Annotated in this window: 49 protein-coding genes and 1 pseudogene; 37 read left to right on the top strand and 13 right to left on the bottom strand. The window is 71.8% G+C overall.

The window, feature by feature from the left end; translation table 11 throughout:
• Positions 1–336 precede the first annotated feature (336 nt).
• The 9 genes from IE212_RS30945 to IE212_RS30905 all read left to right on the top strand — a co-directional run bounded on the left by IE212_RS30945 (position 337) and on the right by IE212_RS30905 (position 10,314).
• On the top strand, positions 337–1,125 hold the full coding sequence (locus IE212_RS30945) for an enhanced serine sensitivity protein SseB (RefSeq protein WP_190201282.1): 789 nt from the start codon (positions 337–339) through the stop codon (positions 1,123–1,125).
• Positions 1,126–1,449: 324 nt separating this feature from the next.
• Positions 1,450–2,250 (top strand): enhanced serine sensitivity protein SseB C-terminal domain-containing protein, encoded by an 801-nt coding sequence (locus IE212_RS30940; protein WP_190201281.1) that lies wholly within the window; start codon positions 1,450–1,452, stop codon positions 2,248–2,250.
• A 329-nt stretch (positions 2,251–2,579) separates the two neighbouring features.
• Entirely contained in the window at positions 2,580–3,578 is a 999-nt protein-coding gene (locus IE212_RS30935) for an ABC transporter permease (protein ID WP_190201280.1), read from the top strand.
• A gap of 8 nt (positions 3,579–3,586) precedes the next feature.
• Positions 3,587–5,353, top strand: a complete 1,767-nt coding sequence (locus IE212_RS30930) for an ABC transporter substrate-binding protein (RefSeq protein ID WP_190201279.1) — start codon at positions 3,587–3,589, stop codon at positions 5,351–5,353.
• An 89-nt stretch (positions 5,354–5,442) separates the two neighbouring features.
• Entirely contained in the window at positions 5,443–6,453 is a 1,011-nt protein-coding gene (locus IE212_RS30925; protein ID WP_190201278.1) for an ABC transporter permease, read from the top strand.
• Positions 6,450–7,532, top strand: coding sequence for an ABC transporter ATP-binding protein (locus IE212_RS30920; protein ID WP_190201277.1), 1,083 nt, complete (start codon positions 6,450–6,452; stop codon positions 7,530–7,532). Before IE212_RS30925 ends, IE212_RS30920 begins: the two co-directional genes overlap by 4 nt.
• Positions 7,529–8,668 carry an ABC transporter ATP-binding protein gene (locus IE212_RS30915; protein WP_190201276.1) on the top strand — a complete coding sequence of 380 codons (1,140 nt, stop codon included), beginning with the start codon at positions 7,529–7,531 and terminating at the stop codon, positions 8,666–8,668. Before IE212_RS30920 ends, IE212_RS30915 begins: the two co-directional genes overlap by 4 nt.
• A 64-nt stretch (positions 8,669–8,732) precedes the next feature.
• A complete protein-coding gene (locus tag IE212_RS30910; protein WP_190201275.1) occupies positions 8,733–9,407 on the top strand; it encodes a trimeric intracellular cation channel family protein in 675 nt (224 codons plus the stop codon).
• Between the two features lie 46 nt (positions 9,408–9,453).
• Positions 9,454–10,314, top strand: a complete 861-nt coding sequence (locus tag IE212_RS30905; protein ID WP_190201274.1) for a thioesterase family protein — start codon at positions 9,454–9,456, stop codon at positions 10,312–10,314.
• Positions 10,315–10,396: 82 nt separating this feature from the next.
• Here IE212_RS30905 and IE212_RS30900 read toward each other — a convergent pair whose 3' ends face one another.
• Positions 10,397–11,035, bottom strand: a complete 639-nt coding sequence (locus IE212_RS30900; protein WP_190201273.1) for a TetR family transcriptional regulator — start codon at positions 11,033–11,035, stop codon at positions 10,397–10,399.
• A 116-nt stretch (positions 11,036–11,151) separates the two neighbouring features.
• Between IE212_RS30900 and IE212_RS30895 the strand changes: the two genes are divergently transcribed.
• From IE212_RS30895 to IE212_RS30885, 3 genes are all read left to right on the top strand, one after another.
• Positions 11,152–11,319 carry a hypothetical protein gene (locus IE212_RS30895; RefSeq protein WP_190201272.1) on the top strand — a complete coding sequence of 56 codons (168 nt, stop codon included), beginning with the start codon at positions 11,152–11,154 and terminating at the stop codon, positions 11,317–11,319.
• Between the two features lie 38 nt (positions 11,320–11,357).
• Positions 11,358–11,624, top strand: coding sequence for a DUF4190 domain-containing protein (locus IE212_RS30890; protein ID WP_190201271.1), 267 nt, complete (start codon positions 11,358–11,360; stop codon positions 11,622–11,624).
• A 149-nt stretch (positions 11,625–11,773) separates the two neighbouring features.
• A complete protein-coding gene (locus tag IE212_RS30885) occupies positions 11,774–12,943 on the top strand; it encodes a cysteine desulfurase family protein (RefSeq protein ID WP_190201270.1) in 1,170 nt (389 codons plus the stop codon).
• 27 nt (positions 12,944–12,970) lie between these two features.
• Here IE212_RS30885 and IE212_RS30880 read toward each other — a convergent pair whose 3' ends face one another.
• Positions 12,971–13,636, bottom strand: coding sequence for an N-acetylmuramoyl-L-alanine amidase (locus tag IE212_RS30880; RefSeq protein ID WP_190201269.1), 666 nt, complete (start codon positions 13,634–13,636; stop codon positions 12,971–12,973).
• A gap of 59 nt (positions 13,637–13,695) precedes the next feature.
• Between IE212_RS30880 and mnmA the strand changes: the two genes are divergently transcribed.
• Positions 13,696–14,826: a tRNA 2-thiouridine(34) synthase MnmA gene (mnmA, locus tag IE212_RS30875; protein WP_190201268.1), complete on the top strand. Its 1,131-nt coding sequence runs from the start codon at positions 13,696–13,698 to the stop codon at positions 14,824–14,826.
• Positions 14,827–15,504: 678 nt separating this feature from the next.
• Here mnmA and IE212_RS30870 read toward each other — a convergent pair.
• Complete coding sequence (locus IE212_RS30870) at positions 15,505–16,287, bottom strand: alpha/beta fold hydrolase (protein WP_190201267.1); 783 nt, start codon at positions 16,285–16,287, stop codon at positions 15,505–15,507.
• Between the two features lie 61 nt (positions 16,288–16,348).
• Positions 16,349–16,672: a DUF427 domain-containing protein gene (locus tag IE212_RS30865; RefSeq protein ID WP_190201266.1), complete on the bottom strand. Its 324-nt coding sequence runs from the start codon at positions 16,670–16,672 to the stop codon at positions 16,349–16,351.
• A gap of 80 nt (positions 16,673–16,752) precedes the next feature.
• On the opposite strand from IE212_RS30865, the gene IE212_RS30860 reads away from it, so the two are divergent.
• The 10 genes and pseudogenes from IE212_RS30860 to gatB all read left to right on the top strand — a co-directional run bounded on the left by IE212_RS30860 (position 16,753) and on the right by gatB (position 28,283).
• The gene (locus tag IE212_RS30860; RefSeq protein ID WP_190201265.1) at positions 16,753–17,556 is read left to right on the top strand and encodes a class I SAM-dependent methyltransferase; all 804 of its coding nucleotides are present in this window, start codon (positions 16,753–16,755) and stop codon (positions 17,554–17,556) included.
• Positions 17,553–18,090 (top strand): annotated as a pseudogene (locus IE212_RS30855) (LOG family protein). The gene IE212_RS30860 and the pseudogene IE212_RS30855 overlap by 4 nt, the downstream one beginning before the upstream one ends.
• An 18-nt stretch (positions 18,091–18,108) precedes the next feature.
• Positions 18,109–18,807, top strand: a complete 699-nt coding sequence (locus IE212_RS30850; protein WP_190201264.1) for an SDR family oxidoreductase — start codon at positions 18,109–18,111, stop codon at positions 18,805–18,807.
• Positions 18,808–18,839: 32 nt separating this feature from the next.
• Positions 18,840–19,847: a methionine synthase gene (locus IE212_RS30845; protein WP_190201263.1), complete on the top strand. Its 1,008-nt coding sequence runs from the start codon at positions 18,840–18,842 to the stop codon at positions 19,845–19,847.
• Positions 19,848–19,862: 15 nt separating this feature from the next.
• On the top strand, positions 19,863–22,058 hold the full coding sequence (gene ligA, locus IE212_RS30840) for an NAD-dependent DNA ligase LigA (protein WP_190201262.1): 2,196 nt from the start codon (positions 19,863–19,865) through the stop codon (positions 22,056–22,058).
• Between the two features lie 259 nt (positions 22,059–22,317).
• Complete coding sequence (locus tag IE212_RS30835) at positions 22,318–24,621, top strand: putative bifunctional diguanylate cyclase/phosphodiesterase (protein WP_190201261.1); 2,304 nt, start codon at positions 22,318–22,320, stop codon at positions 24,619–24,621.
• 101 nt (positions 24,622–24,722) lie between these two features.
• Positions 24,723–25,019, top strand: coding sequence for an Asp-tRNA(Asn)/Glu-tRNA(Gln) amidotransferase subunit GatC (gene gatC / locus IE212_RS30830; RefSeq protein WP_030231941.1), 297 nt, complete (start codon positions 24,723–24,725; stop codon positions 25,017–25,019).
• A gap of 4 nt (positions 25,020–25,023) precedes the next feature.
• Positions 25,024–26,517, top strand: coding sequence for an Asp-tRNA(Asn)/Glu-tRNA(Gln) amidotransferase subunit GatA (gene gatA, locus IE212_RS30825; protein WP_190201260.1), 1,494 nt, complete (start codon positions 25,024–25,026; stop codon positions 26,515–26,517).
• Entirely contained in the window at positions 26,514–26,753 is a 240-nt protein-coding gene (locus IE212_RS30820; protein ID WP_031117539.1) for a hypothetical protein, read from the top strand. Before gatA ends, IE212_RS30820 begins: the two co-directional genes overlap by 4 nt.
• A gap of 15 nt (positions 26,754–26,768) precedes the next feature.
• Positions 26,769–28,283 carry an Asp-tRNA(Asn)/Glu-tRNA(Gln) amidotransferase subunit GatB gene (gene gatB, locus IE212_RS30815; RefSeq protein ID WP_190201259.1) on the top strand — a complete coding sequence of 505 codons (1,515 nt, stop codon included), beginning with the start codon at positions 26,769–26,771 and terminating at the stop codon, positions 28,281–28,283.
• A gap of 59 nt (positions 28,284–28,342) precedes the next feature.
• Here the strand turns inward: gatB and IE212_RS30810 are convergent, their stop codons facing one another.
• A complete protein-coding gene (locus tag IE212_RS30810) occupies positions 28,343–29,146 on the bottom strand; it encodes an SAM-dependent methyltransferase (protein WP_190201258.1) in 804 nt (267 codons plus the stop codon).
• A gap of 376 nt (positions 29,147–29,522) precedes the next feature.
• On the opposite strand from IE212_RS30810, the gene IE212_RS30805 reads away from it, so the two are divergent.
• The 7 genes from IE212_RS30805 (at position 29,523) to IE212_RS30775 (ending at position 37,259) form a co-directional block, all read left to right on the top strand.
• Positions 29,523–29,816 (top strand): hypothetical protein, encoded by a 294-nt coding sequence (locus IE212_RS30805; RefSeq protein ID WP_229864656.1) that lies wholly within the window; start codon positions 29,523–29,525, stop codon positions 29,814–29,816.
• Positions 29,817–29,936: 120 nt separating this feature from the next.
• Positions 29,937–32,183, top strand: a complete 2,247-nt coding sequence (locus IE212_RS30800; RefSeq protein ID WP_190201257.1) for an MMPL family transporter — start codon at positions 29,937–29,939, stop codon at positions 32,181–32,183.
• Complete coding sequence (locus tag IE212_RS30795; protein ID WP_190201256.1) at positions 32,161–32,733, top strand: GNAT family N-acetyltransferase; 573 nt, start codon at positions 32,161–32,163, stop codon at positions 32,731–32,733. The genes IE212_RS30800 and IE212_RS30795 overlap by 23 nt, the downstream gene beginning before the upstream one ends.
• Positions 32,734–32,768: 35 nt before the next feature.
• Positions 32,769–33,305: a hypothetical protein gene (locus tag IE212_RS30790; RefSeq protein WP_190201255.1), complete on the top strand. Its 537-nt coding sequence runs from the start codon at positions 32,769–32,771 to the stop codon at positions 33,303–33,305.
• Positions 33,306–33,502: 197 nt separating this feature from the next.
• Positions 33,503–33,673, top strand: a complete 171-nt coding sequence (locus IE212_RS30785; protein WP_190201254.1) for a hypothetical protein — start codon at positions 33,503–33,505, stop codon at positions 33,671–33,673.
• Between the two features lie 296 nt (positions 33,674–33,969).
• The gene (locus tag IE212_RS30780) at positions 33,970–37,020 is read left to right on the top strand and encodes a helix-turn-helix transcriptional regulator (RefSeq protein ID WP_190201306.1); all 3,051 of its coding nucleotides are present in this window, start codon (positions 33,970–33,972) and stop codon (positions 37,018–37,020) included.
• A gap of 50 nt (positions 37,021–37,070) precedes the next feature.
• Entirely contained in the window at positions 37,071–37,259 is a 189-nt protein-coding gene (locus tag IE212_RS30775) for a DUF6191 domain-containing protein (RefSeq protein ID WP_190201253.1), read from the top strand.
• Between the two features lie 36 nt (positions 37,260–37,295).
• Here the strand turns inward: IE212_RS30775 and IE212_RS30770 are convergent, their stop codons facing one another.
• Both IE212_RS30770 and IE212_RS30765 read right to left on the bottom strand, forming a co-directional pair.
• The gene (locus IE212_RS30770; protein ID WP_229864655.1) at positions 37,296–38,462 is read right to left on the bottom strand and encodes a PQQ-dependent sugar dehydrogenase; all 1,167 of its coding nucleotides are present in this window, start codon (positions 38,460–38,462) and stop codon (positions 37,296–37,298) included.
• A 301-nt stretch (positions 38,463–38,763) separates the two neighbouring features.
• On the bottom strand, positions 38,764–39,762 hold the full coding sequence (locus IE212_RS30765) for an aldo/keto reductase (protein WP_190201252.1): 999 nt from the start codon (positions 39,760–39,762) through the stop codon (positions 38,764–38,766).
• Between the two features lie 77 nt (positions 39,763–39,839).
• On the opposite strand from IE212_RS30765, the gene IE212_RS30760 reads away from it, so the two are divergent.
• From IE212_RS30760 to serA, 6 genes are all read left to right on the top strand, one after another.
• Positions 39,840–40,790, top strand: coding sequence for a 2-hydroxyacid dehydrogenase (locus tag IE212_RS30760; protein WP_190201251.1), 951 nt, complete (start codon positions 39,840–39,842; stop codon positions 40,788–40,790).
• A 374-nt stretch (positions 40,791–41,164) separates the two neighbouring features.
• The gene (locus tag IE212_RS30755) at positions 41,165–44,221 is read left to right on the top strand and encodes a putative bifunctional diguanylate cyclase/phosphodiesterase (protein WP_190201250.1); all 3,057 of its coding nucleotides are present in this window, start codon (positions 41,165–41,167) and stop codon (positions 44,219–44,221) included.
• A gap of 230 nt (positions 44,222–44,451) precedes the next feature.
• Entirely contained in the window at positions 44,452–46,296 is a 1,845-nt protein-coding gene (locus tag IE212_RS30750; protein WP_190201249.1) for an acetolactate synthase large subunit, read from the top strand.
• Between the two features lie 36 nt (positions 46,297–46,332).
• Positions 46,333–46,857 (top strand): acetolactate synthase small subunit, encoded by a 525-nt coding sequence (ilvN, locus tag IE212_RS30745; RefSeq protein WP_114255472.1) that lies wholly within the window; start codon positions 46,333–46,335, stop codon positions 46,855–46,857.
• A 121-nt stretch (positions 46,858–46,978) separates the two neighbouring features.
• Positions 46,979–47,977 (top strand): ketol-acid reductoisomerase, encoded by a 999-nt coding sequence (gene ilvC / locus IE212_RS30740; RefSeq protein WP_190201248.1) that lies wholly within the window; start codon positions 46,979–46,981, stop codon positions 47,975–47,977.
• 300 nt (positions 47,978–48,277) lie between these two features.
• Positions 48,278–49,867, top strand: a complete 1,590-nt coding sequence (serA, locus tag IE212_RS30735) for a phosphoglycerate dehydrogenase (RefSeq protein ID WP_190201247.1) — start codon at positions 48,278–48,280, stop codon at positions 49,865–49,867.
• A gap of 56 nt (positions 49,868–49,923) precedes the next feature.
• On the opposite strand, the gene IE212_RS30730 is transcribed toward serA, so the two are convergent.
• Positions 49,924–51,462 carry an MFS transporter gene (locus tag IE212_RS30730; RefSeq protein ID WP_190201246.1) on the bottom strand — a complete coding sequence of 513 codons (1,539 nt, stop codon included), beginning with the start codon at positions 51,460–51,462 and terminating at the stop codon, positions 49,924–49,926.
• An 86-nt stretch (positions 51,463–51,548) separates the two neighbouring features.
• Between IE212_RS30730 and IE212_RS30725 the strand changes: the two genes are divergently transcribed.
• Complete coding sequence (locus IE212_RS30725; protein WP_190201245.1) at positions 51,549–52,133, top strand: TetR/AcrR family transcriptional regulator; 585 nt, start codon at positions 51,549–51,551, stop codon at positions 52,131–52,133.
• On the opposite strand, the gene IE212_RS30720 is transcribed toward IE212_RS30725, so the two are convergent.
• From IE212_RS30720 to IE212_RS30700, 5 genes are all read right to left on the bottom strand, one after another.
• Positions 52,120–52,800 (bottom strand): ATP-binding cassette domain-containing protein, encoded by a 681-nt coding sequence (locus IE212_RS30720; RefSeq protein WP_190201244.1) that lies wholly within the window; start codon positions 52,798–52,800, stop codon positions 52,120–52,122. The genes IE212_RS30725 and IE212_RS30720 overlap by 14 nt on opposite strands.
• Positions 52,797–53,765 carry an ABC transporter ATP-binding protein gene (locus tag IE212_RS30715; protein ID WP_190201243.1) on the bottom strand — a complete coding sequence of 323 codons (969 nt, stop codon included), beginning with the start codon at positions 53,763–53,765 and terminating at the stop codon, positions 52,797–52,799. The genes IE212_RS30720 and IE212_RS30715 overlap by 4 nt, the downstream gene beginning before the upstream one ends.
• Positions 53,755–55,509 (bottom strand): ABC transporter permease subunit, encoded by a 1,755-nt coding sequence (locus IE212_RS30710; RefSeq protein ID WP_229864654.1) that lies wholly within the window; start codon positions 55,507–55,509, stop codon positions 53,755–53,757. The genes IE212_RS30715 and IE212_RS30710 overlap by 11 nt, the downstream gene beginning before the upstream one ends.
• A complete protein-coding gene (locus tag IE212_RS30705; RefSeq protein ID WP_190201242.1) occupies positions 55,506–57,002 on the bottom strand; it encodes an ABC transporter substrate-binding protein in 1,497 nt (498 codons plus the stop codon). Before IE212_RS30705 ends, IE212_RS30710 begins: the two co-directional genes overlap by 4 nt.
• Before the next feature lie 123 nt (positions 57,003–57,125).
• Positions 57,126–57,671, bottom strand: a 546-nt coding sequence (locus IE212_RS30700; protein WP_190201241.1) for a PucR family transcriptional regulator, incomplete at its 5' end; no start/stop codon positions are given.

Raw genomic sequence — 57,671 nt, 5'->3', positions numbered from 1 at the left:
GAAGGCGGCAGCCCGCTCGCCGGGTTGCGCCCCCCGGCGCCAGCACCAACGCCGGTACGCAAGGGCAATCGCCCCACACGCCGGACGGCCGGCACTCAGCCGTCACCCCTGAGCCTCGACCGCACGGTCGTCCCGGCCCTGGCTCGGCGGCGACACTGGGCGCTGACGTTCAGGGACGGGCGCCGGTCGGCCGAGCGCCGGGGGACGTGGTCCAAGGGAGGACCGGCGGGTATGCGGGACGTGCCGTCACCGCGCTCGCGCACGCGTGGACCGATCGGCGCCTGTGAGCCGTTAGCCTCTTAGCCACAGCAGTGGTTCCAGGCAGGCGGTAGGCAGATGGACTTCCCGGCGGACTTCTCCGCGGACTTCCCGGCGCAGACGCAGACCCACCCGCACGGCGGTTGGCCCGGCAACGAGCTGGAGGAGGTGCTCTCGGCATCCCTCGGCGCCGGGCCGTCGGCCGGCGGGCGGATCGTCGAGGTGCTCGGCCGGAGCTTCGTGTGGATCCCGCTCCCCAACGGCGGCGGCCCGCAGAGCGGCCCCCTCGACCTGCCCGCCATCGAGATCGACGGCCAGGCGTTCGTGCCGGTGTTCAGCTCCGAGGAGCAGTTCCGCCAGGTCGTCGGCTCCCACATGTCGTACACCATCGCCCCGGCCGTGGAGTTCGCCCGCGGCCTGCCCCCGCACGCGGGGATGGCCGTCAACCCGGGCGGTGTGGTCGGCATCCCGCTCCCGCCCCCCGCCGTGGCCGAGCTCTGCCGGGCCGGCCGCACCCCGCTGGACGGCCCCGCGAGCGGCGGCCGGGTCCGCCTCTTCGAGCCCGACTGGCAGGACGACCCGGTGGACTTCCTCAGCACCGCCTCCGCCGAGTTCGAGGCGACCGGCGTCGTCCTCACCGCCCGCCGCTGCCTCGCCGCCATCGAGACCGCCGACCCGGTGATGTTCGTGGGCGTCGAACTCTCCCAGTGGGAAGGCGACCTGCGCGCACTTCCCCTGGAGGCCCTCTCCCGGGCCGTGACCAAGTCCCCGGCCCCCTGGCCCGTGAACCTGGTGCTGCTGGACGTGACGGAGGACCCGGTGGGCGCCTGGATGCGGGAGCGGGTCCGGCCCTTTTTCCAGCGGTAGGCCGGTACCCCAGGAGCGCGGGGCGGTGGCATCGTGCGGCTCCGCCGCGGGGCGCGAGAACCACCCACGACCCGCGGCCGCGATACGACACCGGCTCCGACCTCTCGCGCGGGCTTAAGCTAGTGCCGCGGCAGGCAACGTTCGCCCCGTCGCGACGCCCGGCACGCACTCTCGCCGCACCGGCCGAAAGCCCAGGTACATCCAGTACGAGGACTTCCGGCCGGCGCGCCGAGAGCACGCGCCGGACGCCGCTCCTTGACGGGCGAAGGTTGCCTGCCCCGGCACTAGGTCACCGTCGAGGTGTTGTACGAAGGGGCGGTAAGGGTGAGCGCGAGCGGCACGGCCGCGGCCGGACAGGTCGAGCACATGCTGCGCCAGGTCACGCCCGGGCGCTACGACGCCTACGAGGCACTCCTGCGCGCACTCGCGACCCCGCACACCGGCCAGATCTGGATGCTCCTCTGGCACGGCCAGGCCGGCTCCCCCGACGCCCAGTACGGGAACATGGAGGTCGACGGGCACGGCTACGCGCCCTGTGTGACCTCCGCCCAGGAGCTCTCCGCCAGCGGCTGGAACCGCTCGTACGAGGTGGTCGACGGAGTCGACGTGGCCCGCGCCCTCTACCCCGACCACTACGGCCTCTGGCTCAACCCGCACGCCCCCGGCGGCGGCGTCGGCATCCCCTGGCTCGACCTGCGACGGATCGCCACCGGCCTGGACCGCCAGCCGGCCGGCCCCCTGCGGCTGTCCGAACCGGCCATCGAGGCCCCGCAGTTCTACGCCCTGCTCACACAGAACGCCCACCGCACCGCGGCCGTCCGCTCGCTGCGCCGCGCCTGGGTGCAGCCCGCGCTCGGGGCGCCGTACCTCGCCATCGGACTGGATGTGTACGACACCTCGCCGTCGGCCGTGGATTCCGTGCGCGCGATGATGCAGCAGTCCCTCGGCGCCGTACCGGACGGACTGCCCGTCTCGACCGTCGTGATGTCCGACGAGCACGACCCGGTCGCCATGTGGCTGCGCGCCGGCGCCCGTCCCTTCTACGACCGCGAGGCCCATGCCACCGCCCCGGTCCAGGCCCCGGCGTCGGGCTATGGCTACCCGCCGGTGCAAGGCCGGTACTGACCCTCCCCGAAACCCCCTTCGGTCCTCCTCGAACATGACGGCCGGCCAGCTCTCCGCGCGTAGATGAGGGAGAAAGTCGCCGGTATGTCCTAATATCCACCTGACTCGGCGTGTCCGACCCCCGCTACCCACTGTCCGGATAACGGAACTCCCCAGACAGCATCACGTTTACGCATCCTTTCACCGCCAACTCTGGCAACTGATCGCCAAAGCGTTGAAGACTCCCCGCAAGACACGGGCCGAATCGGTCTCGTGTACGAGACGACAACACCGCCACAGCGGCAGCCAGGGGCTCGGCGATCGCCGGCCCGAGAGGGGTCAATCGCACCGTGACCGCACCGATCGAGACCACGGGGGCGGAAGCCGGGGCACAGCCCGAGGCCGTGCTCTCCGGGGTCAAGAAGAGCCAGATCGAAGGGCGCTCGCTCACCCAGATCGCCTGGATGCGCTTCAAGCGGGACAAGGTGGCGATGGCGGGTGGCGTCGTCGTCGTCCTGCTCGTACTGATGGCGGTGTTCTCCAAGCCGATCCAGTGGATCTTCGGCCTCGATCCCAACAAGTTCAACCAGGACCTCATCGACCCCGCGCTGCTCGCCCCCAAGGGCGGCTGGGGCGGCATGAGCTGGGACCACCCGCTCGGTGTCGACCCGCAGTACGGCCGGGACATGCTCGCCCGCATCATCGACGGCTCCTGGGTCTCCCTGCTGGTGGCGGGCGGCGCCACGCTGCTGTCCGTGTGCATCGGCACCGTGCTCGGCGTCGTCGCCGGCTACTACGGCGGCTGGATCGACAGTGTCATCAGCAGGCTGATGGACACCTTCCTCGCCTTCCCCCTGCTGCTGTTCGCCATCTCCATCTCGGCCTCGGTGCAGGACGGGTTCTTCGGACTCGACGGCCTGCCCCTGCGCATCTGCGTGCTGATCTTCGTGATCGGCTTCTTCAGCTGGCCGTACATCGGCCGCATCGTGCGCGCCCAGACGATGACCCTGCGCAAGCGGGAGTTCATCGAGGCCGCCACGAGCCTCGGGGCACGTGGCCCGTACGTCCTGTTCCGGGAACTGCTCCCGAACCTCGTCGCGCCGATCCTCGTCTACTCGACGCTGATCATCCCGACGAACATCCTTTTCGAGGCCGCGCTGAGCTTCCTCGGTGTCGGTATCGCTCCGCCGCAGGCCTCCTGGGGCGGCATGCTCAGCAACGCTGTGGATCTCTACACGGCTGATCCGCAGTACATGTTCGTGCCCGGACTGGCGATCTTCATCACCGTCCTGGCCTTCAACCTGCTGGGTGACGGGCTGCGTGACGCCCTCGACCCTCGCAGCAAGTGATCCATCGAATGAGGGGGCTACCTCAGGTGAAGACGAGAAGGGTGACCGCCGGCGTTGCGTCGGTCCTGGCACTGTCGCTGGGAGCTGCCGCGTGCGGCGGCGGTGGTGACGACAACGACGGGGGAGGCAACGGCAAGAAGGACGCCGCGCTGAACTCGATCGTCAACGCGTCCAGCAAGAAGGGCGGGACGGTCTCGTACGAGCACTCGGACGTGCCGGACTCCCTCGACCCGGGCAACACGTACTACGGCTGGGTGCAGAACTTCTCCCGCCTCTACGGCCGGACGCTCACCTCGTTCAAGCCGGCGGCGGGCAAGGAAGGCCTGGAGGTCGTGCCGGACCTCGCCGAGGGGCTCGGCAAGTCCAGCCCGGACGCCAAGACCTGGACGTACAAGCTGCGCGCCGGTGTGAAGTTCCAGGACGGCACCCCGGTGACGTCCAAGGACGTGAAGTACGCCATCGAGCGCTCCAACTTCGCGCCCGAGGCCCTGTCCAACGGCCCGACGTACTTCAAGTCGTACCTGGAAGGCGGCGACAAGTACAAGGGTCCCTACAAGGACAAGTCCGCCGAGGGCCTGAAGTCCATCGAGACGCCGGACGACCGGACCATCGTCTTCAAGCTGAAGCAGCCGTTCGCCGACTTCGACTACCTGGCGACGTTCTCGCAGACGGCCCCCGTGCCGCAGGCGAAGGACACCGGCGCGAAGTACGTGCAGGCCATCCAGTCCACCGGCCCGTACCAGTTCCAGTCCTACGAGGAGGGCCGCGGCGCCACCCTCGTGCGCAACAAGCAGTGGGACCCGAAGACGGACCCGATCCGCAAGGCCCTGCCGGACAAGGTCACGATCAAGTTCAAGGTCAACCCGGTCACGGTCGACAACAACCTGCTCTCCGACAAGACCACGGCTGACGCGGGCGGCACCGGTGTGCAGCCGCAGACCCAGCCGAAGGTGCTGCGCGGCAAGTACGCCAACCAGACGGACAGCTCGTACGCGGGTGCGACGCAGTACATCGCGCTGAACCTGAAGGTGGCACCGTTCGACAACATCCACTGCCGCAAGGCCGTGCAGTGGGGCCTCGACAAGCAGTCGGTGCTCGACGCCATGGGCGGCTCCCCGAAGGGTGACGTGGCGACCACGCTGCTGCCGCCGTCGGTCAACGGCTACACCAAGTTCGACACCTACGCGACCGAGGGTCACAAGGGTGACGTGGCCAAGGCCAAGGCGGAGCTGAAGGAGTGCGGCAAGCCGAACGGCTTCAGCACGATAATGACCGCCCGCTCCGACCGCCCCGCCGAGGTGGCGCAGGCGACGGCCGTCCAGGCGTCGCTGAAGAAGATCGGCATCAACATCGAGATCAAGCAGTTCCCGGCGGGCAAGTACTTCTCCAACTTCGCCGGTGTCCCGAGCTACGTGCACAAGAACAAGCTCGGCATGCTCTCGATGGCGTGGGGCGCCGACTGGCCGACCGGCTACGGCTTCCTCGACCAGATCGTCAACGGCGCGGCCATCAAGCCCTCGGGCGGCAACAACCTGATGGAGCTGGACGACCCGAAGATCAACAAGGCCCTGACGGACGCGATCGGCAACACCGACGCCGCCGCCCGTACCAAGGCCTGGGGCGAGATCGACAAGATGGTCCTCGACAACGCCTCGGTCGTCCCGGTCATCTACCGCAAGAACCTGCTGCTCCGGCCCACGTCCGCGACGAACGTCACGGTCACGCAGGCCTACCTCGGTATGTACGACTACCTGCTGATGGGCTCTTCGAAGTAACCAGCAGGCCGGAACCTCTGAAAGGCAGGTGAAGGCACCGGGTGGCCGCGGCGGACGATCCCGCCGCGGCCACCCGGGGCCGGACAGCTGTGGCTGCGTACATCCTCCGACGCGTCATGGGCGCGGTGCTGTTGCTGCTGGTGGTCAGCGCAGTCACTTTCGCCATCTTCTTCCTGGTGCCCCGGCTCGGGGGCCAGACGGCCGACCAGTTGGCCACCCAGTACGTCGGCAAGGACGCGAACCCCGAGTCCGTCGCCGCGATCAAGAAGAACCTGGGACTGGATCAGCCCGTCTACGAGCAGTACTGGAACTTCTTGAAGGGCCTCGTGGTGGGCGCCGACTACACGTTCGGTCCCGACGCGACGCACTGCGGCGCACCCTGCTTCGGGTACTCCTTCAAGAGCCACATCGAGGTGTGGCCGCAGCTGGAGCAGCGGATCCCGGTCTCCTTCTCCCTGGCTGTGGGTGCGGCGGTGATCTGGCTGGTCACCGGAGTGACGACCGGTGTGATCTCGGCTCTGCGCAAGGGCAGGCCGATCGACCGCGTCTCCATGTTCATCGCGCTCGCCGGCGTGTCGCTCCCGATCTTCTTCACCGGCCAGATCCTCCTCGCGCTCTTCGTCTACGAGATCCCGGTCTGGGACAGCATCGACTACGTCCCGTTCACCGAGAACCCCGCCGAATGGGCCTGGCATCTGATGCTGCCCTGGGTCAGCCTCGCCTTCCTCTTCTCCGCTCTCTACGCCCGGCTCACCCGCGCGGGCATGCTGGAGACGATGAGCGAGGACTACATCAGAACGGCCAGGGCCAAGGGCCTGACGGAGACCACGGTCGTCGCCAAGCACGGCCTGCGCTCCGCGCTCACCCCGATCGTCACCATCTTCGGCATGGACTTCGGCACCCTGGTCGGCACCGCGGTGCTCACCGAGACCGTGTTCTCCCTCCAGGGCATCGGCGCATACTCGGTCCAGGCCATCAAGGACAACGACCTCCCCATCGTGATGGGCGTGACCCTGGTAGCCGCGTTCTTCATCGTCTTGTGCAATCTGATCGTCGACCTGGTGTACGCCGCCATCGACCCCCGGGTGAGGTACTCGTGAGCAAGCTCGACAAAGCCGCGCTCGGCGAACCGGACACCACCGCCCCGTCCGCCCCGGACGACGCGTTCCTGTCCGTCCGCGACCTGCGCATCCACTTCGACACCGACGACGGCCTGGTCAAGTCGGTGGACGGGGTCAGCTTCGACGTGCGCAAGGGCAAGACCCTGGGCATCGTGGGCGAGTCGGGCTCCGGAAAGTCCGTCACCTCGCTCGGCGTGATGGGACTGCACCGCTCGGCCCGGGCCAAGGTCACCGGCGAGGTCTGGCTCGACGGCCAGGAGCTGATCGCGGCCGACCCCGACGAGGTACGGCGGCTGCGTGGCCGGAAGATGGCCATGATCTTCCAGGACCCGCTGTCGGCCATGCACCCCTACTACACGGTCGGGCAGCAGATCGTGGAGGCGTACCGCGTCCACCACGACGTCAGCAAGAAGGCCGCCCGGCAGCGGGCGGTCGAGATGCTGGACCGGGTCGGCATCCCCGAGCCGGCCAAGCGCGTGGACGGCTACCCGCACGAGTTCTCCGGCGGTATGCGCCAGCGCGCCATGATCGCCATGGCGCTGGTCAACAACCCCGAGCTGCTCATCGCGGACGAGCCGACCACCGCCCTGGACGTCACCGTCCAGGCGCAGATCCTCGACCTGATCCGGGACCTGCAGAAGGAGTTCGGCTCCGCCGTCATCATGATCACCCACGACCTGGGTGTGGTCGCCGAGATGGCCGACGACCTGCTGGTCATGTACGGCGGCCGGTGCGTCGAGCGCGGCCCCGCCGAGGACGTGTTCTCCGAGCCCCGGCACCCCTACACCTGGGGACTGCTCGGTTCGATGCCGCGGCTGGACCGCGAGGAGACCGACCGGCTCATCCCGATCAAGGGCGCGCCGCCCTCCCTCATCAACCTCCCGTCCGGCTGCGCCTTCAACCCGCGCTGCCCGTACGCGGACATCCCGAAGGACAACGTCACCCGCACGGTCCGCCCCGAGCTGACCGAGGTCGGCGGCTCGCACTGGGCCGCCTGCCACATGACGCAGGAGCAGCGGGAGCGTATCTGGACCGAAGAGATTGCGCCGAAGCTGTGAGCGACGACAAGACGGTGAGCGAACCGGACACGAGTGGGAGCACTCTCACCAAGGACACCACCGCCGACGGCGACGTCCTGCTGAAGGTGACCGGCCTGCAGAAGCACTTCCCGATCCGCAAGGGCCTGCTCCAGCGGCAGACCGGCGCGGTGCGTGCCGTCGACGGCATCGACTTCGAGGTCCGCAAGGGCGAGACGCTCGGCGTGGTCGGCGAGTCGGGCTGCGGCAAGTCCACCATGGGCCGGCTGATCACCCGGCTGCTCGAACCGACCGGCGGCACGGTCGAGTTCGAGGGCAAGGACATCACGCACCTCGGCACGAGCGACCTGCGCCCGATGCGCCGCGACGTGCAGATGATCTTCCAGGACCCGTACTCCTCGCTGAACCCCAGGCACACGATCGGCACCATCGTGAGCGCCCCCTTCCGGCTCCAGGGCGTTCAGCCCGAGGGCGGGGTGAAGAAGGAGGTGCAGCGGCTGCTGTCGGTGGTCGGCCTCAACCCCGAGCACTACAACCGCTATCCGCACGAGTTCTCCGGCGGCCAGCGCCAGCGCATCGGCATCGCCCGCGCGCTCGCGCTCAACCCCAAGCTGGTCGTGGCGGACGAGCCGGTCTCCGCGCTGGACGTGTCGATCCAGGCCCAGGTGGTGAACCTGCTGGACGACCTCCAGGACGAGCTGGGCCTCACGTACGTGATCATCGCGCACGACCTGTCGGTCGTCCGGCACGTCTCGGACCGGATCGCGGTGATGTACCTCGGCAAGATCGTCGAGCTGGCCGATCGCGACAAGCTGTACAAGTCGCCGATGCACCCGTATTCCAAGGCCCTGCTGTCGGCCGTGCCGATACCGGACCCGAAGCGCCGGGGCGTCAAGAGCGAGCGCATCCTGCTCAAGGGCGACGTGCCCTCGCCGATCGCCCCGCCGAGCGGCTGCCGCTTCCACACCCGGTGCTGGAAGGCGACGGAGATCTGCAAGACGACCGAGCCGCCGCTGGTGGAACTGCGGGCCGGGCAGCGCGTCGCCTGCCACCACCCGGAGAACTTCGAGGACCAGCAGCCGCAGGACACCACGTTGCTGTCCTCGGCCAAGGAGGTCGCCGCGGACAACGGCGCCGCCGCCCCCGTGGAGAAGTGACCCTTCCCGAGCCCCCGCCCTCGCACATCAGGGCGGGGGCTCACCCGTGGGGGAAGATGTCCGGGTGCTCCAGCAACTCTTCAGTCCGTCCGTCCAGCACACGCTCGACCTGATCGGCATCTTCGTCTTCGCGATCTCCGGCGCCCTGCTGGCCGTGCGCAAGAACTTCGACGTGTTCGGCATGGCCGTGCTCGCCGAGGTCACGGCCCTGGGCGGGGGACTCTTCCGGGACCTGGTCATCGGGGCCGTACCGCCCGCCGCCTTCACGGACCTGGGCTACTTCCTCACTCCGCTGCTCGCCACGCTCCTCGTCTTCTTCCTGCACCCGCAGGTGGAACGCATCCAGGTCGCCGTCAACGTCTTCGACGCGGCCGGCCTCGGCCTGTTCTGCGTCGCGGGCACGATCAAGGCGTACGAGTACGGGCTCGGCCTGACCGCTTCGGCCGGCCTGGGGCTGACCACCGCCGTGGGCGGCGGCGTGCTGCGGGACGTCCTCGCCAACGAGGTTCCCTCGCTGCTGCGCTGGGACCGTGACCTGTACGCGGTCCCGGCGATCATCGGCTCCGCCATGGTCGCCCTGTGCATCCGCTACGACGCCCTGAACCCGTTCACCAGTGCCCTCGCGGTGATCACCGGCTTCGTGCTGCGCCTGCTGGCGATGCGCTACCACTGGCGGGCTCCGCGGGCGTGGCACCGGCGGTCCATGGTGAGCGAGGAGGAGCAGCCCTCGCTGCCCTGACGAGGAAAGCTACCGCTTAGTAATTAGTTCTTGTACTGTTCGGCCCATGTCAGAAGCAGCCACCGCCCCGGCCGTCCGGGCCACGATCGGCGACAGTGAGTTCGACCGCGACACCGCGGTCACCCGCCGCTCGCACGGCGTCTACGACATCGATCTCTCCGCGGGCTGGACGATCTTCAACGCCGTCAACGGCGGCTACCTGCTGGCCGTCCTGGGCCGCGCCCTGGCGGACGCCCTGCCGCATACCGACCCCTTCACGATCTCGGCGCACTACCTCACCGCGTCCCGGCCCGGCCCGGCCGTCGTCCGCACGGACGTCGTCCGCACCGGCCGGACCCTGTCGACCGGCCAGGCCTCCCTCTTCCAGTACGACGACGAGGGCCGCGAGGTCGAACGCATCCGAGTCCTCGCCTCCTACGGCGACCTGGACTCCCTGCCCGACGACGTCCGTACGACGGCCGAGCCGCCCGCCATCCCCCCGATGGAGCACTGCTTCGGCCCCGAGGACGGGCCCGCCCCCGTTCCCGGAAGCTCGGCCATCACCGACCGCCTGATGCTCAAGCTCGACCCGTCGACGCTGGGCTGGGCCCTCGGGCAGCCGTCCGGCAAGGGCGAGATGCGGGCCTGGTTCGGCCTCGCGGACGGCCGCGACCACGACCCGCTCTCCCTGCTGCTGGCCGTGGACGCCCTGCCGCCCACCGCGTTCGAACTCGGGCTGAAGGGCTGGGTGCCCACCGTCGAGCTCACCGTGCATGTGCGCTGCCGGCCGGCGCCGGGCCCGCTGCGTGTGTCGATCACCACCCGCAACCTCGCCGGCGGCTTCCTCGAGGAGGACGCCGAGGTCTGGGACAGCGCCGGCCGGCTGGTGGCCCAGTCCCGGCAGCTGGCGCGGGCCCGGCTCGGCTGAGCCCTGCCCGGCCGCTCGCGATGCCGGGGGCGGTGTGCTCGTCGAAACGGGCGCGCCGCCCCAGGCGATTTGCGGGGGCCGGTCAGTCCAGCCAGTGGTGGCGGCCCAGCCCGATCAGCCGCATCTGACGGGTCGCCACCCGCGCGACCTGCCGGGTCCGCTCCTCGCGCTCCTCCTCCGGCCCCTCCAGCGCCTCCAGGAAGAGCGACGCGGTGATCAGCATCTGGTCCACGTAGAGGTGCGCCAGCATCAGCAGGTCGTCCTCGGACCAGCCCTCCGACACCGGGTCCTCGGCCAGTTCCTCCTTGACCTCCTGGGCGAACCGGGCCAGCTGGCCGCGAATCGCCTCCCGTACCGGCTGAACTCCGCCATGTCGTTCACGGGCGATGAACCGGACATGGGCGGGGTACCCGTCGACGTGACGGGCGATCAGTTCGATGGTGCGCGTGATGCGTTCCTCGTGGTCACCCGTCGTGGACACCGTCGTCCGGATCATCGGGTGCAGGCTGCCCAGCGCCTCCTCGACCAGTGCCACGCCCAGATCCGCCGTGGAGCGGAAGTGGCGGTAGAAGGCGGTCGGGGCGACACCGACGGCGCGGGTGACCTCGCGCAGCCCGAGGCTGCTCAGGCTCTGCTCCTCCAGCAGCCCCAGGGCCGCGTCCAGGAGTGCCTGCCGGGTCTTCTGTTTCTGGGCCTGCCGGATGCCGAGGGTGTGACTCATACCATGCAGTTAACAACTGTTCTCTGGAATTGGAAAGTCATGGGAGGCGCTAGACTGGGAAGTCAGTGAACAAGTGTAACCACAACCGTTCACCGAATCCCTGGGGGTAGTTCACCATGCTGTTCATCGTCGCCGCGCTCCTCCTGCTGGGCGTGCTCCTGGGCACCGTCGCCCACGCGCCGCTCACCTTCTCCGTCGCCGCCGGTGCCGTCATCGCCGCCTGGCTCGGCATCTTCGCGCTCCGCGAGCGCCACAGCCGCCGACGCCACCCGCAGGCCCACTGACCACCGCACCGCCGACCCGACACCGGGAGCAGATCACCATGCAGCTCACCGCACCGGCCACGCGCCGTACCGGCATCCGTGACACCGACGGCATGGCCGTCGCGTCCTTCGTCCTGGGCCTGCTCGGCCTGCTCGTCCTCAACATCTTCCTCGGCCCGCTCGCCATCGTGCTGGCGAGCGTCGCCCTGTGGCGCGGCACCAAGCGCCGCGGCCGCGCCTACCTGGGTCTCGGCCTGGGCGTCGCCGACCTGGTGGTCCTGGTGGCCTTCATGCAGGCGGACAGCACGGTCTCCTGGAGCTTCTGAGCCGTCGTCGGACGACCGCCCGCCGACGAGCCGCGGCCGGCCCGTGGGCGACGGGTCACAGCCGCCCCGGCAAGCGGTTCACCTCCGTTCGGAATCGGCCGACCTGGACCTGAGGCCGCTCGCGAGGGGGCCGTAGAATCGGGCTCACCATGGCTTACCTCGACCACGCCGCGACCACCCCGATGCTCCCGGAGGCGGCAGAGGCGCTCACCGCCCACCTGGGTGCCACCGGCAACGCCTCCTCCCTCCACGCATCCGGCCGGCAGGCCCGCCGTACCGTCGAGGAGGCCCGCGAGACCCTCGCCGAAGCCCTCGGCGCACGCCCCAGCGAGGTCGTCTTCACCTCGGGCGGCACGGAGGCCGACAACCTCGCCGTCAAGGGCCTCTACTGGTCACGCCGCAGCGCCGACCCGGCCCGCGTCCGCGTCCTCGCCAGCCCCGTCGAGCACCACGCGGTCCTCGACGCCGTGCACTGGCTCGGCGAACACGAGGGCGCCAACGTCGAGTACCTGCCGGTCGACACCCACGGCCGCGTCCACCCCGAGACCCTGCGCGAGGCGATCGCCCGCAACCCCGGCGACGTGGCGTTCGCCACCGTCATGTGGGCCAACAACGAGATCGGGACGATCCTTCCGGTCCGTGAACTCGCCGACGTCGCAGCCGAATTCGGGGTCCCCCTGCACTCGGACGCCGTCCAGGCCTTCGGTCAGATCCCCGTGGACTTCGCCGCCTCCGGCCTCGCCGCGATGACGGTGACCGGCCACAAGATCGGCGGGCCGTACGGCATCGGCGCCCTGGTCCTCGGCCGTGAACACACCCCCGTGCCCGTCCTGCACGGCGGCGGTCAGGAGCGGCACGTGCGCTCCGGCACCCTCGACGTGCCCGCCATCGCCTCCTTCGCGGTCGCCGGGCGGCTGGCGGCCAGGCAGCGCGAGTGGTTCGCCCGCGAGATCGGCGCCCTGCGCGACGCGCTCGTCACCGCGGTCCGTACGGCCGTGCCGGACGCGATCCTCGGCGGCGACCCGTCGCCGGAGGGCCGCCTCCCCGCCAACGCGCACTTCACCTTCCCCGGCTGCGAGGGCGACTCCCTGCTGCTCCTGCTCGACGCCCAGGGCATCGAGTGCTCCACCGGCTCCGCCTGCACCGCCGGGGTCGCCCAGCCCAGCCATGTCCTCCTCGCCACCGGCACCGACCCGGACCTGGCCCGGGGCACCCTGCGCTTCTCCCTCGGCCACACCTCCACCGAGGCCGACGTCGAGGCCCTGGCGAAGGCCATCGGCCCGGCGGTGGAACGGGCCAGGGCGGCGGGGCTGACGTAACACGGCCCGGCCGGCCCGCCGACCCGATCAGGCCGGGACCGTACGCGCCTGACGCACCAGCCGCAGGTACCTGTCCCAGTCCCAGTGCGGCCCCGGGTCGGTGTGGTCCGTGCCCGGGACCTCCACGTGGCCGATGATGTGCTCGCGGTCGACGGGGATGCCGTACCGCGCGCAGATCAGGGCCGTGAGACGGGCGGAGGCCTCGTACATCTCGTCCGTGAGGTCCTGCGGGCGGTCCACGAAGCCCTCGTGCTCGATGCCGACACTGCGCTCGTTGTAGTCGCGGTTGCCCGCGTGGTACGCCACGTCCAGCTCGCGGATCATCTGCGCGACGTGCCCGTCCTGGCGGACGATGTAGTGCGCGGCCGCCTTGTGCCCCGGGTCCTGGAAGGCCTTCACCGCGCTGTCGAAGCTTCCCTGGGTGACATGGACGATCACCATGTCTATGCCGTAGTCGTCGGGCCGGTCCGCACGGCGCCAGTTCGCGTCCGACGCCGCCACCCAGCGCGCGCCCGCGTAGTCGACCTCGCCTTCCTTGCGCGGCTTCTCCACGCCGGGAACCCGCCACCACAGGCGCGCGAGCTCGTCCCGGGCCAGCACGGCCGTGCCCGCCGCTGCCGCCGCCCCGCCGATCAGCAACGCGCGTCGCCCGACCTTCCGGTCGCCGTCCCTCGGAGCCTTCCGCTGTCCCATGTGATCGTCAACGGATACCCGCGGGCCCCGGTTCCCGCGCCCCGTACCCTGGAGGGGCTATGACTGACACTCCGCAGCGCTCCCGCCCCCTCCGCGTCCTGGCCGCCATGTCCGGCGGAGTCGACTCCGCCGTCGCCGCCGCCCGCGCGGCCGAGGCGGGCCACGACGTGACCGGCGTCCACCTCGCGCTCTCCGCCAACCCCCAGTCCTTCCGCACGGGCGCCCGGGGCTGCTGCACCATCGAGGACTCGCGCGACGCCCGCCGCGCCGCCGACGTCATCGGCATCCCCTTCTACGTGTGGGACCTCGCCGACCGCTTCCGCGAGGACGTCGTCGAGGACTTCGTCGCCGAGTACGAGGCCGGGCGCACGCCCAACCCCTGCCTGCGCTGCAACGAGAAGATCAAGTTCGCCGCGCTGCTGGACAAGGCCCTCGCGTTGGGCTTCGACGCGGTCTGCACGGGCCACTACGCGAAGGTGATCGTGCGCGAGGACGGCACACGCGAGCTGCACCGCGCCTCGGACATGGCCAAGGACCAGTCGTACGTCCTCGGCGTGCTCGACGAGAAGCAGCTGGCGCACGCGCTCTTCCCGCTCGGCGACACGGTCACCACCAAGGACGAGATCCGGGCGGAGGCCGAGCGCCGGGGACTGGCGGTCGCCAGGAAGCCCGACTCGCACGACATCTGCTTCATCGCCGACGGCGACACCCAGGGCTTCCTGGCGGACCGGCTCGGCAAGGCGGAGGGCGACATCGTCGACGAGTCGGGAGCGAAGCTCGGCACGCACGAGGGCGCCTACGGCTTCACCATCGGCCAGCGCAAGGGCCTGCGCATCGGCACCCCGGCCCCCGACGGCAAGCCGCGCTACGTGCTCGACATCTCGCCGGTGGACAACACGGTGACCGTCGGCCCGGCCTCCGCCCTGGACGTCGGAGCCCTCACCGCGATCAAGCCCCGCTGGTGCGGCGCCGCCCCCACGGGCCCCGGCACCTACACCGCCCAGCTGCGCGCCCACGGCGGCGAGACCGAGGTCACCGCCGAACTCGTCGACGGCTCCCTGGAGGTCACCTTCACCGAGCCGGTCCGCGGCGTCGCCCCCGGCCAGGCCATCGTGCTGTACGACGGCACGCGGGTGGTGGGGTCGGCGACGATCGCGTCGACCAAGCGGGCCGTGGCAGGCGTGGCCTGACGCCCAGGGACACAGGGGCTGTCGTCGCGCGGAGCGTGCCAGACCTTGCCGGAGGCTGTGCTGCGCTCCGACGGGTCCAGCGGCTTCCCGTGTGAGGCTGGGCGTCGAGGTGGACGCGGCCCGGTGGCAGGCCGAGGCGGATCGGGGCTGACCGGTGGGCGTGTTTGCCCACGGGCACGGGGTTGAACTCGCGTGGAGCATGCCAGGCCCCGCCGGAGGCTGTGAGGCGCTCCGACGGGGGCCTGGCGCCTTCCCGCGTGAGGTGGACGCGGTCCGGTGGCAGGCCGAGGCGGACCGGGCCCGACCGGTGGGCGTGTTTGCCCACGGGCGCGGGGGTTGAACTCGCGTGGAGCATGCCAGGCCTTGCGGGGCTGTGCTGCGCTCCGACGGGTCCGGGGGCTTCTCGTGTGAGGCTGGGCGTCGAGGTGGACGCGGTCCGGTGGCAGGCCGAGGCGGATCGGGCCCGACCGGCGGACGCGCTCGCCCAGGCGATCCAGGGCTGTCGTCTCGCGGAGCCTGCACAAGATCACAGGGGGACGCGAGACGCTCCGACCGGTCCGGGCCGTCCCGCGCGAGGCGCACGAAGCCCACCCCGGGCCGCGGCGCCTGACCTCCGGCCCTCCCGGGGGGACCCAAGCACGCGTGGACCCTGGGCCCGGCGCCCGCCTCACGCCCCTCTCAGCCCCGGCTGAAGAACTCCGTCAGCACCGGTGCCAGCACGTTCGGCTCCACCATGTGCGTCTGCCCCTGGAGCGTGCGGTACGTGCCCTCGGGGACCGAGTCGGCGATCGCCCGGGCCGCCTCCCGGAGCCAGGACGGGCTGGCGTCGCCCGCGACCGCCAGGACGGGGACGCCGACCGAGGCGAGCCGGGCGCGGGGCACGCGGCCGTCGCCCATCACCGCGTCGTCGTAGGCGAGGCTCGGGGCCATCGCCTCCATGCTGGCCCACATCGGAGACTGGCGCGCCCCCTTGATGACGTCCTCGGCCAGGCCGGTCAGCCGCAGGAACAGCTCGACCGCGTCCCCGCGCCGCCCCTCGGCGAGGGCCTCCGTCAGACGCCCGGTGTACTCCGCGCGCTCCGCCGCTCCCTCCTCTGACATGGCGAACGGCGTCTCGTACACCGCGACGCGCCGCACCGGCAGACCGCTCGCCGCCGCCTCCAGGGCCAGCGCCCCGCCCGACGAGATGCCGTACAGGCACGCGTCGCCGCCCACCGCCTCGATCACCGCGGCCAGGTCCTCGACCTCGCGTTCCACGGCGTAGGGCGCCGTGTCCCCGCTGGCGCCGCGGCCCCGGCGGTCGTAGACGACGGCCTGGAAACGCTCCGACAGGGACACGGCCAGCGGCGCCAGGGTGCCGCCCGTCGACATCGCGCCGCTCACCAGGACGACCGCGGGGCCCCGGCCGGTGCTCTCGTAGGCGATACGGGTGCCGTCGCGTGAAAGGATCTTCTTGTCCATGTCAGAGCAGACTGCCGCACGGCGCGGTGTTCATCGGTGAGGCGGGCCGCGCGTCAGCCGATCACATCATTTGCACCTGGTAGAAGCACAGGTGGTCCTTGATCTCCGCGACGTCCGGTTTCGGGTCCGGATACGCCCAGACGAGGTCCGCCGCGTCCGGCAGCGACCAGTAGGACGCGGTGCCCTTGAACGGGCAGTACGTGCGTGTGCCCGAGGGCGTCAGCAGGTCGAGGCGTACGTCCTCGGGAGGGATGTAGTACCGCTCGGGGCAGCCCGTCTCACGCAGGACCAGCGGCCGGTCGCTCTCCGCCAGGACCTGCCCGCCGTGCACCACGCGCACGCGCCGGCCGCTCCGCTCGATGGTGATGCGATGCCCGTTCGTCACGATCGCCCTCCTTGGGTCGCCGACTCCCCCGATACAGCGCAGGCTGAAGCGGAGTTCTTCCCTCGCCGCTGGAGGCCCTCATGCGAGCCACGGAACCGGCAAGGAACCGCAGCACCCTGGCCCACCAGGTCCGGTACGCGCTGCGCCACCCGGAGCGCATACCCGCGCACGCCCGGCGCGCGGCGCGGGACGCCTGGCTGCGGCTGCGGTACCGGGACCACATCGCGTACTACCGCGCGGTGATGGCCTCCGACGCGGCGCGCAGCACGGAGGCGGCGGTGGGACACAACCCGTCGCGCGAGGCGTGGGCGCGGATCGGGCGCATGCAGTTCGACTACCTGGTGCGGCACGGTCTCCAGCCGCACCACCGCATGCTGGAGATCGGCTGCGGCAACCTGCGCGCCGGACGGCTGTTCATCGACTACCTCGACACCGGCCACTACTACGGAATCGACATCTCGCCGCACATCCTGCTCGCCGCCCAGGACACCCTCGCCGCCGGGAGACTGCAGCCCAAGCTGCCGTACCTGGTGCTCGCCGACGACCTCACCTTCGCCTTCCTGCCCGACGCGCACTTCGACGTCGTGCACGCGCACAGCGTCTTCTCCCACTCCCCGCCGCACGTCATCGAGGAGTGCTTCGCCCACGTCGGCAGGATCCTCGCGCCCGGCGGGTTCTTCGACTTCACCTTCGACCGCACCGAGGGCGCGGAGCACCAGGTGCTGCGCGAGGACTTCTACTACCGCACGGAGACGCTGACCGCACTCGCGGCCCGGCACGGCCTGGACGCACGGTTCATGGACGACTGGGAACGGCTCCCGCACGGGCAGTCCAAGATGCGCGTGACGGTGGCCGCCGACCGGGCCCGTACGGTGGGGCCATGAACATCTGTGTCTTCCTCTCCGCCGCCGACCTCGACGAGCGCTACACCCGTCCCGCGCGGGAGTTCGCCACGCTGCTGGGCAAGGGCGGCCACACGCTGGTGTGGGGCGGCTCGGACGTCGGCCTGATGAAGGTCGTCGCCGACGGGGTGCAGGAGGCGGGCGGCCGGCTCGCCGGCGTCTCCGTGCAGTTCCTCTCGGCGAAGGCCCGCCCGGGCGTCGACGAGATGGTCGTCGCGAAGGACCTGGCCGAGCGCAAGAGGCTCCTCCTGGAGAAGGCCGACGCCGTGGTGATCATGGTGGGCGGCACCGGCACGCGACGAGGCGACCGAGATCCTGGAGCTGAAGAAGCACGGTCACACGGACAAGCCGGTGGTGCTGCTCAACACCGCCGGGTTCTACGACGGCCTGAAGGAGCAGTTCCGCCGCATGGAGGACGAGGGGTTCCTGCCCCGCCCGCTCACCGACCTGGTGTTCTTCGCCGAGGAACCGGTGGGGGCGCTGGCTTACCTGGAGGAGAGCCGGGGCATCGAGTAACCCGGCTCTGATGCGAGCATGGCGGGCATGGCTACTCATGTGATCACCGGGGCCGGCTCCGGCATCGGCGCGGCCGTGGCCCGCCGTCTGCACGCGCGCGGGGACGACCTCGTGCTGCACGCGCGCGACGCGGGCCGCGCGAAGGAGCTGGCGGCCGCGTTCCCCGGGGCGAAGACGCTGGTCGGCGACCTGGCGGACCCCGACAAGCTCTCCTGGGCGTTCTCCCACCAGTCGCTGCCCGACCGCGTGGACTCGCTGCTGCACATCGCCGGGGTCGTCGACCTCGGCCCGGTCGGCGACCTCACCCCGAAGGCCTGGCGCCACCAGCTCAACGTCAACCTCGTCGCCCCCGCCGAGCTGACCCGCCACTTCCTGCCCCAGCTGCGCGCCGCCCGGGGCCATGTGCTCTTCGTCAACTCAGGCGCCGGCCTGAGCGCTCACGCCGGCTGGTCGGCGTACGCCGCCTCCAAGCACGGCCTGAAGGCCCTGGCCGACTCCCTGCGCCACGAGGAGCACGCGGGCGGTGTCCGGGTCACCTCGGTCTACCCCGGCCGCACGGCGAGCCCCATGCAGGTCAAGGTCCACCAGCAGGAGGGCAAGGAGTACGACGCCTCGAAGTGGATCGACCCGGAGTCCGTGGCCACGACGATCCTGATGGCCCTGGACCTGCCGAGGGACGCGGAGGTCAACGACCTGACGGTGCGACCGGGGAACTGACCTCGGCGCAGCCGCTGCGTAGGCTTCTCCGGGTGAGCGAAAACAGCCAGTTCAGGTTCGGCGCCGCCACCGGTGTGGGGTCCATGCCGGGCGGCGACGCCCGAGAAGCCGCCAAGACCGTCACCGGGACCTTCGAGGACTTCCCCTTCCTGCCCGAACTGCCCGCCCGGGGCCCCGGCGCGGACATGATCGGGCGGACCGCCGGCCTGCTCGTCGAGCTGTACGCGCGGGTGGAGCCCAGCGGCTGGCGGCTCGGCGACCGGCCGGGGCGGGACACCAGACGGGCCCGTTCCTGGCTCGGTGAGGACCTCGACGCGCTGGAGGAGTTCACGCAGGAGTACCAGGGGCCGCTGAAGGTGCAGGCGGTCGGGCCGTGGACGCTGGCCGCCGGCCTGGAGCTGAGGAACGGCGAGGCGGCCCTCTCCGACGCCGGCGCCTGCCGGGACCTGGCCGCCTCCCTCGCCGAAGGGCTGCGTCTGCATCTCGCCGAAGTGCGGCGGCGCGTCCCCGGCGCACAGCTCGTCCTCCAGCTCGACGAGCCGTCCCTCACCTCCGTCCTGCGCGGCCAGGTGAAGACCGCCAGCGGCTACCGCACCCACCGGGCCGTCGACCGGCAGATCGCCGAGGCCACGCTCCGCGACGTCGTCGCCGTGCACGGGGACGGCCCGGTCGTCGTCCACTCCTGCGCGCCGGACGTCCCCTTCGCCCTGCTGCGGCGGGCGGGGGCGGCGGCCGTCTCCTTCGACTTCTCGCTGCTCACCGAGCGTGACGACGAGGTGATCGGTGAGGCGGTGGAGGGCGGTACCCGGCTCTTCGCCGGTGTTGTCCCGGGCACGGAGGGCCCATTGTCAGACCCTGCCGGTAGCGTCATGGGTGTCAGGACGCTGTGGCGCAGGCTGGGGCTGTCACCGGGGCTTCTCGCGGAGGCGGTCACACTCACCCCGGCGTGCGGACTCGCGGGGGCCTCCCCGGGGTACGCGCGCACGGCGCTCGCCCACTGTGTCCGGGCGGCGAGATCTCTCGCGGACAACCCAGAGTAACGGGAGGACGACACGGTGGCCGGCGACAAGCAAGCGGAGACGACGACGGTGCCCGCCGAGGCACGGGAGAAGCACGCGCGCCTCGCGGAGCAGATCGAGGAACACCGCTTCCGTTACTACGTGAAGGACGCTCCCGTCGTCAGCGACGCGGAGTTCGACCAGCTGCTGCGTTCCCTGGAGGCGCTGGAGGAGGAGCACCCGGAGCTGCGCACCCCGGACTCGCCGACCCAGAAGGTCTCCGGGTCCTACGAGACGGAGTTCACGGCGGTCGAGCACCGCCAGCGCATGCTCTCCCTCGACAACACGTTCAACGACGAGGAGATGGCCGCCTGGACGGAGCGCATCGCCAGGGAACTGGGCGAGCAGGAGTACCACTTCCTGTGCGAGCTGAAGGTCGACGGCCTCGCCGTGAACCTCACCTACGAGCACGGCCGCCTCACCCGCGCCGCGACCCGGGGCGACGGCCGCACCGGCGAGGACATCACGCCGAACGTCCGCACGATCGCCGAGATCCCGGAGCGCCTGAAGGGCGACCGCGTCCCGGACCTGGTGGAGATCCGCGGCGAGGTCTACTTCCCGATGGAGAAGTTCCAGGAGCTCAACGCCCGGCTCGTCGAGGCCGGTGACAAGCCGTTCGCCAACCCGCGCAACGCGGCGGCCGGGTCACTGCGCCAGAAGGACCCGCGCGTCACCGCCACCCGCCCCCTGCACATGGTGGTGCACGGCATCGGCGCCCTGGAGGGCTACACCGGCCTGACCCGCCTCTCCCAGGCGTACGACCTGCTGAAGACCTGGGGCCTGCCCACCTCCCGGCACAACAGGGTGGTCGACGGCCTCGATGGCGTGCGGGAGTTCATCGCCCACTACGGCGAGAACCGCCACTCCGTGGAGCACGAGATCGACGGCGTGGTCGTCAAGCTCGACGAGATCCCGCTCCAGGGCCGCCTCGGTTCCACCTCGCGCGCCCCACGCTGGGCGATCGCGTACAAGTACGCGCCCGAGGAGGTCAACACCAAGCTCGTCAACATCCGCGTGGGCGTGGGCCGCACGGGCCGGGTCACGCCGTACGCCCAGGTCGAGCCGGTCACGGTCGCCGGCTCCGAGGTGGAGTTCGCCACCCTGCACAACCAGGACGTGGTCAAGGCCAAGGGCGTCCTCATCGGCGACACGGTGGTGCTGCGCAAGGCCGGTGACGTCATCCCGGAGATCCTCGGGCCCGTCGCCGACCTGCGCGACGGCAGCGAGCGCGAGTTCGTGATGCCGGCCGAATGCCCCGAGTGCGGCACCCCGCTCAGGCCGATGAAGGAGGGCGACGTCGACCTGCGCTGCCCCAACGCCCGCAGCTGCCCCGCCCAGTTGCGCGAGCGCCTGTTCTACCTCGCGGGCCGCAAGGCGCTGGACATCGAGCACTTCGGCTACGTCGCCGCCGCCGCACTCACGGCGCCGCTGGAGCCCGAGAACCCGCCGCTGGTGGACGAGGGGGACCTGTTCGACCTCACCATCGAGCAGTTGCTGCCCATCAAGGCGTACGTCCTCGACCCGGACAGCGGCCTGCCCAAGCGCGACCCCAAGACCGGCGAGGAGAAGGTCGCCACCATCTTCGCGAACCAGCAGGGCGAGCCCCGCAAGAACGCGCTTGCCATGCTGGAGAACATCGCGGCGGCCAAGCAGCGCCCGCTCGCCCGGATCATCACCAGCCTGTCGATCCGTCACGTCGGGCCGGTCGCGGCCGAAGCCCTGGCCCGCGAATTCCGCTCGATCGAGCGCATCGACCAGGCCACGGAGGAGGAACTGGCGGTCACCGAGGGCGTCGGCCCGACCATCGCCGCCTCCCTCAAGCAGTGGTTCGCCGAGGACTGGCACCGCGAAATCATCCGAAAGTGGAAGGCCGCGGGCGTCCGCATGGAGGAGGAGAGCACCGGCGAGGACGAAGGGCCGCGCCCGCTCGAAGGCCTCACCGTGGTCGTCACCGGCACCCTCGAACAGTTCACGCGGGACGGCGCCAAGGAGGCGCTGCAGAGCCGCGGAGCGAAGGTGACCGGCTCTGTTTCGAAGAAGACGTCGTTCGTCGTTGTGGGTGACAGTCCCGGATCGAAATACGACAAGGCGATGCAGCTGAAAGTGCCCGTCCTGAACGAGGACGGTTTCCGGGTCCTGCTGGAGCAGGGACCGGACGCGGCGGCCGAACTCGCCCTTTCGGCCGAGGAGTAGCGGTTGAAGGCCACCCGTTCGGCGCATACCAGATGCATACGGGTGGCCGGGGCGCATTCGGGCAACCGTCAGCGACCGCTGCCCGTGGAAGCCTTCAGCGGCCTAGTGTTGAGATGTGCGCCTGCCGTGCCCAGCTGCGATCGGGGCATCTTCGTGCTCGCGCGCGGCACGGGGAAGGGTTTTCCAACGCGGGCCGTTGAGGGGTTGTCGGGCACCGGGCCGCGTGGCGTGGGCACCGCCGGCTGTGAGAGGGACGGGAATGGAACCGACCGAGAGCGCCGTGCCGGGCTCACGGCTGCGCCTGCGCCGAATGGCGGTCGCATGGCGGGCAGTCCGTGGGACCGGGCGGCCGGCGGGGCGTCCGGGCATGGGGGAGCGCGCCGCCGGACAGTACACCGCGGACGGGCGCGTCACCGGGGGGCGTGCCGCCGCGGACGGCCGCGGTGCCCCCCAGCCGGTCACCGACCCCGCCCCCGGACTGACGGGCACGGGGCAGGAGGCCGGCACCGAACGTCGCCTGCCCTGGCCCGCGCTGCCCGCCGCGGTCGTCGCGGCGGCCGGGTTCCTGCTGGGCGCCGGCTTCTACCGCGCCTTCACCGGCGGCCACGCGCTCTTCCCGGCCGGACGGGCCGGCTGGGCGCTGGCCGTGCTGACCGGCATCATCGTCGGCCATCTCGTCATGCTCGGCCGTTCCCGCTGGTGGGGCGGCACCGGCTCGGGCGCCGCCCTCACCCTCGCGGTGCTGCTGCTGTACGGCTGGGTACCGGCCGGCATGGTCAGCCTCACGGTCGTCGTGCTGGTCGGCGTGGCCCGCCGCAACCGCTGGCGCCAGGGCGTCCTGCACGGCGCGGTCGACCTCCTCGGGATCGGCGCCGGCGCATCGGTGCTCGGCGCCTTCGGATCCGTACCGTCCGTCGAGTCCCCGGCCGACCCCGCCGGCTGGACGCTCTACACGGCCCCTCAGGTGGCCCTGGTCGCCGCCGCCTACCTCGCCGTCTCCCGCGTCCTGCTCTGGTACCTGCACGCCCCGCGCCCCGGCCTGCCCACCGTCGCCCGCACCGCCCTGGTCCGGCAGGGCCTGGTGGCGGTGGCGCTGCTGGGCATCGCGCCGCTGGTGTGCGTGGTGGCCGTGGCCAAGCCGGTCCTGCTGCCGCTGTTCTCCATCCCGCTCATCGCCCTGGACTCCACGCTCTGGATCGCCCGGGCCCGCGCCGAGGAACAACTGCGCGACCCGCTGACCGGGCTGCCCAACCGTCAGTGGCTGCTGGAGCGCATCTGGACCGCGCTGGACGACGCCGAACGCATCGACGCCCGGGCCGCCCTGATGCTGATCGACCTCGACCGTTTCCGCTCGGTCAACGACACCCTCGGTCATCTGGCCGGTGACCGGCTGCTGTTGCAGATCGCCGACCGGCTGCGCGTGGCGCTGCCGCGCGGGGCGGAGGCGGCCCGGCTCGGCGGGGACGAGTTCGCGGTCTTACTGCCCGTCGCCGACTCCACGACCTCCGCGACCCGGGTCGCCCGCAACCTCGTCTCGGCGCTCAGCTCCCCGCTCGACCTCGACGGCCTCACTCTCGTCCTGGAGGCCAGCGCCGGGGTCGCCGTCTTCCCCGACCACGCCCTGGACGCCGAGGGGCTGCTGCGGCGGGCGGACGTGGCGATGTACCAGGCGAAGCGGGACCGTACGGGTGTCGAGGTCTACGAGTCCAAGCGCGACTCCAACACCCCGGACCGGCTCGGCCTGCTGGGCGACCTGCGCCGGGCGCTGGACGCCCACGAGGTCGAGCTGCACTACCAGCCGAAGGTCCGCTTCGACGGACAGGTCGCGGGCCTGGAGGCCCTGGTCCGCTGGGTCCACCCCGAGCGGGGCAAGGTGCCGCCGGACGAGTTCATAGCGATCGCCGAGTCCTCCGGGCTGATGCCCCATCTCACCGAGTACGTCCTGGAGACCGCGCTCGCCCAGGTCGCGCGCTGGCGGTCCGAGGGACTGTTCGTCCCGGTCGCGGTCAACGTCTCCCCGCGCGACGTCCACACCCCCGGCTTCGCGGGCTCGGTCGCCGCCCGGCTGGCCCGGCACGGCGTGCCCGCGGGAGCGCTCCAACTCGAGATCACGGAGCACGTCCTCCTGGAGGACCCGCAGCGTGCCGCCGACACCCTCAACGCGCTGACCGGGCACGGCGTCAAGATGTCGCTGGACGACTTCGGCACCGGCTACTCCTCGCTCGTGCACCTGCGCCGGCTCCCGGTCAGCGAGCTGAAGATCGACCGCTCGTTCGTCGCCCGGCTCGCGGTCGACACCGAGGACGCCGAGATCGTGCGCTGCACGGTCGACCTCGCGCACTCCCTCGGCCTGCTCGTCGTTGCCGAGGGCGTCGAGGACGACGAGACCTGGGAACGCCTGCGCGACCTCGGCTGCGACGCCGTCCAGGGCTGGCTGGTCGCCGCCGCGATGCCTCCCGACGAGACCACGGCCTGGCTCCGCGCCCGGGGATCCCGCGGCTGGCAGCGCCCCCGGGCGGCCCTCCCGGCGGCGACGGCGGACGACTCGGGCCGGATCGGCTAGAGCCGGCGGCACCAGGGTCCGGCAAACCGTTTCACGGGCACGGCCTCCCGACCCATAGGATTGGGCCAAACCACATTCACTCACCCCCAGAGGATCGCTGCATGCCTGGCATCACGCGCGAGGAGGTCGCCCACCTCGCCCGGCTGGCGCGTCTGGAGCTGAAGCCCGAAGAGCTCGAGCACTTCGCGGGACAGCTGGACGACATCATCGGCGCGGTCGCCCGCGTCAGCGAGGTCGCCGACCAAGACGTACCGCCGACCTCGCACCCGCTCCCGCTGACGAACGTCATGCGCCCGGACGAGGTCCGTCCCTCGCTCACCCCCGAGCAGGCGCTCTCCGGCGCCCCGGCCCAGGAGCAGCAGCGTTTCAAGGTGCCGCAGATCCTGGGGGAGGACTAAGACCGTGACGGACATCATCAAGCTGACGGCGGCCGAGACCGCCGCGAAGATCGCTTCCGGCGAGCTGACGGCCGTCGAGGTCACCGAGGCCCACCTCGCCCGCATCGAGGCCGTCGACGAGAAGGTGCACGCCTTCCTGCACGTCGACCGCGAGGGCGCCCTCGCCCAGGCCCGTGCCGTCGACGAGAAGCGCGCCAAGGGGGAGAAGCTCGGCCCGCTGGCCGGTGTGCCCCTCGCGCTGAAGGACATCTTCACCACCGAGGGCGTCCCGACCACGGTCGGTTCGAAGATCCTCGAGGGCTGGATCCCGCCGTACGACGCGACCGTCACCCAGCGCCTCAAGGCCGCCGACGTCGTGATCCTCGGCAAGACCAACATGGACGAGTTCGCCATGGGCTCCTCCACCGAGAACAGCGCCTACGGCCCGACCGGCAACCCCTGGGACCTGACGAAGATCCCCGGCGGCTCCGGTGGCGGTTCCTCCGCCGCGCTCGCCTCCTTCCAGGCCCCGCTCGCCATCGGCACCGACACCGGCGGCTCCATCCGCCAGCCTGCCGCCGTCACCGGCACGGTCGGTGTGAAGCCGACGTACGGCGCGGTCTCCCGCTACGGCATGGTGGCGTTCTCCTCCTCCCTCGACCAGGGCGGCCCCTGCGCCCGCACGGTCCTGGACGCGGCCCTGCTGCACGAGGTGATCGCCGGGCACGACCCGATGGACTCCACCTCCATCGACGAGCCCGTCCCGGCGGTCGTCGAGGCAGCCCTGGGCGGCAGCGTCGAGGGCATGCGCGTCGGCGTCGTCAGGCAGTTCCGCGGCGAGGGCTACCAGGCCGGCGTCATCCAGCGGTTCGACGAGTCCGTCGAGCTGCTCAAGGAACTGGGCGCCGAGATCGTCGAGCTGGACTGCCCGTCCTTCGACCTGGCGCTGTCGGCGTACTACCTGATCGCGCCCTCCGAGTGCTCCTCCAACCTCGCCCGCTTCGACGGCCTGCGCTACGGCCTGCGGACCGGCGACGACGGCAGCCACTCGGCGGAGGAGGTCACCTCCCTCACCCGCGAGGCCGGCTTCGGCCCCGAGGTCAAGCGCCGCATCATGCTCGGCACGTACGCGCTGAGCTCCGGCTACTACGACGCCTACTACGGCAGCGCCCAGAAGGTCCGCACGCTCATCAAGCAGGACTTCGACAGGGCGTTCGAGCAGGTCGACGTGATCGTCTCCCCGACGACCCCGACCACCGCCTTCGCGATCGGCGAGCGCGCCGACGACCCGATGGCGATGTACCTCGCCGACCTGTGCACCATCCCGACCAACCTGGCGGGCAACGCGGCAATGTCGCTGCCGTGCGGCCTCGCCCCGGAGGACAACCTCCCGGTCGGCCTGCAGATCATCGCCCCCGTCATGAAGGACGACCGCCTCTACAAGGTGGGTGCCGCCGTCGAGGCCGCCTTCGTGGAAAAGTGGGGCCACCCGCTGATCGAGGAGGCTCCGTCGCTGTGAGCGCACTGTCCAAGGCCAAGGGCTTCAAGAAGTCCAAGTCCGGCCTGTACGTGTCGATGGCCACGTCGGCGTTCGGCGCCGTCGGTGTCTACAAGCAGATCAAGAAGGCCCGCGGAGACAACGACACGCTGCGGCTGATCGACGCCGTCGTGACCGGCGCGGCCGTCGTCACCAACCTGGCCATTCTCTACCGCGAGCTGAAGCGGCTGGGCGACGACGACGTCCTGCTGGGCTGAGAGGGAAGTTTCACCGTGACCACCACGACCGACCTGGTGTCGTACGAGGACGCACTCGCCTCGTACGACCCCGTCATGGGCCTCGAGGTCCATGTCGAACTCGGCACCAAGACCAAGATGTTCTGCGGCTGCTCGACCGCCCTCGGCCAGGACGCCAACACGCAGACCTGCCCGGTCTGCCTCGGCCTGCCCGGCGCGCTGCCGGTCGTCAACGCGACCGGTGTCGAGTCCGCCATCAAGATCGGCCTCGCGCTGAACTGCGAGATCGCCGAGTGGTGCCGCTTCGCCCGGAAGAACTACTTCTATCCGGACATGCCGAAGAACTTCCAGACCTCCCAGTACGACGAGCCGATCGCCTTCAACGGCTACCTCGACGTGCAGCTGGAGGACGGCGAGACCTTCCGCGTGGAGATCGAGCGCGCCCACATGGAGGAGGACACCGGCAAGTCGACGCATGTCGGTGGCGCCACCGGCCGTATCCACGGCGCGTCCCACTCCCTGCTGGACTACAACCGCGCCGGCATCCCGCTCATCGAGATCGTCACCAAGCCGATCGAGGGCGCGGGCGAGCGTGCCCCCGAGGTCGCGCGGGCCTACGTCCGTGAGCTGCGCGAGGTCATCCGGGCGCTCGGCGTCTCCGAGGCCCGGATGGAGATGGGCCAGATGCGCTGCGACGTGAACCTGTCGCTGCGCCCGCACGGCACCGAGAAGTTCGGCACCCGCTCGGAGACGAAGAACGTCAACTCGCTGCGCTCCGTCGAGCGCGCCGCCCGCTTCGAGATCCAGCGGCACGCCGCGGTGCTGTCGTCCGGCGGCACGATCGTGCAGGAGACCCGGCACTTCCACGAGGACACGGGGTCGACGACCTCGGGCCGCGTGAAGGAGGAGGCCGAGGACTACCGGTACTTCCCGGAGCCCGACCTGGTGCCGGTCGCCCCGTCCCGCGAGTGGGTCGAGGAGATCCGGGCCTCCCTGCCCGAGCTGCCGCTGGTCCGCCGCAACCGGCTCCGCGAGGAGTGGGGCGTCTCGGCCACCGACATGCAGGCGATCCTCAACGCCGGCGCGCTGGAGCCGATCGTCGCCACCATCGAGGCGGGGGCCGACGCTGCCTCCGCCCGCAAGTGGTGGATGGGCGAGCTGGCCCGCAGCGCCAACGAGTCGGGCAAGGCGCTCGACGAGCTGGCGATCACCCCGGCGCAGGTGGCCCGGGTCACCGAACTGGTGGCGAAGGGCGATCTCAACGACAAGCTGGCCCGTCAGGTCATCGAGGGCGTCCTCGCGGGCGAGGGCACCCCGGACGAGGTCGTCGACAAGCGCGGTCTGAAGGTCGTCTCCGACGAGGGCGCGCTGACGGCGGCCGTCGACGAGGCGATCGCCGGCAACCCGGGCGTCGCGGACAAGATCCGCGGCGGCAAGGTGGCGGCGGCCGGTGCTCTGGTCGGCGCGGTCATGAAGGCGACCAGGGGTCAGGCCGACGCGGCACGCGTCAAGGAGCTGATCCTGGAGAAGCTGGGCGTCAGCGAGGGCTGACCTCCCGTGGACCCGACAAGGGGGGCGCACCGACCCGGTGCGCCCCCCTCGTCGTTCACTCAGGGGCGACGCCCCACGACCCGGACGAAGCCCAGCGTGCGGCCCTGGTCCAGGCGCAGCATCTCGGCGCTCCGGCCGGCCATCCGGATGTGGAACTCGTCCGTGTGCTCCTCGGCCACGACCTCGCTCCACCGCAGCCAGTCCCGCCAGCCGTCGTCGAGCCAGTCGGCGGTCTCGACCTCCACGGACCCGCTGCGGGTCCAGTGGCGCCGCCACCAGGCGGCCGTGTGGAAGCACCAGAAAGCGGGCTCCCAGTACGGCCGCAGGTGCTCCGGCGGCTCGACGCCGTCGATCTCCTCGCGCAGCGCGGGTACCACGACACCGATCCGCCCGCCCGGCTTCAGCAGCCGCGTCAGCTCGGGCAGGTACAGGTCGTCGGTGCCGAAGTACTGGTAGGCGTCGATGGAGACGATCGCGTCGAAGCTGCCCTCGCCGAACGGCAGGTCGTGCGCCTCGGCGAACACCGGCAGCACCCGGTCGGCGACGCCCGCCGCGGCGATGCGCGGGGCGTTCTCGTCAGGCTTGATCCACAGGTCGGCGGCGGTGACCCGGACGTCGTACTCCCTGGCGAGGAAGATCGACGTCATGGCGCGTCCGCAGCCCAGGTCGAGCACCCGCGAGCCGGGGCTCAGGGTGTCGAGTCCCAGGGCCGGGGCCAGCCACTCCAGCAGCCACAGCGCGTGCGGACCCATCTGGTTCTCGATGCTCCAGCGGGCGTCGTAGCGGTTGCTGCGCGGGTAGCCGGGGTGGCTCACACGATCAGTGAGGGGGTCGTTCGAGGTCCGGGAAGTCATGTCCGGCATCGGTGAACGGGCTCCTTGAGTCCTTGAGGAAGAAGGGGGATGCGTCGGAGCTCGGTCGGACCGTCAAACAACGCACCTGCTTCGGCCGGGCGGCGAGATGCCGCGGGCATTCCTCGGACCAGCGGACGCTAACAGTGGCCCGCGCCACCCCGCACCCGGTTTTCCTTCACGGCGCGCTACCGTCTCGGCCATGAGTGGACGCGCTGATTCCGACACCGGCCCGGAGATACCGGAGACAAACGCCGAGGTCCGGGAGACAGACGCCGACGTCGTGGAGACGGACGCCGAGTTCCATGAGACAGAGGGCGACATCGTGGAGACAGACGCCGACGTCGTGGAGACGGACGCCGACGTCGTGGAGACGGACGCCGACGTCGTGGAGACAGACGCCGACGTCGTGGAGACGGACGCCGACGAGACGGAAGAGGACGCGCGACGAGCCCGCTGGACGGCTGCCGGGACCGGCGTCCTTCTCACCCTCGCGGGACTGGCCGCGGCGCTGATCCGCGCCGCCCGCTCCGCGACCGCGCTCGTTCCGGCCGCATACGCCGGCGGGGCCGCCGTCTGCGCCCTCGCGGCCGTACTGGGCTCCCGGGGCCGCACCCGCAGGGCACTGTGGCTGCTGATCGCGGGGGTGATGGTGATGGCGCTGGGGGACCAGTTCGACTGACCGCGACCCGATGTGCACAAGCCCACGAACACTGTGAATAAGGCCACGAAACCGACAAACGATCTCGTTCGGCTGCAAGAGTGATGCGGCATTGCTCATGCGAACCCTGGAGCACGTTTCGTGGCAGCCCTCGCACGCTGGTGTGTCCAACGCCGTACGGTCACCGTTCTGCTGTGGCTCCTCGCCTTCGCAGGGGTCGCCGCGGGCGCCGCCGCCGCGGGCTCCGCGTACTCGAACGACTACCAGGTCCCCGGCACCGAGTCGGGCCGCGCCACCCAGCTGCTGCACGAGGGCTTCCCGCGGCTCGGCGGCGACAGCGACACCGTCGTCTGGCACACCACGTCCGGCAGCGTGCGCGCCGCCGACGTCGAGCAGACCATGACCCGCGCCCTGGACCGCGTCGGGAAACTGCCCGGCGTGGCCTCCGTGACCAGCCCCTACGACGGCCCGGGCACCGGCCGGATCAGCGAGGACGGCCGGACGGCGTACGCCACCGTCACCTTCGACGACCAGGCCCAGGACGTCAGCGCGTCCGAGGCCCGGGCCGTCGTCGACGCCGCGAAGAGCGCCGAGACCGACGGCCTGCGGGTGGAGCTGGGCGGCAGTGCCGTCGAGCTCACCCAGAGCTCCGGCGGGCACACCGCCGAGATCGTCGGCGTGCTGGTCGCCGCCGTCGTGCTGTTCCTCGCCTTCGGCTCGCTCGCCGCCTCGCTGCTGCCCATCGCCACCGCCCTGGTCGGCGTCGGCACCGCCTACGCCGGGATCGTGCTGCTCGGGCACGCCATGACCGTCGCCGACTTCGCCCCCATGCTCGGCATGCTGATCGGGCTCGGCGTCGGCATCGACTACGCCCTGTTCATCGTGACCAGACACCGGCGCGGCCTGAAACGCGGGCAGTCCGTCGCCGAGGCCGCCACCAACGCCGTCGCGACCACGGGACGGGCGGTCGTCTTCGCGGGCGCCACCGTTTGCATAGCCCTGCTGGGCATGCTGATCCTCCGGCTGAGCTTCCTCAACGGCGTCGCCATAGCGGCCGGCCTCACCGTGATCCTCACCGTCGCGGCCTCCGTGACCCTGCTGCCCGCCCTGCTGTCCCTCATCGGGATGCGCGCTCTCAGCCGCCGTGAGCGCCGCCGCCTGGCGGAACACGGGCCCGAGCCGGAACTGCCCACCGGCTTCGCCGCCCGCTGGTCGGCGTTCGTGGAACGGCACCCCAAGGTGCTCGGTGCCGTGGCCCTGGCCGTCATGGCCGTCCTCGCGCTGCCCACGCTCTCCTTGCACCTGGGCACCTCCGACCAGGGCAACGACCCCCGGACGTCCACCACCCGCCAGGCCTACGACCTCCTCGCCGACGGCTTCGGCCCCGGCGTGAACGGCCCGCTCACCCTCGTCACCAAGGTCGGCGGAGCCGAGGACAGGCTCGCCCTGGACAACCTCGACGGCACGCTCCGCACCACCGACGGCGTCGCCTCGGTGACCCCGGTGACATTCGACTCCGGCGGGGACACCGCCTACCTCACCGTGGTACCGGAGTCCTCCCCGCAGTCGAAGCAGACCAGCGACCTCGTCGACCGGCTGCGCGACGAGGTGCTGCCGCGCGCCGAGTCGGGCACCTCGCTCGACGTGCAGGTCGGCGGTATGACGGCCGGCTACGACGACTTCGCCGACGTCATCGTCTCCAAGCTGCCCGTCTTCGTCGGAGTCGTCATCGGCCTGGGCTGTCTGCTGCTCCTGCTCGCCTTCCGGTCGATCGGCATCCCGCTGAAGGCCGCCGCGATGAACGTCGCCGCCGTCGCATCCGCCTTCGGGGTGGTGGTCGCGATGTTCCAGTGGGGCTGGGGCAGCGAACTGCTCGGCCTCGGCAGCGCGGGGCCCATCGAGCCCTTCCTGCCCGTGATCATGGTGTCGGTGCTCTTCGGCCTCTCCATGGACTACCAGGTCTTCCTGGTCAGCCGGATGTACGAGGAGTGGCTGGAGACCGGCGACAACCGGCGTGCCGTCCGGGTCGGCCTGGCGGAGACCAGCCGGGTGATCAACTCGGCGGCGGTCATCATGATCTCCGTCTTCCTGGCCTTCGTCCTCAGCGGCGACCGGGTGATCGCCATGTTCGGCATCGCGCTGGCGTCCGCCGTCGCCCTGGACGCCTTCGTGCTCCGCACGCTCCTCGTGCCCGCCCTGATGCACCTGCTCGGCGGCGCCAACTGGTGGCTGCCCCGATGGCTGGACCGGCGCATGCCGCGGATCAGCATCGAACCGCCCGAGTGCCGTGCCGCCCATGAGAGGCTGGCCGCCGCGACGGACGCCGAGGTGGCGGACGTCCTGGCGCAGGAGGAGCGGCAGCGGGATGTACGCGATATCCCTGGGTGACGACGCCGAACTGAGGCCCCTCGAACCCTGGCACGCCGAGGAGTTCCTGGCGCACCTGGAGCGGGGCCGGGAGTTCATCGGGCAGTACGTCCCCTTCGGGACGACCGAGACGGATCTGACCTCGGCGCGTGCCAAGCTCCAGCTGTACGCCGACATGCGCGCCGCCGACACGGGGTCCCTGCACGGCCTGTGGCTGGACGGGAGGCTCGTGGGCGGTGTGCTGTTCCTGAACTTCGACGCGGCGAACGGCACCTGCGAGGCCGGCTGCTGGCTGGAGCCCGCGGGTACGGGCCGGGGCCTCGTCACGCGCGCGATGCGGGTGCTGATCGACTGGGCCGTCGAGCGGCGCGGCATCCACCGCGTCGAGTGGGTCGCCGCCGCGGGAAACCAGCCGAGCCTGAACGTGGCACGGCGACTCGGAATGACCCGCGACGGTGTGCGGCGCGAGGCGCACCACTACCGTGGCGTACGGCACGATCTCGAAGTCTGGTCGGTGCTGGCGCCCGAGTGGCGTGAGGCACGTGCGCGTGCCGCTCACGACGATCATTAAGAGACTTCTCAGACAGCGACCCTACGGTGCGAGACATGGCAACGAACGCAGTGGACGAGACCGAGGCCACCGAGGCCACGACCGACGAGAAGGCGGTGGACACCACCAAGTCCGACGCGGCGACCGACACGGAGGTCCGGGCCGAGGCCGAGATCGCCGACACCGTTCAGGAGAGTCCCTCCGGTGTCGGCCAGGGCGCCGCCGCCGTGGTCTCCGCCGCGCTGGGCGTCGTCTCGCTCACCGGCAGCTGGGTCGGCACCGTGGCCGCCGCCCGCCAGAACCTGGTCGGTCAGCTTCAGACCGCCCAGGGCGCGAGCGTGGCCAAGCAGATCCAGGCGGTCTACGGCGACGCCTGGCAGACCACCGCGCTCTGGGGCGGCCTGTTCGCGGTGATCGCGCTGGTGGTCGGTGTCGGGACGCTCGCGCGGCCCGCGTTCGGCACGCCAGGCAGGATTCAGCCTCCCTGGGTCAAGTCGGTCGCCTGGGCGGGCGTCGCCCTCGGGGTGATCGGCCTGTTCCTGGCCGTCCTCAAGTACACCGGCATCCTGCTCGGACTGCCGTCGGCGAGCTGAGTCACCGCGGTTCCACAGGGGTCTCAGGCCTCCGTAAGCACCTTACGGAGGCCTGAGACCCCTCACGCGTGTCTAAGGCCCCACCGGCCCCCCCGAAGATGCGGAACTCTCCCGATGCGGCCTCCCCGCCTGGGAGACGAAGGTGGAGGCGTCGCGGAGGAACCCCTCCCCGACCGGTCTCTTCCCGAGGACACGCCATGTACGAGTACGAGATGCAGCAGATGCGCACCGCCGACCTCATGCGCCGCGCCGACCACGAGCGCCGGGTCCGCGAGGCCGCCCGGGCCCGCCGCGCGGCCGAAGGCTCCGCCGAGCACGAGAGCCATGGCCGCCGCTTCCGCCGGCACCTCTTCGACAGGGCCGCGTGAACACCGCAACGGGACCGGCCGACGCCGAGACCGTCCCTGGGGCATCGGGCGCGGACACCGTGGCCGCCCCGGTGGGGGTGGTTGGGGGCGCTGGGGTCGTCCCGGCGGGGGCGGTCGGCGGTGCCGTGCCCGTGCCTGGGGAGACGGCTGCCCGTGCCGGGGCCGTTCCGGGTGAGACCGGTGCGGGTGCTGTGGTCGTCCCGGCCGGGACCGTCGCGGGTGTCGTCGCCGCCCCCGGAGCCGCCCGTCCGGCCGGCCGTGGGAAAAGCGGTGCCGTGCCGCCGGGCCCGCGTGCGATGCTCGGGGCCGTGGAGACCAGGTCCGTAAGCCCCGTGTTCATCGGCCGGGCCGCCGAGTTGGGCACGCTGGACGAGGTGCTCGCCGGCGCCGCCGCCGGCGATCCCCAGGCGCTGCTCATCGGCGGCGAGGCCGGAGTCGGCAAGACCCGCCTCCTCGAGGAGTTCGCCGGTGCCGCCCGCCGGCGGGGCGCGGTCGTCGCGCTCGGCGGCTGTGTCGAGATCGGCGCCGACGGACTGCCGTTCGCGCCGTTCTCCACCGCGCTGCGCGCTCTGCGCCGCGAACTGCCGGAGCAGCTCGCCGCCGCGGCGGCCGGGCAGGAGGAGGAACTGGCCCGCCTGCTCCCCGAGATCGGCACGGCGGCCGCACGCGAGGCGGGCCGGCACGACGAGGACGGCACGGCCCGCCTGTTCGAGCTCACCGTCCGCCTGCTGGAGCGCGTCGCCGCCGAGCACACCGTCGTGTTCGCCCTGGAGGACCTGCACTGGGCCGACGCCTCCACCCGGCACCTGCTCGCCTACCTCTTCCGCACCCTGCGCACGGGCCGCCTCGTCGTCCTCGCCACCTACCGCTCCGACGACATCCACCGCCGCCACCCGCTGAGACCCCTGCTCGCCGAGCTCGACCGGCTCCGCAGCGTCCGCCGCCTCGAACTCGCCCGCTTCACCCGCGACGAGGTGTGCCTCCAGATCGCCGGCATCCTCGCCCGGGAACCCGACCCGGACCAGGTCGACGCCATCTTCGAACGTTCCGACGGCAACGCCTTCTTCGTCGAGGAACTCGCCGTCGCCGCCCACCAGGGCTGCCGCACCGGCCTGACCGACTCCCTGCGCGATCTGCTGCTGGTCCGCGTGGAAGGGCTCCCGGAGTCCGCCCAGCAGGTCGCCCGGATCGTCGCCGAGGGCGGCTCCACCGTCGAGTACCGGCTGCTGGCCGCCGTCGCCCGGCTCACCGAGGACGACCTCATCGAGGCGCTGCGGGCCGCCGTGAACGCCGGCATCCTCACGCCCGCGCCCGGCGGCGACGGCTACCGCTTCCGCCACTCCCTGGTCCGCGAGGCCGTCAGCGACGACCTGCTCCCCGGCGAACGCTCCCGCCTCAACCGCCGCTACGCCGAAGCCCTTCAGAGCGACCCGGCCCTCGTCCCCGCCGACCAGCGCGCCACCCGCCTGGCCAGCTACTGGTACCACGCCCACGACCCGGCCAAGGCCCTGCCCGCCGTCCTCGACGCCTCCGCCGAGGCGCGCCGCCGGCACGCCTACGCCGAGCAACTGCGGCTGCTGGAACGGGCGATGGAACTGTGGGACAACGCCCCTGACGCCGTGCGCGACATCCTGCGCCCCGTCGACTACGCCGAGGCCTACCCGCCCTGCGGCTGCGACCCGGCCACCACCGCGCTGAGGTACCTCGACCTGCTGGCCGAGGCGACCGTCGCGGGACGGCTCTGCGGAGAGCGCGAACGCGCCCTGAAGATCGCCAAACGCGCGCTGCGCCTGCTGGACGAGGAGGACGACCCCCAGCGCGCCGCCTGGTTCTGGGTCGAGCGCTCCCGGCTGGTACAGAGCCTCGCCCGCGGCGACGGCTGGAAGGAGATCGCCACCGCGCAGGGCCTGGTGCGCGGCCTGCCGCCGTCCGAGGTGCACGCCGAGGTGCTCGCCACCGCCGCCCACTGGTCGTATCTGCACGAACCCGGCCCCGAGGCACTGACCGCCGCCGAGCGGGCCGTCGAGTACGCGCGCATGGTCGGCGCCGACGACATCGAGTCCAACGCCCGGCTCACACTCGGCGGACTCATGGTCGACGCCGGACAGGTCGAGGCGGGTCTGACCCACATGTACGAGGTCAGGGACGAGGTGGTGGCGCGCGGTCTCGCCACGGTCGTGGGCCGCAGCCATGTGAACCTGCCCTCCGTGCTCGAAGGTGTCGGCCGCTCCGAGGAATCCGTCGGCATCCTCCAGGAGGGCCTGCGGCTCACGGGGAGGATGGGGCTGCGGGTGGCCGAGGCCTGGATCTGGAGCAACCTCGCCGAATCGCTCATCTCCCTAGGCCGCTGGGACGAGGCCGCCGAGGCGGCGGTCAGCGCCCAGCGGCGCGGGCAGACGGCGGCGCCGTCCGGGTCGGGAGCCAACAGCCTGGCGTTCCTCGCGCTCGCCCGGGGCGAGGTGCCCGAGGCGGGGCGGCATCTCGCCGGGGGCCGCGCCTCCTACGGCCCCCACGACCCCATGCCGCAGCACGACCTCCCGATCGCCTGCCTCACCCTCAGGATCGCCGTCGCGGAGGGCCGCCTCCACGACGCCCGCGCCGAACTGGCCCGCACCCTGGAGTCCGGCTTCCCGCCCGGCACCCAGCGCTACGCCTGGCCGCTGCTGCTCGAAGCGGCCGCGGCCGAGGCCGACGCCCGGACGCTGCCCACCGCGCAGGAGGGCCGCGAGGAGGTGCTGGCCGGCATCCTCGGGGCCGCCAAGCAGCTCATCGCCAACGCCCCCGTCTGGCTCGCCCACGAGCGGTGGGTGCGCGCGGAACTCCACCGCGCGGAAGGCCGCAGCACCCCGGACGCCTGGTCGGAGGTGGTCAGTGCCTTCGAACCACTGGGGCGGCCCTACGACCTCGCCCGCGTCCGGTACCGGCTGGCGGAGTCCCTGCTGACGGAGAGCGGCGGGGACGACGAGCGCGACCGCGCCACCGAACTGCTCCGCCTCGCCCGCGCCGTCGCCCGCCACCTCGGCGCCCGGCCGCTCGCCGACGCCGCGGAAGCCCTCGCCCAGCGCGCCCGCCTCCCGCTCACGCCCGCCCTCCGGCCGGCCCCCGCGGACCCCGCCGCGGCACTCGGCCTCACCAGCCGCGAACGGGACGTGCTGCGCCTGGTCGCCGACGGCCGCACCAATCGCCGGATAGCCGAGGAACTGTTCATCTCACCGAAGACCGCGAGCGTCCACGTCTCCAACATCCTGGCCAAGCTGGGTGTCTCCGGGCGGGGCGAGGCCGCGGCGGTGGCACACCGCCTGGGCATGTTCCCGGCCGAATCGCTCCTGCCCGGTTCGCCGGGCTGAGGTTTACGCTGTAAGGGACTTCGGGGGTTGTCACGGTTCAGGGAGGATCCGTGTTCAACGTTTTCGAGGAACTGTTCTCGCCCGGCCGCAAACACACCCGCGACGAGCGCGCCCGCCTGGAGCTGACCAAGGAGGACGTCGGGGACAGCGATCCCTGGCGCGGTCCGATAGACCTGGCGTCCGGGAAGGTCGTGGTCCGCCCGTCGAAGCAGCCCGGCCCCTCACCCTCCGGGGAGTGACCGGGGCCCGGCCCCCCAGCGCCTGCCCGGCACCGGCTAGCTCACCCGCACCTCGAGGATCCTGTCGTCCCCGTCCTTCGGATTGCCCCGGCCGTCCGTGTTGCTGGTCACCAGCCACAACCGGTCGCCGCCCGCCCGGACCACCGTGCGCAGCCGGCCGTAGTCGCCCTCCAGGAAGGCCTGCGGTCGGGCCGATGCCTCGGTGCCGTTGAGCGGGATGCGCCAGAGCCGCTTGCCGCGCAGGCCCGCCATCCAGACCGACCCCTCGGCGAAGGCGATGCCGCTGGGGGAGGCCTCGGCCGTACTCCACTGCTCGACCGGGTTGCGGAACTGCCTGTCGCCGGACCTGCCCTCGGCCTCGGGCCAGCCGTAGTTGCCGCCCGGCTCGATCGCGTTGAGCTCGTCCCAGGTGTCCTGGCCGAACTCCGAGGCGAACAGCCGCCGCTCGGTGTCCCACGCCAGGCCCTGCACATTGCGGTGGCCGTACGAGTACACCGGTGAGTCCGGGAACGGGTTGCCCGGTGCGGGTTCGCCCTCCGGCGTGAGCCGCAGGATCTTGCCGCCCACGGAGTCCCGGTCCTGGGACAGGCCCGTGTCACCGCTCTCGCCCGTGCCGACGTACAGCATCTTGTCCGGGCCGAACGCGATCCGGCCGCCGTTGTGGATGAAGCCCTTGGGGATGCCCCGGTAGACCGTGTCGGGCGCGGCCAGCTGCTCGCCGGCGGGCTTGTTCGCGTCGTAGATCATGCGGACGACGCGGTTGTCGGAGACCGAGGTGAAGTACGCGTAGACCATGTGGTCCGAGGCGAAGTCCGGGGACAGGGCGATCCCGAGCAGGCCCCCCTCGCCCGCGGCCGATACGCCCGGCACCTCGCCCAGCTCGGTCTTCCTGCCGGTCTTCTCGTCGACCCGGACGATGGTCCCCTCGTCCCGGGAGGAGACGAGAAGGCCGCCGCCCGGCAGCGGGGCGAGGCCCCAGGGCGAGTTGAGGCCCTCCGCGACGGTGCGCACCACCTTCACCGAGCCCTTCGCGGGAGGTGTCTCTCCGGCGGCGTGCCCCGCCGGTGCGGAGGACTGCGGTGACGTACGGCCGGGGGAGGAGGCTCCCTCGTCGGGGCCGGACGACGCTCCGTCGCCGGAGGAGCAGCCGGCCGTCAGCAGGAGAGCGGCGGCCAGCACGGCCGGCACGGCTCGACGATGCACGATCCTGGTCCCTTCGAGCGGCGGCGGGTTCTCCCTGTCATACACCTCCCGCGGCCGCCGAGTTCCCGATCAGTGAACCCCGAAGCAGGAGCGCGGCATCGTGAGGGGGTTTGCCCCCGAAGGTCCCCCACCGGCCGCTCGGCCGCCGGCTTGTGCCGGGGCAGGCAACGTTTGCCCGTCATGGAGCGGCGTCCGGTGCGCGGCGAGTGCGGGTACCGCCCTGCTCGAGCGGAGCCGAGAGATCGAGGGAGCGTGCCGGGCGTCGCGACGGGGCGAACGTTGCCTGCCGCGGCGCCAGCGATCAGTCCCACGATCCCTGGGCCGGCGGCAGGCCCGCCACCTCTCTGAGATCCTCGGCCGTCAGGCGCAGGCGCGTCGCGGCCGCGTTCTCCGTGACCCAGCGTTCCTGCTTCGCGCCCGGGACCGGGACCACGTGGGGGCCCTGGGCGAGGACCCAGGCGAGGGCGACCTGGGCGGGCGTGACGTGGTCACCGTGGCGGCGGGCAACGCGCCGCAGGCCCGCGACGATCGGCTGGTTGGCGGCCATCATCTCGGCCGTGAAGCGGGGGTGCCTGGCCCGCAGGTCGTCCGCCTCGAAGCCCGCACCGGGCCGCAGTCTGCCGGTCAGGAAGCCGTTGCCGAGCGGCATCGCGGCGAGGAAGCCGACGCCCCGCGTCGCGCACCACGGCAGCAACGTCTCCAGCGCCTGCGGTGACCACACCGACAGCTCCGCCTGCACGGCGCTCACCGGGAACACCTGCTGCACGCGCTCCAGCTGCCGGATCGTCGCGTCGTGCGGCCGGCTCCCGGAGCGGCGGCCGGCCGGCGCGCCCACCGCGCACAGGCCCAACGCCCTTACCTTCCCGGCCCGGACGAGCTCCGCCATCGCGCCCCAGGTCTCCTCGACCGGGACTTCCGGGTCGGCGCGGTGCAGCTGGTAGAGATCTATGACGTCCGTCTGGAGGCGGCGCAGCGAGGCGTCGCAGGCCCTTTTGACGTACCCGGGGCGGCCGTTGGCGACGATGTGCTGGTCGCCGACGAGCAGACCGGCCTTCGTCGAGACGAACGCGTCGGACCGCCGCTCCTTCAACGCCCGCCCCACCAGCAGCTCGTTGGTGAACGGGCCGTACATGTCGGCCGTGTCCAGCAGGGAGCACCCCAGATCCAGCGCCCGGTGCACCGCCCTGAGTGACTCGTCACCACGCCGCCGCGACGCGCTGTACGCCCAGCTCATCGGCATGCACCCGAGTCCGACGGCCCCCACCGCGAGCGCCGCCGCGCCGATCGTCCTGCGCTCCACCTGGTCGTGACCCTCCCTGTTCCGGCCACCCCAACCTAACCTCTGCCGCCGCGGCCTCCTGACATAGCCTCCAGAGCATGACTGCTGACGTGTGGCTGCCCATCCCGCCGGACGAGATCGAGGGACTCCCCGAGGGCCCCGCCTACCGCTTCTGGAACGGCGAGGACGAGTTCCCCGCGGACCCGGCCGACTGCGCCTTCTACGTCGTCCCCTACATGAAGCCCAGTCCGCTCTGCGTACGCCCCCTGCCGCGGATGAGCAACGTGGAGGTCGTGCAGACCCTCACCGCCGGCATCGACCACGTGCAGCCGGGGCTGGAGCACCTGCGCCCGGGGGTGCGGCTGTGCAACGCGCGCGGGGTGCACGAGGCCAGCACCGCGGAGCTCACCCTCACGCTGATCCTGGCCTCGCTGCGCGGCGTCCCCGACTTCGTCCGGGCGCAGGGCCGGGGCGAGTGGCTCGCCGGGTTCCGGCCCGCGCTCGCCGACAAGAACGTCCTCATCGTCGGGTACGGATCGATCGGCGCCGCCATCGAGGACCGGCTCATTCCGTTCGAGGTGGCGCGGGTGGCGCGCGTCGCGCGCTCTGAGCGCACCACGGCGCGCGGGCCGGTGCACCCGCTCACCGAACTCCCCGCGCTGCTCCCGGAGGCGGACGTCGTCATCCTGTCGACCCCGCTCACCGAGACCACCCGCGGCCTGGCCGGAGCCGACTTCCTGTCCCGGATGAAGGACGGCGCGCTCCTGGTCAACATCGCCCGCGGCTCCGTCGTGGACACCAAGGCCCTGCTCGGCGAGCTGGAGAGCGGCCGCATCACCGCCGCCCTCGATGTCACCGACCCCGAGCCCCTGCCGCGCGAGCACCCCCTGTGGCGTGCGCCGGGGGTACTCATCACCCCGCACGTCGGCGGACCCAGCTCAGCGTTCCTGCCGCGCGCCAGGCGGCTCCTGGTGGACCAGTTGAAGCGTTATGTGAACCGGGAGCCGCTCCGCAACGTGATCCTCACGACGGGTGCATCAACCGGCTGATCCGAACTTGGGTACCGTCCGCAATCCTCCGGGCGCGCTGGGTACTCATATATCCGCTGGTCGTCACGCAGAGTAGAGAACCTATGTCCCTGAGTGACGAGACTGGTGTATCGTCCGACAGGGGCAGCGCCGCGGACATCCGGCGCCGGGGACGGACACTTCGGACTGTGAGGGGGGCGACAGGCGATGCACGGCCTTTGGACGAGCGATCCGACGGGGCGGGGCTGCCGGCGGCGACCCGGGCGGACGGCCGCGCGCGGACGCGGTCACCACGCCGATCACGGCGGCCACCACACCCACCACGGCGACCATCACACCGGCGAGAGCCACCGGGCACCGCGGGACCCGGGAGCGGCGCGGAGCGGGAGCGCCCGGTGAGCGCGCCCCCGGCCTCCACCCCCACGCTCGACGGGGCGCTGCGGGCCCAGCCCGCGTCACCGGGAGCGCCGCTGTCCCGCACGGCGGCCGCCGGGCGCGGGTCCGGCCCCGCCCTCCAACTCGTGCTCGCCCTGGTCTGCGCGGGATACGCCCTCGGATCCGCGTTCGGCTGGGGTTCGTACCGACTGGCCCTGATCATGGGCGACTTCGGGCTGAGCGCCGCGGCGGCGGCCGCCACCGTGTCGTGTTTCCTGTGCGCCCGCAGCCGCCGCACCCGCTTTCGATCCGCCTGGCTGCTGTTCGGCCTCTCCTCGGCGATGGCCTCCCTGGGCAACCTGGTCTGGGGGTGGTACGAGGTGGTCCTGGGAGTGCCCGTGCCCAGCCCCAGCTACGCCGACCTGTTCTTCCTGTGCTTCGCGCCGCCCGCGATCGTCGGGCTGCTCGTGCTCGCCAAGCGGCCCGTGACCAAGGCCGGCTGGGTCTGCCTCGGGCTGGACGCCTGGCTGATCGGCGGCTCGCTGCTCACCCTGGCGTGGAGCCTCGCCCTCGCCCAGGCCGCGAAGTCGGAAGGCCCCGGCGTGGCGCACATCGCGCTGTCCCTGGCCTATCCGCTGCTCGACATCGCGCTGGTCAGCATGGTGCTCGCGCTGCACTTCAGGCGGTCGGCGGTGAACCGCTCGGCGGTCAACACCGCGATCGGCGCGCTCGCGCTCACCGTGATGTGCGACGCCCTGTTCACCTCACCGCTGATGCACTACGACTACCGCTCGGGCCAGCTGCTCGACGCGGGCTGGTTCGCCGGCTCGCTGCTCCTGGCGTACGCCCCCTGGGCCGCGCCCCGCACGCCGGAGAGCGACCGGCACGGACCGGACCGGCCGGGCACGGCGGGACGGAACCGCGTGGTGCAGGAGCGCGTGCCCGGACCGCGCAGCGGCCCGCACCAGCACCCGCCCCTGCCGGGAAGCGAGCACCTCCGTTACCCCCCGTCCCGGCCCATCGCCGGCTCCCTCGCCGCTCTCACGCCGTACCTCGCGGCCGCCGTGTGCACCCTGGGCATCCTCTACAACGTCCTCAACGGCCGCAGCGTCGACCGCGTGGTCCTGCTGACCGGCGGCACGGTCGTGCTCGCGCTCGTCGTGCGCCAGGGCATCATGCTGCTCGACAACATCACCCTCACCCAGGAACTGGCGCAGAAGGAGAACCACTTCCGCTCCCTGGTGCAGGGTTCCAGCGACGTCATCATGATCGCCGCCCCCAGCGGCGTCCTGCGCTATGTCTCCCCGGCCGCCGCCGGTGTCTACGGGCGCCCGGCCGAGGAACTGGTGGGTACGGAACTGGCCAACCTCATCCACCCGGAGGACCTCGGCTGCGTCGTGCACGAGGTGCGGCGGTTCCTCGCCGCCGACCCGGCAGAGGAACCCACCACACGTATCGAGTGCCGTTTCCGGTCCGGCGGTGGGGGCACCTCCCGCTCGGGCGAGGCGGAGAGCGGGGAAGGCTGGCTGAACGTCGAGTCGACCGTCAACCGCCACCACGGCGGCCTCATCTTCAACAGCAGGGACGTGACCGAAAGGGTGCGGCTGCAGGCCCAGTTGCAGCACAACGCCGAGCACGACCCGCTCACCGACCTGCCCAACCGCGCCCTGTTCACCAAGCGCGTCCAGCACGCCCTCTCGGGCCGCCGCGCCTCCGACCGGGGCGTGGCCCTGCGGAACACGGCCGTGCTCTTCATCGACCTCGACGGCTTCAAGGCCGTCAACGACACGATCGGGCACCAGGCCGGGGACGAACTGCTCGTGCAGGCCGCCCGCAGACTCCACGAGTCGGTCCGGCAGGGCGACACCGCCTCCCGGCTGGGCGGCGACGAGTTCGCTGCCCTGATCGTCGGGGACAACACCCGTGACCGGGAGGCCCGCCAGCGGCACATCCTGGAGCTCGCCGAACGCCTCAGGGCGACGCTGTCCCAGCCCTACCTCATCGACGGCAACGATGTCCGGGTCAACGCCTCCATCGGCGTGGCCTTCGCGGAGCGGGGCCTCGGCGCGGGCGAGCTGCTGCGCAACGCCGACCTCGCCATGTACCGGGCCAAGGCCGGCGGCAAGGGCCGCGTCGAGCTGTACAAGCCCCAGATGCAGCAGGACGTCGTACGCAAGGCCGAGCTGGCCACGCGCCTGCGGGCCGCGCTGCACGACGGCGAGTTCGCGCTGCTGCACCAGCCGGTGGTCCGCCTGGAGGACGGCCGGATCACCTCGGTGTCCGCACAGGCGCGCTGGCGCTCCTCCCAGGGGGTGCTCTTCACCCCCGCGGAGTTCCTGCGTGTGGCGGAGGACAGCGACAAGACCGCCGAGCTGAACCGCTGGATGATCGAGGAGGCCGTCGGACAGGCCGCCGAGCGGCACGCCAGAGGGCTGTCCGTGCCGGTCGTCGTCCGGATGAGCGCCCGCCGGCTGGTGGACCGGTCGATGCCGTTCGGCACCATCGAAGCGCTGCTCACGCGACACGGGCTGCCGTCCGGGTCGCTGATCATCGAGCTGTCCGACGCCGACCCGAGGGTCTCGCTGGACGAGCTGGAGCGGCGTCTCGGTGCCCTGCGGCGGGTCGGGGTCCGGATCGCACTCGACGGCTTCGGCGGTGGCTACGGGGCGATCACGGCGCTCAGGCGGCTTCCCGTCGACGTCCTGAAGCTGGACCGGGGCCTGGTCGAGGGAGTGGTCGAGTCCGCGCGCCTGTACAAGATCACCAGCGGGCTGCTGCGGATCGCGAACGACCTCGGGCTGAAGTCCGTGGCCGACGGGGTGGACCTGCCCGAGCAGCTCGTCACCCTGCGCGAGATGGGCTGCACCCACGGGCAGGGCATGGCGTTCTCCGGGCCGCTGGACGAGTACCGGCTGCGCCGGGCGCTCACCTCCGGCCACTATCCGGTGCCGGACGGACCGGCCGAGCCGGCGTTCGCGGGTGGCGTCCCGCGGGTGTACAGCTCGGGCGTGGCCGCCGTCATCGGAGGCGGAAGGGTTATTCGCTCACATGCTGAGACTCCCGTCCCACCCACTTGACAGTGAGTGTGCGTCGGCGAGAGGGTCTGTGCCATGCGCACCCGAATTCTCGTACTTGGAAAGCGCGTCGGCTGACGCTGAGCCTCGACCGCTCAGCGATCCCACCCGGCGCGCTCCCCTCGCTTGCCTTATGGCACGAGGGGTTTTTTGTTGCACAGGCGCCCTTCGTGCGACAACCGAATACCGCACAAACCTCGCATAAACCCTCAGCATCTGAGAAGAGAATGCCGATGACCGAGCAGGCCACCGGGGCCCACCACCCGCAGCCCCGGCCCCGATCCGGAGGACACTCCGCCCCCGAGCAGGTGACGGGCGCGCAGTCCCTCATCCGCTCTCTCGAGGAGGTCGGCGCCGACACGGTATTCGGCATTCCCGGCGGTGCGATCCTCCCGGCCTACGACCCGCTGATGGACTCCACCAGGGTGCGCCACGTCCTGGTCCGCCACGAGCAGGGCGCCGGTCACGCCGCCACCGGCTACGCGCAGGCCACCGGCAAGGTCGGCGTCTGCATGGCGACCTCCGGTCCCGGCGCCACCAACCTGGTCACCCCGATCGCCGACGCGCACATGGACTCCGTGCCACTGGTCGCGATCACCGGCCAGGTGGCGTCCAAGGCGATCGGCACGGACGCCTTCCAGGAGGCGGACATCGTCGGCATCACCATGCCGATCACCAAGCACAACTTCCTCGTCACCAAGGCCGAGGACATCCCGCGGATCATCGCCCAGGCGTTCCACATCGCCTCCACCGGCCGTCCCGGCCCGGTCCTGGTCGACATCGCCAAGGACGCCCTCCAGGCGAAGACCACCTTCTCCTGGCCGCCCGCCATGGACCTGCCCGGCTACCGCCCGGTGACGAAGCCGCACGCCAAGCAGATCCGCGAGGCCGCCAAGCTGATCACCCAGGCCCGGCGCCCCGTGCTCTACGTCGGCGGCGGTGTGCTCAAGGCCCGGGCCACCGCCGAGCTGAAGGTCCTCGCCGAGCTCACCGGCGCGCCCGTGACCACCACCCTGATGGCGCTCGGCGCGTTCCCCGACAACCACCCGCAGCACCTGGGCATGCCCGGCATGCACGGCTCGGTGGCCGCCGTCACCGCCCTGCAGAAGGCCGACCTGATCGTCGCCCTCGGCGCCCGCTTCGACGACCGCGTCACCGGCAAGCTGGACAGCTTCGCCCCCCTGGCCAAGATCGTCCACGCGGACATCGACCCGGCCGAGATCGGCAAGAACCGCGCCGCCGACGTGCCGATCGTCGGCGACGCCCGCGAGGTCATCGCCGACCTGATCCAGGCCGTGCAGAAAGAACACGGCGAGGGCCACCAGGGCGACTACGGCATGTGGTGGAACGACCTGAACCGCTGGCGCGAGACCTACCCGCTCGGCTACGACCAGCCGCACGACGGCTCGCTCTCCCCGCAGCAGGTCATCGAGCGCATCGGGCGGCTCGCCCCCGAGGGCACGATCTTCGCGGCGGGCGTCGGCCAGCACCAGATGTGGGCCGCCCACTTCATCGAGTACGACAAGCCGGGCACCTGGCTGAACTCCGGCGGCGCCGGAACCATGGGCTACGCCGTCCCGGCGGCCATGGGCGCCAAGGCCGGAGCGCCCGAGCGGGCCGTCTGGGCCATCGACGGCGACGGCTGCTTCCAGATGACCAACCAGGAGCTCACCACCTGCGCCCTGAACAACATCCCGATCAAGGTCGCCGTCATCAACAACGGCGCCCTCGGGATGGTCCGCCAGTGGCAGACCCTCTTCTACAACCAGCGGTACTCCAACACCGTCCTGCACTCCGGCCCGGACGACGTCAACCCTCAGGCCCGCGGCACCCGGGTCCCCGACTTCGTGAAGCTGTCGGAGGCCATGGGCTGCTACGCCATCCGCTGCGAGTCCCCGGACGACCTCGACAAGGTCATCGAAGAGGCGAACTCCATCAACGACCGCCCCGTCGTCGTCGACTTCATCGTCCACGAGGACGCGATGGTCTGGCCGATGGTCGCCGCCGGCACCTCCAACGACGAGATCATGGCCGCCCGGGACGTCCGCCCCGACTTCGGCGACAACGAAGACGACTGAGAGCCATCCAGGACTTTCAAGCAGAGGAAGCAGATCATGTCCAAGCACACGCTCTCCGTCCTGGTGGAGAACACCCCCGGCATCCTCGCCCGGATCGCCGCCCTGTTCTCCCGCCGCGGCTTCAACATCGACTCGCTCGCGGTCGGCGTCACCGAGCACCCCGACATCTCCCGCATCACCATCGTCGTGGGCGTGGAGGACCTGCCGCTGGAGCAGGTCACCAAGCAGCTCAACAAGCTCGTCAACGTCCTGAAGATCGTCGAGCTGGAGCCGTCGCAGGCGGTGCAGCGCGAACTCGTCCTGGTGAAGGTGCGCGCCGACAACGAGACGCGTTCCCAGATCGTCGAGATCGTCCAGCTGTTCCGCGCCAAGACCGTCGACGTCTCCCCGGAGGCCGTCACCATCGAGGCCACCGGATCCGGCGAGAAGCTCTCCGCGATGCTCAAGATGCTGGAGCCGTTCGGCATCAAGGAGCTCGTCCAGTCCGGCACGATCGCGATCGGCCGCGGTGCCCGTTCCATCACGGACCGGTCGCTGCGCGCCCTCGACCGATCGGCGTAAGACGGAAAACGGGCGGTCGGCGCGCCGTCGGCCGCCCGTATTCCGAGACCCTCAGACTTCCCTTCCGCCCTCCGTCATACGGTGGGACGCAACACCTGCACTCCCGAGGAGAGAACCCAAAGTGGCCGAGCTGTTCTACGACGCCGACGCCGACCTGTCCATCATCCAGGGCCGCAAGGTCGCGGTCATCGGGTACGGCAGCCAGGGCCACGCCCACGCGCTGTCGCTCCGTGACTCGGGTGTCGACGTCCGCGTCGGTCTGCACGAGGGCTCCAAGTCCAAGGCCAAGGCCGAGGAGCAGGGCCTGCGCGTGGTGAGCCCGTCGGAGGCCGCCACCGAGGCCGACGTCATCATGATCCTCGTCCCGGACCCGATCCAGGCCCAGGTCTACGAGGAGCACATCGCCCCGAACCTGAGCGACGGCGACGCGCTGTTCTTCGGCCACGGCCTGAACATCCGCTACGGCTTCATCAAGCCCCCGGCCGGCGTGGACGTCTGCATGGTCGCCCCGAAGGGCCCGGGCCACCTGGTCCGCCGCCAGTACGAGGAGGGCCGCGGCGTTCCCTGCATCGCCGCCGTCGAGCAGGACGCCTCCGGAGACGCCTTCGCGCTGGCCCTGTCGTACGCCAAGGGCATCGGCGGCACCCGTGCCGGTGTCATCAAGACGACCTTCACCGAGGAGACCGAGACCGACCTGTTCGGTGAGCAGGCCGTCCTCTGCGGTGGTACGGCCGCGCTGGTCAAGGCCGGTTTCGAGACGCTGACCGAGGCCGGCTACCAGCCGGAGATCGCGTACTTCGAGTGCCTGCACGAGCTGAAGCTGATCGTGGACCTCATGTACGAGGGCGGCCTGGAGAAGATGCGCTGGTCGATCTCCGAGACCGCCGAGTGGGGCGACTACGTCACCGGCCCGCGCATCATCACGGACGCCACCAAGGCCGAGATGAAGAAGGTCCTCGCCGAGATCCAGGACGGCTCCTTCGCCCGTAACTGGATGGACGAGTACCACGGCGGTCTGAAGAAGTACAACGAGTACAAGAAGCAGGACTCCGAGCACCTGCTGGAGACCACCGGCAAGGAGCTGCGCAAGCTCATGAGCTGGGTGAACGAGGAGGCGTAAGCCTCAGGGCCGAGGGGCCGGGGCCGACCGCCCCGGCCCCTTGAGGGGTCCTTTCACCATGAGCGGACCCCTCAGGCCGACCCGGGGTAACGTCGGTGGTGCGGCGTTGTCCATTCCGTCCGGCCACGGACGGGTGATCCTTCCGCAGCGGCACAGAACGACGCCCCCGGCGCCACTAGACTGCTGCACTACATACGCGTCAGGCCCACAGCGTCGTGCGTCTTCCACGCGGCTAGCCCCCCTCCACCGCCTGCGGCCGTCGGGACGGCCGTCCGCAGCAATGGACTTGTGAGGACTCACGTGAGCTCGAAACCCGTCGTACTCATCGCTGAAGAGCTGTCGCCCGCCACCGTCGACGCGCTTGGCCCGGACTTCGAGATCCGCCAGTGCAACGGCGCGGACCGGGCCGAGCTGCTCCCGGCCATCGCCGACGTGGACGCGATCCTGATCCGCTCGGCCACCAAGGTCGACGCCGAGGCGATCGCCGCCGCGAGCAAGCTCAAGGTCGTCGCACGAGCCGGCGTCGGCCTGGACAACGTGGACGTCTCCGCCGCCACCAAGGCCGGCGTGATGGTCGTCAACGCCCCCACCTCGAACATCGTGACCGCCGCCGAGCTCGCCTGCGGTCTCCTCGTCGCCACCGCCCGCCACATCCCGCAGGCCAACGCCGCGCTGAAGAACGGCGAGTGGAAGCGCAGCAAGTACACGGGTGTCGAGCTCGCCGAGAAGACCCTCGGTGTCGTCGGCCTCGGCCGCATCGGCGCGCTCGTGGCCCAGCGCATGTCCGCCTTCGGCATGAAGGTCGTCGCCTACGACCCCTACATCCAGCCCGCGCGGGCCGCGCAGATGGGTGTCAAGGTGCTGTCGCTGGACGAGCTGCTCGAAGTCTCCGACTTCATCACCGTCCACCTCCCCAAGACCCCGGAGACCCTCGGCCTGATCGGCGACGAGGCGCTGCGCAAGGTCAAGCCGAGCGTGCGCATCGTGAACGCCGCGCGCGGCGGGATCGTCGACGAGGAGGCGCTGTACTCCGCCCTCAAGGAGGGCCGGGTCGCCGGCGCCGGTCTCGACGTCTACGCGAAGGAGCCCTGCACGGACTCCCCGCTCTTCGAGTTCGACCAGGTCGTGTGCACCCCGCACCTCGGTGCCTCCACCGACGAGGCGCAGGAGAAGGCCGGCATCGCGGTCGCCCGCTCGGTGCGCCTCGCCCTCGCCGGTGAGCTGGTGCCGGACGCGGTGAACGTGCAGGGCGGGGTCATCGCCGAGGACGTCAAGCCGGGCCTGCCGCTCGCCGAGCGCCTCGGCCGGATCTTCACGGCGCTCGCCGGCGAGGTCGCGGTCCGCCTCGACGTCGAGGTGTACGGCGAGATCACCCAGCACGATGTGAAGGTGCTGGAGCTGTCGGCCCTCAAGGGTGTCTTCGAGGACGTCGTCGACGAGACGGTCTCCTACGTCAACGCGCCGCTGTTCGCGCAGGAGCGCGGTGTCGAGGTCCGGCTGACCACCAGCTCCGAGGCGACCGAGCACCGCAACGTCGTCACGGTGCGCGGCACCCTCGCCGACGGCGAGGAGGTGTCGGTCTCCGGCACGCTGGCCGGCCCGAAGCACCTCCAGAAGATCGTCGCCGTCGGCGACTACGACGTCGACCTCGCGCTCGCCGACCACATGGTGGTCCTGAAGTACGAGGACCGGCCGGGTGTCGTCGGCACCGTGGGCCGCATCCTGGGCGAGGCGGGCATCAACATCGCCGGCATGCAGGTGTCGCGGGCCGTGGCCGGTGGCGAGGCGCTGGCCGTGCTGACCGTCGACGACACGGTGACCTCCGGTGTGCTGGCCGAGGTGGCGGCGGAGATCGGCGCGACGTCGGCCCGTTCGGTGAACCTGGCCTGAGGCCCCGCCTGGGGGCCGCGCCCCCAGACCCCCGTTCGCCCTGAACGGGCTCGTCCTCAAGCGCCGGACGGACTGAGTTGATCAGCCCGTCCGGCGTTTTCCGGTACCTGGACCCGCCGCAGAGTCACCATCGCCGCTGCCGCCGCCACGGTCAGCAGCACCGCGCCCGTGACCGCCGCCGCGTGCATGCCGCTGGTGAAGGCCTCGCGTGCCGCCGTCGCCAGGGCGTCTCCCGCGCGCTCCGGCAGCCGGTCGGCGACGGCCAGGGCGCCGCCCAGGGTCTCGCGGGCCGGTGCGGGCGAGGCCGGGATCTCGTGGCGGTAGACGGCCGTACCGATGGAGCCGAGAAACGCCATGCTCAGCGCGCCGCCGAACTCGGTGCCGGTCTCCAGCAGTGACGACGCCGCGCCCGCCTTCTCCACCGGGGCGGCGCTCAGGGCCAGATCGGCCACCAGGGACATGACGGCGACGATGCCGCAGGCCAGCACGGCGCACGCGGCCAGCAGCAGCCAGAGGGAGTCCGTGCCGGCCAGTGCCAGCATCACGTAGCCGCACGCGCTGACCGCGAAGCCCGCGCCGACCACGTACGCGCGAGGAACACCGCGCCGCACGAGCTGTGCGCTCACAGGCGCCGCGAGTCCGATGGGCACCGACGGCAGCAGGCTCCACAGCGCCGCTTCGAGCGGACCCTTGTCCAGGACCGACTGGATGTACTGGGTCGTGAAGTAGGCCGAGCCCATCATGCCGAAGGCGGCGACGAGGTTGAGGACGACGGCCGGGGTGAAACCGCGGCACCGGAACAGCTCCGGCGAGATCAGCGGGGAGACCGTGGTGCGCTGGCGGTGGGCGAACAGCGCGGCGAACAGCAGCCCGAGCGTCACCGACATCACGTAGCGCACGTTCCAGCCCTGTGACGCCAGCTCCTTCAGGCCGTAGATCACGGGGAGCACCGCCGCCATCGAGACAGGGACGCTCAGCCAGTCGAAGCGGCCCGGGCGCGGGTTCCGCGACTCGGGGAGCAGGAACGGGCCCAGAACCAGGAGCAGCAGCATCGCGGGCAGGTTGACCAGGAAGACCGAGCCCCACCAGAAGTGCTCGACGAGGACGCCGCTCATCACCGAGCCGAGCGCGATGCCCGCCGTCATCACGCCCGACCACACACCGATCGCCTTGGTGCGCTGCCCGGGGTCGGTGAACATCGTGCGGACCAGCGCCATCGTCGACGGCATCAGCGTCGCGCCGCCGATGCCGAGGACGGCGCGGGCGGCGATCAGGGTCCCGGCGCTGCCGGCGTAGGCCGCGACCAGGGACGCCGTACCGAAGGCGGCGGCACCGGCCAGCAGGAGCCTGCGGCGGCCGATGCGGTCGCCCAGGGAGCCCATCGTCATCAGCAGGCCCGCCAGGACGAAGCCGTAGATGTCGAAGATCCACAGCTGTTGTGCGGCGTTCGGCTCGAGATCGGCACTGATGGCGGGGATCGCGAAGTAGAGGACGGACACGTCCATCGAGACCAGTAACAGCGGCAGCATCAGCACGCCGAGAGCCGTCCATTCACGGCGCCCGGCGAGGGCGGGAGGGTGCGGTTCAGTCGTCATGGGCAGGACTGTACGAGCGTCTTAAACGCTTGTCTAGTACGGTTGTTTAAGACGCCTGTCTGAATGCTGCGGTAAGGTGGCGGGCCATGGGACACCGCGAGGATCTGCTTGAAGGCGCCAAGCGCTGCCTGCTGGCGAAGGGGTTCGTGCGCACGACCGCGCGCGACATCGTCAAGGAGTCGGGGACCAACCTGGCGTCGATCGGCTACCACTACGGCTCGAAGGACGCGCTGCTCGCGGAGGCGTACCTGGCGCTGGTCGGTGAGCTCTCCGACGCCTTCGAGGGGGAAGGGCCCGGGGGGAGCGCGGCTGAGCCCGGCTCGCTGGAGCGGTTCCAGGAGGTGTGGTCCAACATCATCGGGACCATGCGGGAGCCCGGCTCGATGTGGCGCCTGAGTGTGGAGATCGTGGCCATGGGTGACCAGCTGCCCGTGGTGCGCGACCATCTGGCGCAGCAGCAGCGGGATGCCGAGCGTGCCCTGGTCGCGCTCTTCATGGGCGTCCGTGAAGAGGACATCCCGGACGAGACCCTGGACACGCTCGGCAGGTTCTACACGACCCTGATGACGGGCCTCATCACGCAGTGGAACTTCGACCCGGAGCGCGCGCCCGACGCCGACGCGCTCACCGAGGGGCTGCGTCAGGTGATCGAGGCCGCTACCCGGAAGTGACGCGCCCGTCGCGCATCTCGATCACCCGGTCCGCGAAGTGCCGTACCACCGTCCGGTCGTGGCAGATGAACAGGTAGCCGAGGCCCAGGTCGTCCTGGAGGTCGGCGAGGAGGTTCAGCACGCCCGCCCGCACCGACGGGTCGAGTGACGACACCGGCTCGTCCAGGACCAGCAGGCGTGGGCCGGCGGCCAGGGCGCGGGCGATGCCGGCGCGCTGGCACTGGCCGCCGGACAGCTCGTGCGGGAGGCGGTCGCCGTACGCCGGGTCGAGGCCGACCCGGTCGAGGAGTCCGCAGACCCGGGCCGGTCCGTCGGCGGGGTGCCAGCGGCCCTGGACCTTCAGCGGTTCGGCGACGGCGTCGCGGATGCGGTGGCGGGGGCTCAGCGAGCCGTACGGGTCCTGGAAGACGGGCTGCATGCGAGGGCGGAGCGGACGCAGCTCGCGTTCGGTGAGGGACGTCAGCTCCCGTCCCTCGAAGTGGACTTCACCGGCGGACGGGCGGCGCAGCTGGAGGACCGCCAGCGCCGTGGAGGACTTGCCGCAGCCGGACGGGCCGTTCAGGGCGAGGGTCTCGCCCGCGGCCAGGGAGAAGGAGACGCCGTCCACGGCGGTGGCCGGGCCGTAGCGGACGACCAGGTCGCGGACGTCGAGCAGGGCATCACTCATGCGGGCTGGGGCTCCTGGAGGAACAGGTCGTGCGCCGGGTGGGGGAGTTCCTCCCAGCGGTGGCAGGCGACCAGACGCCCGGCCGCCTCCCGGGGTTCCGGCTCCGCCGTGTGGCAGGGGCCGGCCGCCAGTGGGCAGCGCGGCGCGAACGCGCACCCCGGTGCCGGGGTGCCCGGGGCGGGCGGCGCGCCGGGCAGGGCGGGGAGCCGGCGGCCCGGGGCGGCGTTCCGCGGGAGGGACGCCAGCAGGCCCGCCGTGTAGGGGGCACGGGGACGGGCCAGCACCTGGTCGGCGGGGCCGAGTTCGGTGAGCCGGCCCGCGTACATGACCAGGACCCGGTCCGCGTGCCCGCCCACGGCGTCCATGTCGTGCGTGACCAGGACCAGCGCGGCGCCGACCGCCTCCCGCTGCTCGGCGAGCAGCTCCAGCACCTGGTCGCGGTGCTCCTCGTCGAGGGCGGTGGTGGGCTCGTCGGCGACCACGATGCCCGGTTCGTTGACGGTGGCCATGGCGATCACCGCGCGCTGCCGCATCCCGCCGGAGTACTCGTGCGGATACGCCCGTGCCCGGCGTGCCGCGTCCGGGATGCCGACGCGGTCCAGGGCCGCGACCGCCCGGGCCTTGGCCTCCTTGCGGGAGACCCGGGCCACCGACCGTACGGCGGCGGCGAGTTGGTCGCCCACCCGGTGCACGGGGGACAGCGCCGACAGGGCGTCCTGCGGGACGAGGGAGATACGGTGGCCGCGGTGGGCCGAGAGGTCCGGGCTGATCGTCCCGCTCGTGGCCGCGCCGCGCGGCAGCATCCCGAGGAGCGCCCGGGCCATGAGGGACTTGCCCGCACCCGACTCACCGACGACCGCCAGCACCTCACGCGGGCGGATGTCGAAGGACAGGCCGCGCACGGCCTCGATCCCGTCGAAGGCGATCCGCAGCTCGCGCACCGACAGCAGTGCCTCAGGCTCCAACGGGGGTCTCCTTCCTGGCCGGAGCCGAGGTGGCTCGCCGTACTCTCCGGCCCTGTGTGAGGGCCGCACCCGACACCGCGAGCCCGGCCAGCAGGGCCAGCGCCACCGCCGGGGCGAGGGCCGCCCACGGGGCGCGTTCCACGTAGGCCCGGGACTCCTCCAGCAGCAGGCCCCACTCGGGGGCGGGCGGCTGGGCGCCCAGTCCCAGGAAGCCGAGGGAGGCCAGGGCCAGGGCGATGCCCGGCAGGCGCAGCAGGGCGTGGCGGGCGACCGGGGCGGCCACGGACGGCAGGACATGCCGGGTGAGGATCCACCACGGGCTCGCCCCGATGGCCCGCTGGGCCGTCAGGAAGGCCGACGCCCGCACCTCCTGCACCAGCGCCGCCGCGTGCGCGGACAGGGCGGGCCAGGAGATCAGTGCCACCGCGAGGGCCGCCCCGCCGGTGCCGGGTCCCGTGGCCGCCGCGACCAGGATGCCGACGATCACCGGGGGCAGGGCGTTGGCGATGTCCGCCGCGCCCGCCCCGATCCCGGGCAGGAAGCCGAGTACCAGCGCGATCAGCAGGCTCAGCAGGCAGATGCCCGCCGCCGTGCCGACCGTCGCCGCGGCGCCGTGCCCCAGCCGGGCGAGCACGTCACGGCCCAGACCGTCGGTGCCGAGCGGGTGCGCCCAGGAGGGCGCGGCGAGCCGGACGGTGGTGTCCACGGTGTACGGGTCGCGCAGCAGGCCCCAGCCGATGGCGAGCAGCAGGACGGCGGCCAGTGTCACCGGCACCGCCGGGTGCGCGCGGACCGGGCGGGCCGCGGGCAGCGTCAGCCCGGCGTCCCGCAGGGCGGGCCCGAGCAGCCGGTGCCGTACGCCCGCCGCCAGCGCGCCCGCGACCAGGCCGAGCAGCAGCAGTGCGAGGACCGAGCCCTGCAGCAGCGGCAGATCCTGCGACCGGGCCGCGCCGAGGGCGGTACGGCCGATGCCGGGCACCGCGAACACCGTCTCCACGGCCACCGCCCCGCCGGTCAGACCGACGGCGACCATCCCGAACTGTGGGACCAGCGGCGGCAGGACGCGCCGCAGCGCCGCCCCCGCGATCCGGGCCCGGCTCACCCCGGCGCCCCGCCACAGCTCCACCCAGCGCTCCTCGAGCACGGCGGGCAGCGCGTCCGCGACCAGCCGCCCGAGCAGCCCGCCCGCCGGGACGCCGAGCGCCAGCGCGGGCAGCACCAGGTACTCGGCGCTCTCCCAGCCCGACGTCGGCAGCCACCCCAGCCACACCCCGAACACCAGCAGGACGACGATGGCCAGCAGGAATTCGGGTACGGCGGCCGGCATGGCGGCGAACGCCCCGGCCGAGCCGCGCCCGCGCACCAGCACCGGCGCCACCAGCGCGGCGGCCAGCAGCACCGCCACGCCGAGGGCCGCGCCCATCAGCGCCAGTGACACCTGGAGCCCGGCGAGCACCGACGGCAGGACGTCATGGCCCGACACCCACGAGGTGCCGAAGTCGCCGCGCAGCAGGTGCCCGGACCATCGCCCCAGCAGGGAGAGCGGACCGGCGTCGAGACCGAGGTCCGCGCGGATCGCGGCGAGGGCCTCCTCGGTCGCCTCCTGCTCGGCCGACCGGGCCCGCAGCACGGTGAGCGCCGGGTCGCGGTGGGAGAGCCAGGGCAGGAGCCCGACGACGCCCAGGACGGCGAGGAGGCCGACGCAGCGGGTCAGCCCGGCCGCGTTCTTCACCGGGGACTTCACTTGACGTAGGTCTCCGCCGTGACGAGTTCCCGCTCGCGCGGGTCGTGCGCGGCGTTCACCACTGCGGCGGCGTCGCCCTGGATCACGCGCTCGTGGAGCATGGGGATCGCCGCGTCCCGGGCGAGGACGGCTGCCTCGGCCTCGACGACCGCCTTGCGGCGGGCGTCGCCGACCGGGGTGTCGGCGGCCTTCCTCAGCGCCTCGTCGACCCGCGGGTCCGACAGGCGCGCCAGGTTGAAGGTGCCGTCGGAGGCGAAGTCGCTGTAGAGGTACGCGGCCGGGTCGCCGGAGTCGAGGACGGTGGCGCGGGAGAGGATGAACGCGTCGAAGCGGCCCGCGAGGGCGTCGGACTCGATGTTCGCGTACTCGCGCACGTCCAGCTTCACCCTGAACCCGGCCTTCTTCAGGTGCTGTTGCAGCGCGGCGGCGACCTCGGGCATCTCGGGGCGGTCGGTGTACGTGCCGATGGTGACCGTCCTGCCCGCCGGATCACCGGCCTTGGCGCGCTCGACGGGTGTGCGCAGGCCGGCGGCCCAGGGGAGGGCGGGCCCGAGCAGACCGTGGGCGACGTCGGCGCGGCCCTCGTAGACGCCCTTCACGATCGACCCGGCGTCGATGGCCTCGCGGGCGGCGGCGCGCAGCGCGGGGTCCCGGAAGGTGCCCTTCTCCGTGTTGAGGTACAGGGTGTTGGTGCGCGGCATGGGGACCTCGGTGATGAGGTCCTGGTCGAGGACGGCGGCCTGTGAGACGGGGATCGCCTCGACGATGTCGGCCTCGCCGCTGCGGAGCGCCGCCGCGCGGGCGGTGCCGTCGGGCACGTACTTCACGTCGATGCCGGGGGCTTTGGCCTGCTTGCCCCAGTAGCCGTCGTAGCGGTCGAGGGCGGCGGAGGAGGTGCCGTTGACCCGGGTCAGCTCGAACGGGCCGGTGCCCGCGCCGACGGGGTTCACCGTCTTCCCCCGGTATGCCCTGGCCGCCAGGACGGACAGCTGCGGGGAGCTGAGGCGCTGCGGCACCAGGGGGTCCTCGGTGCCGGTGGTGACGGCGACCCGGTCTCCGTCGGCCTTCGCGGTGAGATCCACGCCGTCGAGGATGCGGGGCTTGGGGGAGGCGGTGGCCGCCCTGGTGAGGGAGTTGACGACGGCTGCGGCGGTGAGCTTCGTGCCGTCGTGGAAGGTGACGCCCTCGCGGAGGGTGAACGTCCAGGTCTTCCCGGACCGTGTCCACCCGGTGGCCAGGGCGGGGCGCGCGTCGCCTTCCGCGTCCAGGCTGACCAGGGTCTCGGCGGTGGACCAGCGGGACAGCTTGAACGCGTCGTCGGAGAGCGGGGAGAGGCCGGAGCGGGGTGGCAGGAGCATGGCGACGCGGATGCGTCTCCCCTCGGATCCGGAGGCGTCCGAGGCCGGTTCCGTACCGGTGAAGCAGCCCGTGAGCAGCACGGAGGCGGTGGTGAGGGCGGTGGCGGGAAGCAGGCGGCGAGCGGGCAGGCGCACGGGACCCTCCGGGTAAAGGGGTGGTCAAACCGGGGACGCGCCGACCGTAGCATTGATAATCGTTTTCAACAATTGCCGTTCGGATCACATGGGGAGCCGGTCACCAGGGGACCGGGCAGTCCCTCAGAGCCGGTGTGCCTTCAGGGCCATGTGCAGCAGCAGACGGTCCTCGCCGTCGTCCAGGTCGAGGCCGGTGAGCTTCTCGATCCGGGACAGGCGGTAGTAGAGGGTCTGGCGGTGGATGCCCAGTTCGGCGGCGGCGCGGGCGGCCTGGCCGGCGCAGTCGAGGTACACCTCGGCGGTACGGGCGAGCTCCTGCCGGCCGGGGGTGACGAGGGCGTCCACGACGGGGTCCCGGGCCACGTCCGGCGGCAGCGCGGTCAGCAGCCGGAACGGGCCGATCGACGACCACCGCGCGACCGGGCCCAGCCGCGTCTCGGCCAGCGCCGCCCGCGTCGCCGCAGCCGCCTCCCACCAGGCCGTACCCAGCTCGGCAAGGCCGGAGCGGGGGGTGGCGACACCGGCGGCGGGCCCGCGGGAGCCGCCGTACGGGGCGGCCCCACGCAGTCGGGCGGCCGTGCCGACCGGATTGCGGGGGGCCGGATCGCCGGTCGCGCCGGACGTGTCGGTGGGGGTTCGGCGTGGGCCGCCGGGGGCGCCGCCGCGGTG

The organism is Streptomyces djakartensis (assembly GCF_014651075.1).
Lineage (GTDB): Bacteria > Actinomycetota > Actinomycetes > Streptomycetales > Streptomycetaceae > Streptomyces > Streptomyces djakartensis.
This window is presented reverse-complemented; position numbering and strand designations above follow the sequence as displayed.

What these genes read in the sequence shown, in the direction of transcription:
- IE212_RS30945 (WP_190201282.1), top strand. Translation starts at nt 337, where the DNA reads ATGGACTTCCCGGCGGACTTCTCCGCGGACTTCCCGGCGCAGACGCAG.
- IE212_RS30930 (WP_190201279.1), top strand. Translation starts at nt 3,587, where the DNA reads ATGAGGGGGCTACCTCAGGTGAAGACGAGAAGGGTGACCGCCGGCGTT.
- IE212_RS30905 (WP_190201274.1), top strand. Translation starts at nt 9,454, where the DNA reads ATGTCAGAAGCAGCCACCGCCCCGGCCGTCCGGGCCACGATCGGCGAC.
- IE212_RS30900 (WP_190201273.1), bottom strand. Translation starts at nt 11,035, where the DNA reads ATGAGTCACACCCTCGGCATCCGGCAGGCCCAGAAACAGAAGACCCGG.
- IE212_RS30895 (WP_190201272.1), top strand. Translation starts at nt 11,152, where the DNA reads ATGCTGTTCATCGTCGCCGCGCTCCTCCTGCTGGGCGTGCTCCTGGGC.
- IE212_RS30890 (WP_190201271.1), top strand. Translation starts at nt 11,358, where the DNA reads ATGCAGCTCACCGCACCGGCCACGCGCCGTACCGGCATCCGTGACACC.
- IE212_RS30885 (WP_190201270.1), top strand. Translation starts at nt 11,774, where the DNA reads ATGGCTTACCTCGACCACGCCGCGACCACCCCGATGCTCCCGGAGGCG.
- IE212_RS30880 (WP_190201269.1), bottom strand. Translation starts at nt 13,636, where the DNA reads ATGGGACAGCGGAAGGCTCCGAGGGACGGCGACCGGAAGGTCGGGCGA.
- mnmA (WP_190201268.1), top strand. Translation starts at nt 13,696, where the DNA reads ATGACTGACACTCCGCAGCGCTCCCGCCCCCTCCGCGTCCTGGCCGCC.
- IE212_RS30870 (WP_190201267.1), bottom strand. Translation starts at nt 16,287, where the DNA reads ATGGACAAGAAGATCCTTTCACGCGACGGCACCCGTATCGCCTACGAG.
- IE212_RS30860 (WP_190201265.1), top strand. Translation starts at nt 16,753, where the DNA reads ATGCGAGCCACGGAACCGGCAAGGAACCGCAGCACCCTGGCCCACCAG.
- IE212_RS30850 (WP_190201264.1), top strand. Translation starts at nt 18,109, where the DNA reads ATGGCGGGCATGGCTACTCATGTGATCACCGGGGCCGGCTCCGGCATC.
- IE212_RS30835 (WP_190201261.1), top strand. Translation starts at nt 22,318, where the DNA reads ATGGAACCGACCGAGAGCGCCGTGCCGGGCTCACGGCTGCGCCTGCGC.
- gatC (WP_030231941.1), top strand. Translation starts at nt 24,723, where the DNA reads ATGCCTGGCATCACGCGCGAGGAGGTCGCCCACCTCGCCCGGCTGGCG.
- IE212_RS30810 (WP_190201258.1), bottom strand. Translation starts at nt 29,146, where the DNA reads ATGCCGGACATGACTTCCCGGACCTCGAACGACCCCCTCACTGATCGT.
- IE212_RS30795 (WP_190201256.1), top strand. Translation starts at nt 32,161, where the DNA reads ATGTACGCGATATCCCTGGGTGACGACGCCGAACTGAGGCCCCTCGAA.
- IE212_RS30790 (WP_190201255.1), top strand. Translation starts at nt 32,769, where the DNA reads ATGGCAACGAACGCAGTGGACGAGACCGAGGCCACCGAGGCCACGACC.
- IE212_RS30785 (WP_190201254.1), top strand. Translation starts at nt 33,503, where the DNA reads ATGTACGAGTACGAGATGCAGCAGATGCGCACCGCCGACCTCATGCGC.
- IE212_RS30780 (WP_190201306.1), top strand. Translation starts at nt 33,970, where the DNA reads ATGCTCGGGGCCGTGGAGACCAGGTCCGTAAGCCCCGTGTTCATCGGC.
- IE212_RS30760 (WP_190201251.1), top strand. Translation starts at nt 39,840, where the DNA reads ATGACTGCTGACGTGTGGCTGCCCATCCCGCCGGACGAGATCGAGGGA.
- IE212_RS30750 (WP_190201249.1), top strand. Translation starts at nt 44,452, where the DNA reads ATGACCGAGCAGGCCACCGGGGCCCACCACCCGCAGCCCCGGCCCCGA.
- ilvN (WP_114255472.1), top strand. Translation starts at nt 46,333, where the DNA reads ATGTCCAAGCACACGCTCTCCGTCCTGGTGGAGAACACCCCCGGCATC.
- IE212_RS30730 (WP_190201246.1), bottom strand. Translation starts at nt 51,462, where the DNA reads ATGACGACTGAACCGCACCCTCCCGCCCTCGCCGGGCGCCGTGAATGG.
- IE212_RS30725 (WP_190201245.1), top strand. Translation starts at nt 51,549, where the DNA reads ATGGGACACCGCGAGGATCTGCTTGAAGGCGCCAAGCGCTGCCTGCTG.
- IE212_RS30720 (WP_190201244.1), bottom strand. Translation starts at nt 52,800, where the DNA reads ATGAGTGATGCCCTGCTCGACGTCCGCGACCTGGTCGTCCGCTACGGC.